The organism is Citrobacter sp. HN-141 (assembly GCF_033341895.1).
Classification (GTDB): Bacteria; Pseudomonadota; Gammaproteobacteria; order Enterobacterales; family Enterobacteriaceae; genus Citrobacter.
The window spans coordinates 1-48,395 of the sequence record NZ_JAWPBF010000024.1; the positions used below are offsets into that span (position 1 = coordinate 1).

At 50.3% G+C, this 48,395-nt stretch carries 48 protein-coding genes, 6 pseudogenes and 1 riboswitch; of the genes and pseudogenes, 27 read left to right on the forward strand and 27 right to left on the reverse strand.

Annotation, left to right across the window (positions count from 1 at the left end; all coding sequences use genetic code 11):
• The 4 genes from RYZ59_RS24845 to RYZ59_RS21820 all read left to right on the forward strand — a co-directional run.
• Positions 1 to 61, forward strand: a 61-nt coding sequence (locus RYZ59_RS24845) for an IS1 family transposase (RefSeq protein ID WP_071528444.1), incomplete at its 5' end; no start/stop codon positions are given.
• Between the two features lie 110 nt (positions 62 to 171).
• Positions 172 to 720: a response regulator transcription factor gene (locus tag RYZ59_RS21810; RefSeq protein ID WP_318050684.1), complete on the forward strand. Its 549-nt coding sequence runs from the start codon at positions 172 to 174 to the stop codon at positions 718 to 720.
• Between the two features lie 30 nt (positions 721 to 750).
• Entirely contained in the window at positions 751 to 2,970 is a 2,220-nt protein-coding gene (locus RYZ59_RS21815; protein ID WP_318050685.1) for an IpaD/SipD/SspD family type III secretion system needle tip protein, read from the forward strand.
• Positions 2,971 to 2,979: 9 nt separating this feature from the next.
• Positions 2,980 to 3,186: a hypothetical protein gene (locus RYZ59_RS21820; protein WP_318050688.1), complete on the forward strand. Its 207-nt coding sequence runs from the start codon at positions 2,980 to 2,982 to the stop codon at positions 3,184 to 3,186.
• 65 nt (positions 3,187 to 3,251) lie between these two features.
• Here the strand turns inward: RYZ59_RS21820 and RYZ59_RS21825 are convergent, their stop codons facing one another.
• The 3 genes and pseudogenes from RYZ59_RS21825 to RYZ59_RS21840 all read right to left on the reverse strand — a co-directional run.
• Positions 3,252 to 4,619 carry an MFS transporter gene (locus RYZ59_RS21825; RefSeq protein ID WP_318050690.1) on the reverse strand — a complete coding sequence of 456 codons (1,368 nt, stop codon included), beginning with the start codon at positions 4,617 to 4,619 and terminating at the stop codon, positions 3,252 to 3,254.
• Between the two features lie 751 nt (positions 4,620 to 5,370).
• A complete protein-coding gene (locus RYZ59_RS21835; RefSeq protein WP_202038430.1) occupies positions 5,371 to 5,778 on the reverse strand; it encodes a hypothetical protein in 408 nt (135 codons plus the stop codon).
• 167 nt (positions 5,779 to 5,945) lie between these two features.
• A pseudogene (locus tag RYZ59_RS21840) lies at positions 5,946 to 6,068 on the reverse strand (hypothetical protein); the annotation flags it as partial.
• Between the two features lie 226 nt (positions 6,069 to 6,294).
• Between RYZ59_RS21840 and kdgR the strand changes: the two are divergent.
• Positions 6,295 to 7,086: a DNA-binding transcriptional regulator KdgR gene (gene kdgR, locus RYZ59_RS21845; RefSeq protein ID WP_137381626.1), complete on the forward strand. Its 792-nt coding sequence runs from the start codon at positions 6,295 to 6,297 to the stop codon at positions 7,084 to 7,086.
• 105 nt (positions 7,087 to 7,191) lie between these two features.
• On the opposite strand, the gene RYZ59_RS21850 is transcribed toward kdgR, so the two are convergent.
• Positions 7,192 to 7,431: a YobH family protein gene (locus tag RYZ59_RS21850; RefSeq protein WP_061068061.1), complete on the reverse strand. Its 240-nt coding sequence runs from the start codon at positions 7,429 to 7,431 to the stop codon at positions 7,192 to 7,194.
• A 164-nt stretch (positions 7,432 to 7,595) separates the two neighbouring features.
• Here RYZ59_RS21850 and mgrB point away from each other — a divergent pair, with 164 nt between their 5' ends.
• The 6 genes from mgrB to rlmA all read left to right on the forward strand — a co-directional run bounded on the left by mgrB (position 7,596) and on the right by rlmA (position 11,941).
• Entirely contained in the window at positions 7,596 to 7,739 is a 144-nt protein-coding gene (gene mgrB / locus RYZ59_RS21855; RefSeq protein WP_202038431.1) for a PhoP/PhoQ regulator MgrB, read from the forward strand.
• Between the two features lie 74 nt (positions 7,740 to 7,813).
• Positions 7,814 to 8,098, forward strand: coding sequence for a YebO family protein (locus RYZ59_RS21860; RefSeq protein WP_318050694.1), 285 nt, complete (start codon positions 7,814 to 7,816; stop codon positions 8,096 to 8,098).
• A gap of 639 nt (positions 8,099 to 8,737) precedes the next feature.
• Positions 8,738 to 8,881: a DUF2627 domain-containing protein gene (locus tag RYZ59_RS21865; RefSeq protein WP_003034983.1), complete on the forward strand. Its 144-nt coding sequence runs from the start codon at positions 8,738 to 8,740 to the stop codon at positions 8,879 to 8,881.
• A 12-nt stretch (positions 8,882 to 8,893) separates the two neighbouring features.
• On the forward strand, positions 8,894 to 9,103 hold the full coding sequence (gene cspE, locus RYZ59_RS21870) for a transcription antiterminator/RNA stability regulator CspE (RefSeq protein WP_001062678.1): 210 nt from the start codon (positions 8,894 to 8,896) through the stop codon (positions 9,101 to 9,103).
• Between the two features lie 219 nt (positions 9,104 to 9,322).
• On the forward strand, positions 9,323 to 11,068 hold the full coding sequence (gene ftsI, locus RYZ59_RS21875; protein ID WP_318050696.1) for a peptidoglycan glycosyltransferase FtsI: 1,746 nt from the start codon (positions 9,323 to 9,325) through the stop codon (positions 11,066 to 11,068).
• A gap of 63 nt (positions 11,069 to 11,131) precedes the next feature.
• A complete protein-coding gene (rlmA, locus tag RYZ59_RS21880; RefSeq protein WP_318050698.1) occupies positions 11,132 to 11,941 on the forward strand; it encodes a 23S rRNA (guanine(745)-N(1))-methyltransferase in 810 nt (269 codons plus the stop codon).
• On the opposite strand, the gene mntP is transcribed toward rlmA, so the two are convergent.
• The 5 genes from mntP to manX form a co-directional block, all read right to left on the reverse strand.
• A complete protein-coding gene (mntP, locus tag RYZ59_RS21885) occupies positions 11,938 to 12,504 on the reverse strand; it encodes a manganese efflux pump MntP (protein WP_115602405.1) in 567 nt (188 codons plus the stop codon). The genes rlmA and mntP overlap by 4 nt on opposite strands.
• A 6-nt stretch (positions 12,505 to 12,510) precedes the next feature.
• Positions 12,511 to 12,739, reverse strand: a riboswitch (yybP-ykoY riboswitch).
• A 196-nt stretch (positions 12,740 to 12,935) separates the two neighbouring features.
• Positions 12,936 to 13,394 (reverse strand): DUF986 family protein, encoded by a 459-nt coding sequence (locus tag RYZ59_RS21890; RefSeq protein ID WP_137381631.1) that lies wholly within the window; start codon positions 13,392 to 13,394, stop codon positions 12,936 to 12,938.
• 60 nt (positions 13,395 to 13,454) lie between these two features.
• A complete protein-coding gene (locus RYZ59_RS21895; RefSeq protein WP_003833769.1) occupies positions 13,455 to 14,306 on the reverse strand; it encodes a PTS mannose transporter subunit IID in 852 nt (283 codons plus the stop codon).
• Between the two features lie 12 nt (positions 14,307 to 14,318).
• Positions 14,319 to 15,119: a PTS mannose/fructose/sorbose transporter subunit IIC gene (locus tag RYZ59_RS21900; RefSeq protein WP_005122174.1), complete on the reverse strand. Its 801-nt coding sequence runs from the start codon at positions 15,117 to 15,119 to the stop codon at positions 14,319 to 14,321.
• Between the two features lie 58 nt (positions 15,120 to 15,177).
• The gene (manX, locus tag RYZ59_RS21905; RefSeq protein ID WP_005122176.1) at positions 15,178 to 16,140 is read right to left on the reverse strand and encodes a PTS mannose transporter subunit IIAB; all 963 of its coding nucleotides are present in this window, start codon (positions 16,138 to 16,140) and stop codon (positions 15,178 to 15,180) included.
• Between the two features lie 315 nt (positions 16,141 to 16,455).
• Here manX and RYZ59_RS24850 point away from each other — a divergent pair, with 315 nt between their 5' ends.
• Both RYZ59_RS24850 and yoaE read left to right on the forward strand, forming a co-directional pair.
• Positions 16,456 to 16,614 (forward strand): protein YoaL, encoded by a 159-nt coding sequence (locus RYZ59_RS24850; protein WP_411961761.1) that lies wholly within the window; start codon positions 16,456 to 16,458, stop codon positions 16,612 to 16,614.
• Entirely contained in the window at positions 16,602 to 18,161 is a 1,560-nt protein-coding gene (gene yoaE / locus RYZ59_RS21910) for a CNNM family cation transport protein YoaE (protein ID WP_318050704.1), read from the forward strand. The genes RYZ59_RS24850 and yoaE overlap by 13 nt, the downstream gene beginning before the upstream one ends.
• Positions 18,162 to 18,167: 6 nt before the next feature.
• Here yoaE and RYZ59_RS21915 read toward each other — a convergent pair whose 3' ends face one another.
• The 4 genes from RYZ59_RS21915 to pabB all read right to left on the reverse strand — a co-directional run bounded on the left by RYZ59_RS21915 (position 18,168) and on the right by pabB (position 23,391).
• Positions 18,168 to 19,769 carry an EAL domain-containing protein gene (locus RYZ59_RS21915; RefSeq protein ID WP_202038437.1) on the reverse strand — a complete coding sequence of 534 codons (1,602 nt, stop codon included), beginning with the start codon at positions 19,767 to 19,769 and terminating at the stop codon, positions 18,168 to 18,170.
• Positions 19,770 to 19,899: 130 nt separating this feature from the next.
• Positions 19,900 to 21,264: an L-serine ammonia-lyase gene (gene sdaA / locus RYZ59_RS21920; protein WP_202038438.1), complete on the reverse strand. Its 1,365-nt coding sequence runs from the start codon at positions 21,262 to 21,264 to the stop codon at positions 19,900 to 19,902.
• Positions 21,265 to 21,447: 183 nt separating this feature from the next.
• Positions 21,448 to 22,026, reverse strand: a complete 579-nt coding sequence (locus RYZ59_RS21925; protein WP_318050706.1) for a CoA pyrophosphatase — start codon at positions 22,024 to 22,026, stop codon at positions 21,448 to 21,450.
• 3 nt (positions 22,027 to 22,029) lie between these two features.
• Positions 22,030 to 23,391: an aminodeoxychorismate synthase component 1 gene (gene pabB / locus RYZ59_RS21930; RefSeq protein WP_318050708.1), complete on the reverse strand. Its 1,362-nt coding sequence runs from the start codon at positions 23,389 to 23,391 to the stop codon at positions 22,030 to 22,032.
• Between the two features lie 83 nt (positions 23,392 to 23,474).
• Between pabB and RYZ59_RS21935 the strand changes: the two genes are divergently transcribed.
• A complete protein-coding gene (locus tag RYZ59_RS21935) occupies positions 23,475 to 23,654 on the forward strand; it encodes a YoaH family protein (protein WP_003020986.1) in 180 nt (59 codons plus the stop codon).
• Between the two features lie 6 nt (positions 23,655 to 23,660).
• Here the strand turns inward: RYZ59_RS21935 and RYZ59_RS21940 are convergent, their stop codons facing one another.
• Complete coding sequence (locus RYZ59_RS21940; protein WP_042307863.1) at positions 23,661 to 24,005, reverse strand: RidA family protein; 345 nt, start codon at positions 24,003 to 24,005, stop codon at positions 23,661 to 23,663.
• A gap of 141 nt (positions 24,006 to 24,146) precedes the next feature.
• Between RYZ59_RS21940 and RYZ59_RS21945 the strand changes: the two genes are divergently transcribed.
• The 5 genes from RYZ59_RS21945 (at position 24,147) to rnd (ending at position 30,590) form a co-directional block, all read left to right on the forward strand.
• Positions 24,147 to 26,057 (forward strand): ATP-dependent DNA helicase, encoded by a 1,911-nt coding sequence (locus RYZ59_RS21945; protein ID WP_202038440.1) that lies wholly within the window; start codon positions 24,147 to 24,149, stop codon positions 26,055 to 26,057.
• A gap of 58 nt (positions 26,058 to 26,115) precedes the next feature.
• On the forward strand, positions 26,116 to 26,811 hold the full coding sequence (tsaB, locus tag RYZ59_RS21950) for a tRNA (adenosine(37)-N6)-threonylcarbamoyltransferase complex dimerization subunit type 1 TsaB (protein WP_318050712.1): 696 nt from the start codon (positions 26,116 to 26,118) through the stop codon (positions 26,809 to 26,811).
• A 95-nt stretch (positions 26,812 to 26,906) separates the two neighbouring features.
• Positions 26,907 to 27,500: a Slp family lipoprotein gene (locus RYZ59_RS21955; protein ID WP_318050713.1), complete on the forward strand. Its 594-nt coding sequence runs from the start codon at positions 26,907 to 26,909 to the stop codon at positions 27,498 to 27,500.
• 204 nt (positions 27,501 to 27,704) lie between these two features.
• The gene (fadD, locus tag RYZ59_RS21960) at positions 27,705 to 29,390 is read left to right on the forward strand and encodes a long-chain-fatty-acid--CoA ligase FadD (RefSeq protein WP_318050715.1); all 1,686 of its coding nucleotides are present in this window, start codon (positions 27,705 to 27,707) and stop codon (positions 29,388 to 29,390) included.
• A gap of 84 nt (positions 29,391 to 29,474) precedes the next feature.
• On the forward strand, positions 29,475 to 30,590 hold the full coding sequence (gene rnd, locus RYZ59_RS21965) for a ribonuclease D (RefSeq protein WP_318050717.1): 1,116 nt from the start codon (positions 29,475 to 29,477) through the stop codon (positions 30,588 to 30,590).
• A 50-nt stretch (positions 30,591 to 30,640) separates the two neighbouring features.
• On the opposite strand, the gene RYZ59_RS21970 is transcribed toward rnd, so the two are convergent.
• The 5 genes from RYZ59_RS21970 to RYZ59_RS21990 all read right to left on the reverse strand — a co-directional run bounded on the left by RYZ59_RS21970 (position 30,641) and on the right by RYZ59_RS21990 (position 37,244).
• On the reverse strand, positions 30,641 to 31,606 hold the full coding sequence (locus RYZ59_RS21970) for a PDR/VanB family oxidoreductase (protein WP_318050719.1): 966 nt from the start codon (positions 31,604 to 31,606) through the stop codon (positions 30,641 to 30,643).
• A gap of 59 nt (positions 31,607 to 31,665) precedes the next feature.
• The gene (locus RYZ59_RS21975) at positions 31,666 to 33,114 is read right to left on the reverse strand and encodes an NAD-dependent succinate-semialdehyde dehydrogenase (RefSeq protein WP_318050721.1); all 1,449 of its coding nucleotides are present in this window, start codon (positions 33,112 to 33,114) and stop codon (positions 31,666 to 31,668) included.
• A gap of 18 nt (positions 33,115 to 33,132) precedes the next feature.
• Complete coding sequence (yeaW, locus tag RYZ59_RS21980; protein WP_318050723.1) at positions 33,133 to 34,257, reverse strand: carnitine monooxygenase, oxygenase subunit YeaW; 1,125 nt, start codon at positions 34,255 to 34,257, stop codon at positions 33,133 to 33,135.
• A gap of 45 nt (positions 34,258 to 34,302) precedes the next feature.
• Positions 34,303 to 35,904 (reverse strand): BCCT family transporter, encoded by a 1,602-nt coding sequence (locus RYZ59_RS21985; protein ID WP_137381643.1) that lies wholly within the window; start codon positions 35,902 to 35,904, stop codon positions 34,303 to 34,305.
• Positions 35,905 to 36,161: 257 nt separating this feature from the next.
• Positions 36,162 to 37,244 (reverse strand): tartrate dehydrogenase, encoded by a 1,083-nt coding sequence (locus tag RYZ59_RS21990; RefSeq protein ID WP_318050725.1) that lies wholly within the window; start codon positions 37,242 to 37,244, stop codon positions 36,162 to 36,164.
• Between the two features lie 103 nt (positions 37,245 to 37,347).
• On the opposite strand from RYZ59_RS21990, the gene RYZ59_RS21995 reads away from it, so the two are divergent.
• Positions 37,348 to 38,265: a LysR family transcriptional regulator gene (locus RYZ59_RS21995; protein ID WP_318050727.1), complete on the forward strand. Its 918-nt coding sequence runs from the start codon at positions 37,348 to 37,350 to the stop codon at positions 38,263 to 38,265.
• A gap of 85 nt (positions 38,266 to 38,350) precedes the next feature.
• Here the strand turns inward: RYZ59_RS21995 and minE are convergent, their stop codons facing one another.
• Genes minE through minC form a run of 3 tightly spaced genes read right to left on the reverse strand, consistent with a single transcriptional unit; the run spans position 38,351 to position 40,164 of the window.
• Positions 38,351 to 38,617 carry a cell division topological specificity factor MinE gene (gene minE / locus RYZ59_RS22000; RefSeq protein WP_003833739.1) on the reverse strand — a complete coding sequence of 89 codons (267 nt, stop codon included), beginning with the start codon at positions 38,615 to 38,617 and terminating at the stop codon, positions 38,351 to 38,353.
• Positions 38,618 to 38,620: 3 nt separating this feature from the next.
• Positions 38,621 to 39,433, reverse strand: coding sequence for a septum site-determining protein MinD (gene minD, locus RYZ59_RS22005; protein WP_005122235.1), 813 nt, complete (start codon positions 39,431 to 39,433; stop codon positions 38,621 to 38,623).
• Positions 39,434 to 39,456: 23 nt separating this feature from the next.
• Positions 39,457 to 40,164 carry a septum site-determining protein MinC gene (minC, locus tag RYZ59_RS22010; protein WP_318050734.1) on the reverse strand — a complete coding sequence of 236 codons (708 nt, stop codon included), beginning with the start codon at positions 40,162 to 40,164 and terminating at the stop codon, positions 39,457 to 39,459.
• Positions 40,165 to 40,289: 125 nt separating this feature from the next.
• On the opposite strand from minC, the gene RYZ59_RS22015 reads away from it, so the two are divergent.
• The 3 genes from RYZ59_RS22015 (at position 40,290) to RYZ59_RS22025 (ending at position 41,852) form a co-directional block, all read left to right on the forward strand.
• On the forward strand, positions 40,290 to 40,583 hold the full coding sequence (locus tag RYZ59_RS22015) for a YcgL domain-containing protein (RefSeq protein ID WP_137381645.1): 294 nt from the start codon (positions 40,290 to 40,292) through the stop codon (positions 40,581 to 40,583).
• A 69-nt stretch (positions 40,584 to 40,652) separates the two neighbouring features.
• Positions 40,653 to 41,312 carry a fumarylacetoacetate hydrolase family protein gene (locus tag RYZ59_RS22020; protein ID WP_048211422.1) on the forward strand — a complete coding sequence of 220 codons (660 nt, stop codon included), beginning with the start codon at positions 40,653 to 40,655 and terminating at the stop codon, positions 41,310 to 41,312.
• A 93-nt stretch (positions 41,313 to 41,405) separates the two neighbouring features.
• Positions 41,406 to 41,852 (forward strand): YcgN family cysteine cluster protein, encoded by a 447-nt coding sequence (locus RYZ59_RS22025; RefSeq protein ID WP_005122244.1) that lies wholly within the window; start codon positions 41,406 to 41,408, stop codon positions 41,850 to 41,852.
• Between the two features lie 26 nt (positions 41,853 to 41,878).
• Here the strand turns inward: RYZ59_RS22025 and RYZ59_RS24855 are convergent.
• A pseudogene (locus RYZ59_RS24855) lies at positions 41,879 to 42,073 on the reverse strand (site-specific integrase); the annotation flags it as partial.
• Complete coding sequence (locus RYZ59_RS24860) at positions 42,074 to 42,250, reverse strand: DNA methyltransferase (protein ID WP_220472505.1); 177 nt, start codon at positions 42,248 to 42,250, stop codon at positions 42,074 to 42,076.
• An 8-nt stretch (positions 42,251 to 42,258) separates the two neighbouring features.
• On the opposite strand from RYZ59_RS24860, the pseudogene RYZ59_RS22035 reads away from it, so the two are divergent.
• Both RYZ59_RS22035 and RYZ59_RS22040 read left to right on the forward strand, forming a co-directional pair.
• A pseudogene (locus RYZ59_RS22035) lies at positions 42,259 to 42,894 on the forward strand (DNA transfer protein); the annotation flags it as partial.
• Positions 42,895 to 43,124: 230 nt separating this feature from the next.
• Positions 43,125 to 44,890, forward strand: a pseudogene (locus tag RYZ59_RS22040) (lytic transglycosylase domain-containing protein).
• A gap of 130 nt (positions 44,891 to 45,020) precedes the next feature.
• Here the strand turns inward: RYZ59_RS22040 and RYZ59_RS22045 are convergent.
• Positions 45,021 to 45,164, reverse strand: a pseudogene (locus RYZ59_RS22045) (phage tailspike protein); the annotation flags it as partial.
• A gap of 20 nt (positions 45,165 to 45,184) precedes the next feature.
• Between RYZ59_RS22045 and RYZ59_RS22050 the strand changes: the two are divergent.
• A pseudogene (locus RYZ59_RS22050) lies at positions 45,185 to 45,439 on the forward strand (phage tailspike protein); the annotation flags it as partial.
• A 480-nt stretch (positions 45,440 to 45,919) separates the two neighbouring features.
• The gene (locus tag RYZ59_RS22055) at positions 45,920 to 46,699 is read left to right on the forward strand and encodes a hypothetical protein (protein WP_318050730.1); all 780 of its coding nucleotides are present in this window, start codon (positions 45,920 to 45,922) and stop codon (positions 46,697 to 46,699) included.
• A 253-nt stretch (positions 46,700 to 46,952) separates the two neighbouring features.
• Here RYZ59_RS22055 and RYZ59_RS22060 read toward each other — a convergent pair whose 3' ends face one another.
• A complete protein-coding gene (locus tag RYZ59_RS22060) occupies positions 46,953 to 48,239 on the reverse strand; it encodes a hypothetical protein (protein WP_318050732.1) in 1,287 nt (428 codons plus the stop codon).
• Positions 48,240 to 48,334: 95 nt separating this feature from the next.
• Positions 48,335 to 48,395: IS1 family transposase (locus tag RYZ59_RS24865; RefSeq protein ID WP_071528444.1), on the reverse strand; the 61-nt coding region annotated here is incomplete at its 5' end.

Genomic DNA, 48,395 nt, shown 5'->3' on the forward strand with positions numbered 1-48,395 from the left:
ATCGGTGGAGCTGCATGACAAAGTCATCGGGCATTATCTGAACATAAAACACTATCAATAAGTTGGAGTCATTACCCGGTTGCCAGTGATGAACCGATTGTTATTACAGGATTACGTAGCCTGCTTGTTGGGTATGCGGATATTGCATTTGTAACACATTCGCGGAATGAATTGATTCGCACGTTATCAGACAAGCGCAATGATAAAAATTTAGTTCTGATTGTTGATGTATCTTTTGACTGTGAAAACAGTAATGATGCCAGTCACTATATCTCGAGAATTCAAAAGATAGCACCGGAACTCAAGCTGATTGCGCTGGTAAGTGAACACTACACGTTGACTCCCACGCTCCGGCGTCTTCGGGCGTCAGGGGTGCACGCGTTAATAAGCAAGAAAGATGATTTGGAACGTTGCCTGCCAAAAGCGTTATCCGATTTGGCGGCAAAGCGTTTTTATATTTCTCCGCGGATCCAACAGACGGATATAACTACTGATTATGCTCAACAGCAGTCCCAGTTAACCTCGCGAGAACTCGAAATTATTCGCCTGTATGCACGAGGCATGCGGGTAAAAGAGATTGCAAACCTTCTCAAGCGTTCAGTCTGTACCGTCGCGGTACATAAGCACAACGCGATGCAGAAACTTGCAATTACCAGCAACATACAATTGCTTCATTATGTGCAATCCCAGGATACGCTTGCCGGGATGCCAGGTAACTAAAACGTTGCACACCTTTCAGGGAAAGATACGATGTCTACCAGTGTCACAACAGCAGGACAACTTTCATTTTCAACGCTACGTACAACCACGAATGCGGTTTCTTCATCGCCTGAGGCGCTACCAGCGTCGACAACTGCCGACGCAGAAGAAACGGGCACACGCCGCCAGCAGGTGATTGATATATTGGCAGAAAAGCTTTCTGTTTATTCTGAACAATATCAGCAACTCCTCAATAAAGGGCTCCTTATCGATACCACCCCTGCGCAGAATATGTTGAAGTCCTCTCTTTCTCAGCTCACGAATATCGGTGCTACAAGCCAGGATAATTCGGGAGAAACGGCAGAAGACTCCGCTGACGTTAAGCTGAGTTGGGATATCACTTTTGACAAAAACATGGATAAGGATGGTGACGGTAAGATTGACGGTGATATCGACTACAGCACTTTTACCTGGTCAAATGACAACGATCACGGTGATGGGAGCAATTTTCCCGAGAGTGACTGGGAAATTTATGCAAATATCAGTACTGAACTTCGTGGACTGCAAACGGGTTATATGGATGTATATACCGATCTTGCTAACCAAAGCGTTGAATTTCTCAATGATGTTAACAGCTTTAAATCACTGATGGTGACATTTATCTCCAGCGATGAAGATAAAATGAAAATTGATATTGCTGGTGTGAATGATGCGCTTGACGCCATAATTTATGGATGGGGGATATATGATGCCGATGGTAATCTCAACCTGGCCCCCATTAACCCTGAAACGAGTGCTGGCCCTTTTCCTGAACGCGGTCCTGTCGCTATTCGTGGGTTAGATGCGCAGGGGGTCTATTATTGGGCGGATCAGCTGGAGCTATCCGATCAGCTTACTATCACAACCCATATAGAAGCGGGCACTGATGGGAAAATGAGTGTGAATACGGGTGATCCTGCGGATGATATTGACAATGTAACGGTGGTTGATTCGGTTGCTAACCCTAACCCTGATGAACCGCCAAAAGCGGACTGCCGGCTTTATTTGGTGGCGGAGGCTGATGGTACTTATACTTTATATGTCTATCCGGATCTTCAGCCCATCAAGGATGCTAAGGACGCAACGCTTGCTCTACTGGGGGAAGTAGGAAGTGCAGGAACAACACCTGCGGGTGAGACACCGACAAATGCGGAGGTACCCAGTTACGATTCTCATTATTACGGAAACCAGCCTTACATGCGTTCATATGATGCTAAGGGTGCACAAGATATAAACAATCCAAGCCATCTTACTAACGACTATTTTGTCATTCCCACAACAAAAGATTTAAAAGTTGTGCCTGATTCTGAACTTAAAGATAAAGGTTATACGTTTCCGGAGGGTTATACGTTGGTAACATCGACAGATACTAAAGATTATCATGAATATGATTGCTTTTTGGTACCAACAAATAAGCTAACGTACCGTGACGGGGCTTACCATGTCACGGAAGATATTGTTCTTGAAACTGAAACATATAATATGGGTGGTAACGGTCCAACTAATGGTGGTGAAGCAGCCAATATTTATGTTAGTGATGTTGCTGATTGGGATTTTAATGCCCACGGAGTTCAGGCATCTCCACCGTATGAATATCGAGAGAATGTTGGAAGTGCCTATCAAGAAGAGAGCATTGAACCGCCTTATTTAAATAAAGGTGACAGAGACCTTAGATATACTGGAAATGATGGTAAGGAGAAGTCATATACTGTTCTGGCAGCTACCGAGGACATGGTTATTGTACCCATTAGCGAATTGAGTGCGAAAGAGTTTTATATACCAGATGGTTATACATTGATAACATCAACGGACACTGAAGATTATCATGAATATGATTGTTTTTTAATTCCAACTGATATGTTAAATCCGCCCAAAACTAATAGTGAAGCTGGTGATAGTAATGCTAGTGTGCATCTTACAGAAAGTGTTGTTGTTATGGACAAGGCATATGACATGAATGGGAAGGGAGGGGATCAAGCGAATATTTATGTTTCTCCTGCTTCGACCTGGGATTTTGAGGCACACGGTGCAGATGAAATAGCTTCTATCAGTAGCAGTATGTTCAACGAGTGGGAAAACTCAATGAACACGATGTCCAGTACGGTAGAGAGTCAGTCGCAAGTTATGTCAGAAAAATTAAGCCAGGCGAATACCATCTACAATAACCTGACCAAAGTCTTGTCGTCGACGATAGAAGCTCTATTGGAAACTGAAAAAGAGTTCTTTAAATAGGAAGTGATCATGAGTGATATGACCATCAGCACAACGCCTGTTTCCGCAGATTATGCTGCTTCAGCAGAAGACCTTGACCCAACAGCGAATTTGACGGATGAGCAGCGTAAATTGATGCAGCTAGCCACGTCAGGATTTAGTCTGGAGTTTTTTTCAGATTGTATTATGGGCGATACCGACGATCCGTCCAATCCTATGTACCAACCGGAGTGGTGACATCGGCACTGTTACGCGAATAATAAATGATGCCAGGCCCGGCGAAGTGTTGCCGGGCCTGGCGTTTATGCGCGTGGCTGCGTGATACGCAGGCCGCTCACTATGGCGGCAACCGTTGCCAGTACACCCGCGGTTATCAGTGACATATGTGTTCCGCTGTCACCAAACTGATTGAGCATTAACGCCACCAGTGCCGCGCCGGTACTCTGCCCTAACAAGCGCGCCGTCCCTAGCATACCACTCGCCCCGCCGCTGCGCTCACGCGGCGCAGAGGTGATGATGGTGTGGTTATTCGGTGACTGGAACAAGCCAAAACCCGCACCGCATAAAATCATCGGCCAGATGATATTAAAATCAGAAGGAGTCGCAGGCAGTATCACCAGCGAAAATAACCCGCTTGCCATGACGGCCATACCCAGCGCACCTAAAAGACCCGCATGAACGCGTTCAATCAGATAACCAGCCAGCGGTGCCATCACCATGGTGGCCAGTGGCCATGGGGTCAGTAGTAGTCCTGTTTCGACTTCGCTACGACCCAGTATGGTTTGCAAAAAGAAGGGCAGGGAAACCATCGCCAGCATTTGCGCACTGAATGAACAGATTGACGTACAAATTGAGAGTGAAAACAGCGGAATGCGCAGCAGATCAACCGGTAGTAATGGTACTGGCAGTGCGAGCTGGCGACGGATAAAGAAGAAACCTACCACGATGAGACCTACGAGCTCAGCACCAATTAACTTAAGCGATTGCCCTTGCGCGAACCCACTGAGTGCAGTAATTAACAAGCCAAACGTTAGCGCATTCATCACCGCACTGGGCAGGTCAAAGCGCGGTTTATTGCTACGCGGTGTATTAGGTGGCAGGAAGCGCATGGCCAGCAGCAGCGCGATAATCCCCAGCGGGACGTTAATCAGAAACAACCATTTCCACGAGGCAATCGAGAGGATCGCTGCTGCAATAGTCGGGCCTGCTGCTGAGGAAACCGCTACGATAAAGGAGTTGATCCCCATGCCTCGTCCAAGCTGACGTTGCGGATAAATCAGGCGAATGAGTGCGGTATTCACGCTCATCAAGGCCGCGCCGCCAAACCCCTGGGCCACGCGCGCCAGTGTGAGCATGTGCAGCGAATCGGAAAGGGCACAGAAAAGTGATGCGAGCAGAAATACCACCAGTCCGCACTTGTATATGCGACGGTAGCCAAACATATCACCCAAAAATGAGAGTGACAGGAGTGATACGACAATCGCGATTTGGTAGGCGTTAACGACCCAGATTGAGCTGGCCGCGGAGGCCTGAAGATCGGTGGCAATCGTCGGCAGGGCAACGTTAGCAATTGCGCCATCCAGTACTGCCATAGAGATGCCAATAACAATGGTTAAAATTGCACCATATCGCTGGGGCAATGGCAGGCCATCGGCCTGAATTTTTTCCATAGGAAGTCAATTTTGTCGGAAATTATGATGAGAATAATAATTTTAGCATTGATATTCAGGCGTTAGGTCGCAGATTTGTAACTAAGTGAGCAAAGACAGATTGCGACGGCTGGTTCGTGAAATTGTAATAAAACGGGTTCTGATTTTTATAAAACACTCGCAATGAGGTGGTAAATAGCTATCGCGCTCAGGATAAATAACCCGATTATCTCTCTTCCGTGCTGAAGGTTTTTGGCATCCTGCAGGCGCAGGGTGATGAGTGCGAAATTGGTATTCTCCCATGTGAAAAAGAATAAACGCTCCGAAGACGAAGATGTCACCAAAGAGGGATAGTTTTGTGCTCCGATGGGTGCGATATGTCCACCGAAGTGGTTGTAGCTGCAGGCTCAGGTTACCAGTATGAGGCCCTTGTGACATTCCTGATGGGTGTATGCCGTAGATGTATAAAAAGAAAACCTCCTTGACCTCAGTTTCAACGCTGGAGTATTAGAGGTTTTTTCACATCTGCTCTCTGGTTAAATTTCTCTCTTAACCAGACAATACGATGATCGATGGATCGAGTGCTGGCGATGTTCTGCACCAACTTTGGAAGAATGAACGTGAGTCAGCCAGCGTTCGATTTCACCTTTGTGTCAAATACACCATTAATGAAGACGGTCAGTCCTTCCTGTATCGCGTAGCCGTATTTCCCGAACAACGGAAACATCCTCTTCATTGGGGATTGTCTGCACCTCGAGGGGACTTTCCTTCATTACTTCACTGCGGTGACAGCTGCACAGTTTTTGCTTACCCAAAACTGAGCGGCCATAGCTTGCCAGGACTCAGGTGCAAGAGGTAGGCCTTGTGCATTGATAGCTTTAAACATGTCATCTTCTGTATCTGACACTGACTGCTGGAAGAACAGCGCATAGTCAGTGGCCAGATCGCCAGGAGATGGGTTATAACCGCCAGGGCGCATTCTCGCTGTTATGTCTACATACTTTTTGAGTGACAACTCCATCACCTGAGCAGTGTTGTCAGCGATCATTGTGTTGGCAATATACCCACATTGCGCGATGTTCTGCACCTGCTGGTATTCACCATACTGCACACCCACTGCATGAGCAGCACCAGAGAACGAAGCCATCAATGCCATGACAGCCAAAATTTTAGTTTTCATCGTTTGGAACAACCTCAGAGTCCAGAACGTTGAAAGAGCTGTGTCCAGATAAGCCAACGTTCAAATAATAGTCGTGGAAGTGTGCGTTATGAACGCAGATACGATCTTGGTTAGCGTCAATAAACTGTTCTTTTAAAGTGTCAGCTTTGACAGAAATGACAGCGCTGATTAATGATCAGCCCGAAACTGGCCGCGGAGGCCTGAAGATCGGTGGCAATCGTCGGCAGGGCAACGTTAGCAATTGCGCCGTCCAGTACTGCTATAGAGATGCCAATAACAATGGTTAAAATTGCACCCTATCGCTGGGGCAATGGCAGGCCATCGGCCTGAATTTTTTCCATAGGAAGTCAATTTTGTCGGAAATTATGATGAGAATAATAATTTTAGCATTGATATTCAGGCGTTAGGTCGCAGATTTGTAACTAAGTGAGCAAAGACAGATTGCGACGGCTGGTACGTGAAATTATAATAAAAACCGGTTCTGATTTTTATAAAACACTCGCAATGAGGTGGTAAATGGCTATCGCAGATCTGGATAAACAACCCGATTCTGTATCTTCCGTGCTGAAGGTTTTTGGCATCCTGCAGGCGCTGGGTGAAGAGCGCGAAATTGGTATTACCGAATTGTCACAACGCGTCATGATGTCGAAAAGCACCGTTTATCGCTTTTTGCAGACCATGAAAACGCTGGGTTATGTGGCACAAGAAGGCGAGTCTGAGAAATATTCCCTGACCCTGAAACTATTTGAGCTGGGCGCGCGTGCGTTACAGAACGTTGATCTGATCCGTAGCGCGGACATCCAGATGCGCGAACTTTCGCGTCTGACCAAGGAAACTGTACACCTCGGTGCGTTGGATGAAGACAGCATTGTCTACATCCATAAAATCGACTCGATGTACAATTTGCGCATGTATTCCCGCGTCGGTCGTCGTAATCCGCTGTACAGCACCGCCATTGGTAAAGTGCTGCTGGCATGGCGCGACCGCGAAGAAGTGAAGGAAATTCTTGACGGCATCGAGTACAAACGTAGTACAGATCGTACCATCACGAACACCGATGAGTTGCTGGTATTACTGGATAAAGTTCGTGAGCAGGGCTATGGCGAAGACAACGAAGAGCAGGAAGAAGGACTGCGCTGTATCGGGGTACCGGTGTTTGATCGTTTCGGCGTGGTCATTGCGGGTCTGAGCATCTCATTCCCGACGCTGCGTTTTTCTGAAGAACGTTTGCACGAATATGTCGAAATGCTGCATACCGCAGCGCGTAAGATTTCAGAGCAAATGGGTTATAACGATTACCCGTTCTGATTTTAACGTGTTGCGATACGCGAAAACCCGATACAGCGTATCGGGTTTTTTTATGACCTGTCGTCGTAGCCGGGGCAAATAACGTACTGACTTTTTGCTGTTATATTAACCGTTATCGATAACGACGGTGCTTTTCCTCAACAGGGGACAATCTGACAGGCCAATGATGCCGCTGTTGGTATGGACGTATTGCGCGGTGCTGGTCCCGCGGGCGGTCAGATATTGACATTGCAGGCCCAGACCTGCTGCAGTCTCCTTACTGCCTATCAAAACGCCGTAGCCACTCAGTAATAAACCGATCCAAACCAGAGCGAGCAACACAATAGCGCGGATAATCAGACGCATTACAACCTCTTATCTTTTCTCGTTATTATTAGATTAGCCTGTACATGGGATGAAACAAGTGAATCATTCCTAAAAACATTTAATGCCGTTACAGTTAACTTAGGGTTTAGGTAACTCATGATAATTTATCAACATAAGCTGTAGATTCGGAGAGTGGAGTTGGAGTGAAAAAAATTCGATGGGTGGTCCTGATAGTTGTCGTGCTGGTATGCATGCTGATGTGGGCGCAGGTGTTCAACATCATGTGCGATCAGGACGTACAATTTTTCAGCGGAATTTGCGCCATCAATAAATTTATTCCCTGGTAAGCGCATTTCAGTAACAGTTGATTACCTTCTCGTGCGGCAATGGTAAACTACGCTGTCTACATTGAGGTGGTGAAATGAACGAAGTTTTGAATTCTGGCGCGTTGAGTTTTGCGTCTTTAGTGGTATCGGTGGTGGTTCTGGTTGTCGGGCTTGTATTGTGGTTTTTCATCAATCGGGCAAGTTCGCGAACTAACGAGCAGATTGAACTGCTTGAGGCGTTGTTGGATCAGCAAAAACGACAGAACGCATTGCTCCGTCGTCTTTGTGAAGCTAACGAACCGGAAAAAGCAGAAGAGCCTGCTGCGGTGCCAACTCAGGATGAAGATGATGACATCATTCGCCTGGTAGCCGAACGGTAGTAAACAGAAAGACAGGGTGAGAGTCTGTAGATGCTATTCTCAGATGCTTCATCCTGTCGTCAACGATATCAGATTATTTTCTTCTGCAACAATCCGGCAATTACTGCGCTGGCACACGTGGAACCTGCGCTTTTCCAGATGCTCTGACCAATTAATATCTTATCTCTGGTTCGACATAAATATAATTATCCATAGATTAATAATATGATTGTGTCATTTTTGTGATACCGATCGTTTTATTATCAGCGAAACGTTTCTCTTACTTTTTTTTGTGCATTGTCATCATTCTTTCATTATTTTGGTGCAAAACCAGAATGCCGATCTCATTTTTATGCTTGTGATATTTTATGCATTACTAAGCATAAAAAATGATATCCGGCAGAGGCTGTGACAGATAACCTGGAACAGTTCAACTTGATGAGCTATGGTAGAAAAGTCCCTGCTACGGTGCAGGCCAGCCGGGGCAAGGGGAGAGAGGCGAGGATATATCTCTACTTGGTCTGGCGCATAACTGTGCAGTTGTTGTTTGATGAACTGCGGGATTTGTGCGACCGATCGAGACACGTTTAAAAATGGCTTGCCATTATTAACGTTGTATGTGATAACACGGTTTGGGTTAAACGAGGTACAGTTCTGTTTATGTGTGGCATTTTCAGTAAAGAAGTCCTGAGTAAACACGTTGACGTTGAATACCGCTTCTCTGCCGAACCTTATATTAGTGCCTCAAGCAGTAATGTCTCAGTTTTATCTATGTTATGCCTGCGGGCGAAGAAAATACTCTAAGGAATTTTGCAAATGGCAAAGATTAAAGGTCAAGTTAAGTGGTTCAACGAGTCTAAAGGTTTTGGTTTCATTACTCCGGCTGATGGCAGCAAAGACGTGTTCGTACACTTCTCCGCTATCCAGGGTAACGGCTTCAAAACTCTGGCTGAAGGCCAGAACGTTGAGTTCGAAATTCAGGACGGCCAGAAAGGTCCGGCTGCTGTTAACGTAACAGCTATCTGATCGATACCACTGATTTGAAGCGCTCAGGCGCAACCAATTCAGATATAAAGCCTCGCTTATGCGGGGCTTTTTAATTCAAATTACGTCAAAATATTTCTGAATGCCTCCCTATTAGCGCTTTGTTGCAAAGGCGTGATGTTCGTAGCATTGTTTTCCCCGCTTTCTCCCGGCAATTCCCGTTAAATCAGTCACCTGAAAAACTATCTTGCTGGAGCCCCGGTGAAAAAGAAAAACGACGGCGATGCGCGCAATTTTACTCCCGTACGTTTTGCCCTGCTTTGTGTGGCAATACTGTTGAGTCTGGGATTGTTGCTTGGTCGGGTTGCGTGGTTACAAATCGTCACCCCAACGAGTCTGGTCAAGCAGGAGGATATGCGTTCGTTACGTGAAGTCACAATCGCCTCACCACGCGGGATGATTACCGACAGAGAAGGACGTCCCCTCGCGGTAAGCGTGCCGGTGAATGCAGTTTGGGCCGATCCCAAGACCATTATTAGCAAGGGGGGCGTGGGTTATAACGAACGTTGGCAAGCACTGGCCAGAACCCTGCATCTGTCACTCAGTTCACTGGCGGAACGTGTAAACAGTAACCCTGCTGGACGTTTTATCTATCTGGCACGACAGATTTCTCCACAGCAGGCAGAGTGGGTTGATGATCTGAATCTCCCGGGGATCAATTTGCGCGAAGAATCCCGCCGTTTCTATCCCGCAGGTCATGTGGCGGCGAATCTCATCGGCTTTACCAACATTGATGGACAAGGTATTGAAGGCCTGGAGAAAAGTTTCAACAGCCAGTTGATGGGTAAACCCGGCTCTCGTCTTGTGCGCAAAGACAAGTTCGGGCATGTGATTGAAAATATCACGGAAGTGATGCCGGTCCCCGCGCACGAATTGCAGCTCAGTATTGATGAGCGTTTGCAGACGGTGACTGAAGATGCGCTGGACAATGCCGTGACATGGAATAAAGCGGATTCTGGTGCGGCGGTGCTGGTAAGTATTGCCACCGGTGAAATCCTGTCGATGGCGAGTTTTCCCGATTTTAACCCTAATAACCGCGAAGGCGCGGTACTGGATGATTTCCGCAACCGTGCAATTAGTGACACCTTTGAACCTGGCTCAACCGTCAAACCATTAGTGATCATGACCGCTCTCCAGCAGGGGATTGTGCAGCCTGACAGCGTGATTGATACCCACCCCTTTAATGTTGATGGCCATCGTATCCGCGACGTCGGGTTTTACCCTGAGCTGTCGCTTACCGGTATTTTGCAGAAATCGAGCGATACCGGTGTGTCGCACCTTTCGCTGGCAATGCCGGTGCAGAAACTGCTGGATACCTATAAAAGCTTTGGCTTCGGCGATCCAACCGGTTTAGGCCTCACCGGAGAAAGTAGCGGCTTAATGCCTCAGCGACGTTACTGGAGCGATTTGGACCGCGCGACCTTTGCATTCGGCTACGGGTTAATGGTGACACCGCTCCAACTGGCACATGTCTATGCCACTATCGGCAGTTTTGGCGTCTACCGACCGCTTTCAATTACCCGTATCGACCCACCGGTGATAGGAACCCGCGTAATGCCAGAGGCGCTGGTGCATCAGGTTGAACATATGATGGAGAGCGTTGCGCTACCCGGCGGCGGTGGGACCAAGGCTGCGGTGAGGGATTATCGTGTTGCGGTGAAAACCGGGACGGCAAAAAAAATAGGCGATGACGGTAAGTACGTCGATAAATACGTGGCGTATACGGCAGGGGTTGCCCCTGCCAGTGATCCGAAATTCGCGCTGGTCGTGGTGATAAATAACCCACAAAACGGCGCTTACTACGGCGGTGCAGTATCGGCCCCGGTGTTCAGCCAGATAATGGGTGATGTCCTGCGTCTGGAAAACGTGAAACCCGACGGGATGCCAGCCGATTCAGGCCATCTGCTGGTGATGCACGGCAGTAGCCTGGCCTCGCCGTCGCTGTAAGTTATTTTCGCGGGGCGCAAATCGCGTTACACTTGCGCCCTTAAATCACCAGCCGGAGTTGTCATGTCGTTTTCCTGTCCCCTTTGCCATCAGCCTCTTACTCAAGCGAATAACAGTTTTGTGTGCCCTGGACGGCATCAGTTTGACGTGGCGAAAGAGGGATATGTCAACCTGATGCCGGTTCAGCATAAGCGGTCGCGCGATCCGGGTGACAGTGCGGAAATGATGCAGGCTCGCCGGGCATTTCTGGATGCCGGGCACTATCAACCGCTGCGTGATGCGATTGTGAATGTACTCAGCGAGACGCTGGGAACAAACGAGGCGTCGATTCTGGATATCGGCTGTGGGGAAGGGTACTACACCCACGCTTTCGCGGATGCGATAGCGGGCTGTACAACCTTTGGCCTTGATGTCTCCAAAGTAGCAATTAAAGCCGCGGCCCGGCGCTATCCGCAGGTAACCTTTTGCGTTGCCTCCAGCCATCGTCTGCCGTTTGCCGATGCGTCAATGGACGCCATTATCAGGATCTACGCCCCCTGCAAAGCGCAAGAGCTGGCCCGCGTGGTAAAACCGGGTGGATGGGTCATCACCGCCACGCCGGGTCCGCGTCATTTGCTGGAGCTGAAAGGGCTGATTTATGATGAGGTGCGTTTACATGCGCCACACACAGAGCAACTGGACGGTTTTGTTCTGCAACAGAGTATTGCGCTGGGGTATCAGATGCAGCTTCAGGGCAGCGAGGCCGTTGCGTTATTGCAAATGACGCCGTTCGCCTGGCGGGCAAAGCCGGAAGTGTGGGAAACGTTAGCGGGGAAAACGAAGTTTGACTGCCAGACTGACTTTAGTATTCATATCTGGCAGCGCCTGAATTAACCGTGGAAGTGTGCCCAGAGGATCTGGGCGCCGATACCAATCAGTACCACCCCGCCTAAAATTTCCGCACGTTTGCCCAGCATCGGGCCTATGAAACGACCGATCATCATCCCGAGAGTAGACATAATCAACGTGGCGCAGCCGATGGCCAGCGCAGTGGCAATAATGTTGACCTGCAGGAAAGCCAGACCGACCCCGACGGCCATCGCGTCCAGACTGGTCGCAATGGCGGTGGTGACCAGCAGCCAGAAACCGTGACGGCGCTGCGGCTCTTCATCTTCATCATCGTTGTCACGAAAGCCTTCGATTATCATTCGGCCGCCTAAAAAGATCAGCAGAATGAAGGCGATCCAGTGGTTCCACTCCAGCACGAATTTGCTGGCAAGCATGCCCATTCCCCAGCCAATCAGTGGCGTAAGGGTCTCGACTGCGCCAAAGATAAGGCCGGTACGCAGAGCTTCAGAGAATTTTGGCTTATGTAAGGTGGCGCCTTTGCCAATTGATGCCGCGAAAGCATCCATCGACATGCCGAAAGCGAGAAGAACAGTTGCGGTGATATTCATAACAGCGTCCTGACCGGGGTATTCCATAAAACACATCACTGCCCCCAGTAACCATGCACACTGAGCGGACCCACTGTCTATACAGAGCCATTCAAATATGCATTGCAGTTGATGTGCCTATGGTCTCGCCTGACTAAACGTGATGTTCAGTCCGTACGTGCCACGTTTTTCAACGAGTATGTTGACACGTACATTTCCGGAGTCTGGAAATCGGCTACTCCCCAACGACGGGCGCAACCTTAACATATTTTTGGAATATAAAACAAGAAACGCAGAAATATTATTTGACTTCTAAATGAAAACAATTTTCATTTAGATTTATTTATAGATAAAACGTTAAATTAAATAACATGTGGGAGGGGGGATATAGCCTTAGCTATGTTTGTTTTTCACTGAGATATAAAAAACATAGTTCAGGCTATATTTGTAATCTATTGATTTGAAATGAGAAGTTTATATATCTTCTCCAGGTCGTCTATATTTCGTACGCGAATAAGCAATCGTCTCTGTTCTAATTGCATCACCAGTACACCATCTTCTGATAAATTCATCTCTTTAATCCGGTTATATTCAATCCAGACATTGGCGAAGAAAAAACCTTTTTGTTTGAAAATAATTTTGGGCGTACGGATCCAGAACAGATACAACCCCATTAACACCAGTGCACATAATAACCATGTGGTGAATTGTGCTCCGTGGCTGGTGATGTTGTTGTAGATCAGAATAACAATCAAACCGATGAAGATAACGCTGTCGACTCGACTGCGTGGAAGCAGGGCAACAGTCAGTAGAGTGGGGCCATTACGGCGGGGCATGATGAACTGATCGTAAATGGCATACGCCAGCAGCGATAAGATAAAAAGAACCAGCACCAGGTCCGTGATAGTCATGAATCCTCAACCCTCTAAATAGAAAAACCGGGGGCAAGCCCCCGGTGATGTACAACAGTCTTACAGGCCGAGCAGGCCGACAGCGTAGCCCGCGATACCGATGACGAAGAAGCCAACGATAATCCACAGCGGGTTCACTTTTTTACGCAGAAGCCACATGCAGGCGAAGGTTAGCAGCAGAGGAACCAGGCCCGGCATCAGCTGGTCAAGGATTGTCTGCACGGTGGTCACGCGTGTCTGGCCATCCTGACCGGTGATAGTGGAAACCACCAGCGGGATGTTTACGTGCGTCCACTTGTTAACCAAGGCCCCCATAACAAACAGGCCGAGGATTGACGCCCCCTCAGTCAGTTTCTGCAGGAAGCCGCCGCCCATATCTTTAACGATATCGACACCTTTACGGTAGCCGTAGGCCACACCGTAATAGCGGGTTGCCAGACGTACCAGGTTGAACAGGATAAAGAACAGCAGTGGCCCAAGCAGGCTACCGCTCATTGCGATACCCGCGCCGAGCGCGGCAAAAACCGGACGCACTGTACCCCAGAATATCGGGTCACCCACGCCTGCCAGCGGCCCCATCAGACCCACTTTGATACCGTTGATGGCACCATCGTCAATCTCTGCGCCGTTTGCACGTTGTTCTTCCATCGCCAGCGTAACGCCCAGTACTGGAGCCGCTACATAGGGATGGGTGTTAAAGAATTCCAGGTGACGCTTAATAGCCTGCTTACGTGCGTCGTTGTTTTCCGGGTACAAGCGGCGGATAGCCGGCACCATGGAGAAACAGAAACCCAGCGCCTGCATACGTTCGAAGTTCCATGAACCCTGAAACAGGTTAGAACGAATGAACACGCCACGAATGTCACTCGGAGTGAGTTTTTTCTCGGTGGTAGTTTTAGTCATATCAACCATTTCGCTCACCTGCTAGTCCAGTTCGTTATCAAGATCGTTGTTACCCGCCGCCTGTACTGGCGCACCGGCTACGCGGTTATATTTCGGGCTCAACTGAATGTAGAGGATGGCCATTACGGCACCAATCACACCCAGAGCAACCAGGTTGAAGTTAGTAAATGCCGCGGTGACGAAGCCAAGGTAGAAGAACGGCATCAGGTAGCCTGCGCGCATCATATTGATGACCATCGCATAACCGACCACGACGATCATGCCACCCGCAATATTCAGGCCGCCGGTAACGACTTCCGGAATCGCGTTCAGCATGCTCTGAACTTCACTGGTACCGACAGAAATCGCTACGATTACCGCTGGGATAGCAATACGCATAGCCTGCAGGAACAGGGAGGACACGTGCAGCCAGGAGAGCGCCGTCAGGTTGCCGTTTTCGGCCGCCTTATCCGCCGCGTGCTGGAAGGCTACGGTGATGGTACGAACGATAATGGTCAGAACCTGGCCTGCTGCTGCCAGCGGGATAGCCAGCGCGATACCAGCACCGATACTTTGGTGACCGGCAATAACCAGAACGGTAGAGATAATGGAAGCCAGCGCGGCATCAGGCGCAACCGCAGCACCGATGTTCATCCAGCCCAGAGCGATCATTTCCAGGGTACCACCGATGATAATACCGGTTTTCATATCCCCGAGAACGGCACCAATCAGCGTACAGGCCACCAATGGACGGTGGAACTGAAATTCATCGAGTACCGACTCCATACCCGCGATACATGCGACGATGAACACCAGCACAATCTGAAGAGTGGTAATCTCCATTGTACTTCTCCTATTGCTATACAGACTTAAGTGTGAAAACTAAGTAAATGCCAGGTGGTTATTTCGCCTTGGCAATCAAATCCATCATTTTCAGTTTCTGATCGGTAGAAACCTTACGGGCTTCGAGTTCAATACCGCGTTCGTTGAGTTTCTTGAAGGCTTCGATGTCTTTTTCATCCACCGAAATCGCGTTGTTTACCTGCGTTTTACCCTGGCGGAATGCCATGCCGCCAATGTTAACAGAGGTAATTTTTACGCCACCTTCAACGATGCGTTCTACATCGGTAGGGTTGGTGAACAGCAGCATTACACGCTCACCGGCGTATTTCGGGTTGTTATAGACGCGGATCATTTTCGCGACATCAACCACGTGTGCTGTAACGCCTGGCGGTGCGACCTGGGTCAGCAACGTTTTACGCACGGTATCAGCGGCGACTTCATCGCTGACGACAATAATGCGCGTTACGTTGGTTTCTTTGGTCCAGCGGGTTGCCACCTGACCGTGGATTAAACGGTCATCGATACGCGCGAGGCCGATCTGCATATAGTCGTTCGGGCCCATCGGTTTCGCGGGTGCCGCTGCCTTAGGTGCTGCGACGGGGGCAGGTGCGGCTTTTTCAACAGGTTTTGCTTTCAGTGCTTTTACGCCTTCGCTACCCGTTTCAACCGCCAGTGCGACTAATTCATCGAAGCTGGGGTTGTCGTCACGCGCCATGAAGGTTTCGACCAGCATGGGAATGTTCACGCCTGCGATAACTTCGTAATGCTCTTTATCGACGACAATGCGGCTCGCAGCGTTAAACGGGCTGCCTCCCCATGTGTCAACGAGAAACAGCACGCCTTTACTGGTATCCAGTTTTGCCAACTGAGCGTTATACTTTTCAATCAGCGTTTCGGCATTTTCGCCTGGAACGAAATCGATCCAGCCGACGTTTTCCTGCTCGCCTAACAACATCTCTGCTGTTTTAAGTAACTGCTCTGCAGCCCAACCATGTGTGCCTATTACAATAGCAATGGTCACTTGCTACCTCCTTTATTATCGTTAACACATCAACGTGAAGATGCATTTTGAATCGCTCGTCCGCAATCGAATCGATTCAGATAAGGGTTACAAAGAAAAACCTATGATTTTCGTGAATTATTTTAGATATCGAAAAAAATATTTTATGTGATGAAGATCCGTAATTTAACTTCCGATCATAAGAAATTTCGAAGGGTGAAATATCTCCGAAACAACTTATTGCAAAGGAAGGTAAATCTTTGCTAAAAACCGGTTGTCTCTGTTATGTTTAGCATCTGTTTAATTACTCAGGAGTATAGGGCAGTAGCCCACCATATGGATCGTCACCGACGTCATTTCACCATCAGGCCGCTTTGCGCCTGCCAGATTGGCACTTTTTGCCACAAATTTTCTCTGCATATCGCTTTAACGCCTGAGATGTTCAGGGCGCAGTTTGGTCATTCCTTAAGCAGGAGCTTGTCATGGAACTCTTAATGGACCCGCAGATTTGGGTGGGTTTGCTCACGCTTGTCGTTCTCGAAATTGTTTTGGGTATCGATAACCTGGTCTTCATTGCGATCCTGGCTGATAAGCTGCCGCCGAAACAGCGAGATAAAGCGCGTTTAATCGGTTTGTCACTGGCGCTGATTATGCGTCTGGGCTTGTTGTCCGTGATTTCGTGGATGGTAACGCTGACGAAACCGCTGTTTACGGTAATGGACTATGCGTTCTCAGGGCGCGATCTGATTATGCTGCTGGGGGGTATCTTCCTCTTGTTCAAGGCTACGACAGAGCTGCATGAGCGGCTGGAAAACCGTGAACATGATACCGGCCAGACAAAAGGCTATGCGAGTTTCTGGGTCGTGGTGACGCAGATTGTTATCCTCGATGCGGTGTTCTCGCTGGATGCGGTCATTACTGCAGTCGGTATGGTCAACCATCTGCCGGTGATGATGGCGGCGGTGGTTATTGCGATGGCGGTGATGCTGCTGGCGTCGAAGCCGCTGACGCGATTTGTGAACCAACATCCGACGGTGGTGGTGCTGTGTCTGAGCTTCCTGCTGATGATTGGTCTGAGCCTGGTTGCCGAAGGCTTTGGCTTCCATATTCCGAAAGGTTATCTGTACGCGGCGATTGGCTTCTCCATTATTATCGAACTGTTTAACCAGATTGCCCGTCGTAACTTTATTCGCCACCAGTCGACACTGCCGCTGCGTGCGCGTACTGCGGATGCAATCTTGCGTCTGATGGGCGGTAAACGTCAGGCCAGCGTGCAGATGGAATCTGACAATCAAGTGCCCGTACCGGTCCCGGAAGGCGCGTTTGTGGAAGAAGAGCGCTATATGATCAACGGTGTTCTCTCACTGGCATCCCGCTCATTACGCGGCATCATGACTCCACGTGGTGAAATTAGTTGGGTCGACGCCGATCTGAGCGTAGCGGAAATTCGCGAACAGTTGCTTTCTTCTCCACACAGCCTGTTCCCGGTGTGTCGTGGCGAGCTTGATGAAATAATCGGTATCGTGCGTGCTAAAGAGCTGCTGGTGGCGCTGGAAGACGGTGTGGATGTTGCAGCGATTGCGTCTGCCTTGCCGGCAATTGTCGTCCCGGAAACGCTGGACCCGATTAATCTGTTAGGCGTACTACGTCGTGCCCGCGGTAGTTTTGTCATCGTTACTAACGAATTTGGTGTGGTGCAGGGGCTGGTAACACCGCTGGACGTATTAGAAGCGATTGCGGGTGAGTTCCCGGATGCCGATGAAACCCCTGAAATCATTGCTGATGCCGGTGGCTGGTTGGTGAAAGGGGGAACCGACCTGCACGCGCTGCAACAGGCGCTGGACGTGGATACGCTGGTGGATGAGGACGAAGACATCGCCACCGTAGCAGGGCTGGTGATTGCGGCTAACGGTCACATCCCGCGTGTCGGTGATGTTATTGAGGTCGCACCGCTGAGCATTACGATTGTCGAAGCCAATGACTATCGTGTGGATTTAGTTCGCATTGTTAAAGAACAACCCGCTCACGACGAAGACGAGTAAACGGGGTTAGCGAAACGGCATAATGGGCATGATATGGCGCCCGTTATGCCTGGCGGGTGGTGGTGTACTGCCCGCCAGCCATTTGGGAAAATCGCGCAGCGGCATCGGCTTCGCATACAAAAAACCTTGCAATAAATGTACGCCATGACGGCGTAAATGCTGCGCCTGTGCCTGCGTTTCTACGCCTTCAGCCACCAGTTCGATATTCAGTCTTTTTCCCAGCGCGATAATGATGTCTGTGACGGTTGAATTCACGGCGTCGGTTCCGATCGCCGAAGTAAATGATTTATCAATTTTCAACACATCCGGGCGCAATTTTTCCAGCCAGGAGAGTGAACTGTTTCCGGTACCAAAATCGTCAATCGCCAGCTTAACGCCGAGGCGATTCAACTCGCGCACGATCCGATAATCCACATCCAGTAAGGCATCGCGTTCGGTCAATTCAATAACCAGTTGCTGGATGGGATGCTGGCTGAACCAGTACTGATTGAGGTCTTTTAACAGCGTACCGTGGCGGAAATGGCTGGCGGCAACATTGATACCGATATGAAACTGGCTACTCATCGGAAAAACGTGTCGTTGCTGAATGGTTTCTGCGATGACATGACGGGTAAGAGGGACAATCAGGTTGTGCTCTTCGGCGATAGGAATAAATACTTCCGGCGAAATCCAGCCCTGGCGTGGGTTGTTCCAGCGTAACAGAATTTCTACACCCATACATTGCTGGGTCTGCGCGTTCAGCAGTGGCTGACAAAACAACTCGAACTCGTGTGCCGCGAGAGCCAGATTAATCTCCCAGGAAAAACTCATCCTGCTGGCGGTTGCCAGCCAGGCAAGGTATCCCACCAACAGGCTCAGGATCACTGCCAGCGGTAGTTGTGTAGGCAGATGTTTCATCGCTAATTCACTGGCGCCTGGGCCGGTGACGCTGATCGTGAAGGGGAAATGTTGCGATGAAAGCTGATAACGTTTTTCATCGTTCAGTGCAGGCAAGGTCTCGACAACACCTTGTCCGTAGAGCAGGTGGCGGTTACCGACGGTTAAACTGGCGTTGGTGATTTGCGGTGGCTGGGGTTCCAGCAGCATGGTCGACAATAAATCAATATTGACGATTTCCAGCACCCCATTTTCGCCATCCGCGGAGGCCGGATACCACTGCGTCAGAATGGGGCTACCTTTAATCAGCGAATGGTCGGTGGACAACAGCAGTTGTGCCTCCCGGCTTGGTAATTCAGGTTGAATTTGGCGGATAGGCACATTGCGATAGCCAAAGATACTGGAGCAATAAAGAATCCCCCCCTGAATCAGACTGATGGAGCGCACTGTTTGTAGTCTGGCAGCATGCTTGCTCAAGGGTAAACGCGCCACCGAGCAGGGAAGACCAATCAACGGGAGCAGCATATCGCGCCCGGCCTGCAGTGGGAGCAGCACATCATCCAGTGCTTCAACGGCATGATTAGCAAAAGTGACGGTGTAACGGTGGTTTATATTACGCTCCGAAATAAATCGGACCGTTAATGTGAGGATGAGCGTCAGTAGTGCACATATTGTGCAGACGATTAAGCGATTACGGCGATAGTTTTGAATGATCCGTTGTGCTGTTTGCATGCGGGCCGCCCGATAAGCCGTTGGTCCCAGAAGCCAACAGCAACAGAGCAAGTGTAGTGGGGAAAATTACAGTAGACGAGCGAGAAGGGGTAAATTCGCCCATCCGTCGCAGATGGGCGAAAATTAAGTATTAGTCACACTGGACTTTGATTGCCAGGCCACCGCGTGATGTTTCGCGGTATTTGGCGTTCATATCTTTGCCTGTTTCGTACATGGTTTCGATGACTTTATCCAGCGAGACGCGCGGTGCGCTGGTACGACGCATCGCCATACGTGCGGCGTTAATCGCCTTCACGGACGCAATAGCGTTACGTTCGATGCACGGAACCTGCACTTGTCCGGCAACCGGGTCGCAGGTTAAGCCCAGGTTGTGCTCCATACCGATTTCGGCAGCAATACACACCTGTTCAGGGCTCGCGCCTAACAGTTCTGCCAGACCTGCAGCAGCCATGGAACATGCCACGCCGACTTCACCCTGGCAGCCTACTTCGGCGCCAGAGATAGAGGCGTTCATCTTGTACAACGCACCAATTGCCCCCGCCGCCAGGAAATAACGGGTGTAGATATCCGGGCTGACAGATTCAATAAAGTGATCGTAGTAAGCCAGAACGGCAGGCACGATCCCGCAGGCACCGTTAGTAGGTGCTGTTACTACGCGGCCACCTGCAGCGTTTTCTTCGTTAACGGCCAGCGCAAACATGTTCACCCAGTCGATCACGTTCATCGGATCGTTGGAGAGCTTGTCGCTGGAGACCAACATACGACGCAGGGCGGAGGCACGACGAGGAACGCGCAGCGGTCCAGGCAGAACGCCTTCGGTGTTCATCCCACGATCGATACAGGCCTGCATGGTTTGCCAGACGTTGCCAAAGTACTCTTCAATCTCTTTCTTGCTGTGCAGTGCGAGTTCGTTCTGCATCACCATGCCAGAGAGAGACAGACCGGTGCTGTTGCAGTATTCCAGCATTTCGGTCGCGGATTTGAACGGATAAGGTACGCTGACCTCATTCGCTGCATCCTGGCCAAAATGTTCTTCATCAACGATGAATCCACCGCCAATGGAATAGTACGTTTTGCTGTAAATAACGGTTTCGCCGTTGTACGCATGGATCTGCATTCCGTTTTCATGCAACGGCAAATTGCCGTTGTGAAAACGCATGCCGTCATTCTGTGGGAAATCCACTTCGTGTTGACCCTGCGCAAGCAGCAGGCGTCCACGTGCTTCTACATCGCGGATAAATCCGGGGATGCTGTCAATGTCAACGGTAGCAGGCTCATTGCCCGCCAGACCCATAATAATGGCGATATCGGTGTGGTGACCTTTACCCGTGAGCGACAGTGAACCATACACGTCGACGGCAACACGGGTAACGCTGTCCAGTAATCCTTTTTCGACCAGGTCATCGACGAACTGTTTACCCGCCTTCATAGGCCCTACGGTATGGGAAGATGAGGGACCAATCCCCACCTTAAACATGTCGAATAGACTAATCACGATAATACTCCTACAGGGCGACTGGGCTTTCCAGTAACGATGTTATAACTGCGCATAGTGTAAGAGGGAACGCGGCGATCGGCTTAACTATTCACATGAATTAAACTAATAGATAACCGCGGTTTTACTAATGTTGTGACCTGAGTTTCAAGTTGTCTATGGTGTGCGTAAAGATAAGTATAGTCAGGGCTTCACGCCAATTTGCAGCGCCAGCTCACGAATTATTCCGGCAGTCATTCCCCAGACGAAATATTGCTCATACCAGGAAAGCCATACGCGATGTGAATCGCCACGACGGTAGATATCGAGGGGATGGTAACGACCTAAATGCAGGGCTTGCGCCAACGGCATTTCAAACACCGCTGAAACCTCATCTTCACTGGCTCGATACGGTAAATTGGGCGGGATGATGCCCACCACCGGTGTGACCTGGAACCCGGTCACACTATCGACCGGCGGCAGCACGCCAATGACCTCAACGGATGAAGGCGGAATTGCCACTTCTTCCTGGGCTTCGCGCAGTGCGGCGGCAATCAGCGAAGCATCGCTGCTGTCCACCGCGCCCCCAGGAAAGGCGACCTGCCCGGCATGTTTTCGCAAATGAACGGAGCGCTGAGTCAATAGCAACCCCGGCTGTGGACGACGGACGATAGGGATCAGTACGGCGGCCTGGCGTTGGTTTAGCGCATCATGATTTACCTGCGGGCGCAGGAGTTGAAAACGTGATAAAAAATCATCAAGCGTCAGGCTGCTGTTTTCCACGTGTCAGTTCTCCAGTTGATGCAAAATACGATTCACTTTATCAAATGTTTCCTGATATTCCGCGTCTTCCTGACTGTCCGCTACAATGCCGCCGCCAGCTGAACAGTACAACTGTCCGCCGGTCGCTGTCAGGGTGCGAATGGTGATACTGGTATCCATATTGCCGCAAAAGCTCAGATAACCGATGCTGCCGCACCAGGCGTTACGACGTTGTGGCTCCAGCTCATCAATAATTTCCATTGCCCGCACTTTTGGTGCGCCCGTAATGGAGCCACCTGGGAAGGCGGCACGTAATAGATCGGTCGCGTGCAGCGTCTGCGGCAAACGTGCGGTGATGGTACTGACCAGATGATGTACGGCCGGGAAGGGTTCAACCACAAACAGTTCCGGAACCTTAACCGAGCCTGGAACGGCGACGCGTCCGATATCGTTACGCATCAAATCGACGATCATCAGGTTTTCCGCCCGATCCTTTGGTGAATTTGCCAGCGTGTCGGCTTGCTGGCGATCGGCATCAGGATCGTCCAGTCTGGGTAGCGTGCCTTTGATGGGGCGCGTCTGGATATGCTGATTTTCCAGTTGGATAAAGCGCTCCGGTGACAGGCTGAGGATCGCCCCGTCTTCCAGGCGTATAAACGCACTGAATGGCGCGCGGTTGGCACGATTGAGCTGGACAAACGCTTGCCATTCATCGCCCTGATACTGCGCCTGAAAACGTTGGGCCAGGTTGACCTGATAGCAGTCGCCGCTGTGCAGATACTGCTGCACCTGACGAAACTTTTCGCCGTATTGCTCACGGCTCATATTCGAGTGCCATGCCGACGTTAATGTAAAGGGCTCGCTTACCGGCGGCAGTTGATTTTCAAGCCAGGCCAGACGGGCATGCACATCGCTATGGCTAAGCAGTGATATAGTCTGTAGCTGGTGATCGATAATCAACGCCCAGTCATAGATACCGACGGCCATATCCGGCAGGGCGATATCGCATTCGGCGATATTCGGCAGCGATTCAAAGCGGCGGCCCAGATCGTAGCCAAACAGGCCCAGTGCGCCGCCCTGGAACGGGAGGTCGGGATGATAATCGGGCTGAATAGCCAGGGCGGTTAGCGTTGACTGTAATACTGCCATCGGGTCATCAGGCGTGCGCAAAATGCCTTGCCTGTCCTTGACCACTGTCTCCAGAGCACGCGTGACCAGTGTCGCAACGGGATCGGCGACCAGAATATCAAAACGGTTATGCGGATGATCGGCATCACCTGAATGTAACAGCATCGCCCAAGGGAGATGGCTTAAGGTCGAAAAATAGCGTTCAGCGGCGTTTTGACACCAGGGTAATGTGATTACTGCGGGAGATAACGTCTTCATCAGTCCTGACTCGTTGCTACTCTACTGGCTAACTGCCCGGTAGCATGAAATAATTAGCGCAGACAATTTAGCAGGAGTTAACAATGTTTGCAGGTTTACCTTCACTCAGTCATGAGCAGCAGCAAAAAGCGGTAGAGCGTATTCAGGAACTGATGTCGCAGGGGATGAGCAGCGGACAAGCGATTGCTCTGGTTGCTGAAGAGCTACGCGCCAGCCATACCGGTGAACGGATCGTGGCGCGTTTTGAAGATGAAGACGAGTAACGTTGCTTAAACCGCAGCGATAATCTTGATCTCGACTTTGTATTTCGGGTTCATCAATCCGGCCTGTACCGTACAACGTACCGGCGCGTGACCGGCAACGACCCACGCATCCCAGGCTTTATTCATGGCGGCAAAATCACTTTTGTCTGCCAGAAAAAGGGTGGCATCAAGGATTCGTGACTTGTTGCTACCCTGTTTTTCCAGCACCGCATCAATTTGTGCCAGCGTATTTGCAGTTTGTTCAAAGGCATCTGCGTCCAGGTTCTCCGGTACGCCGGTGTAGTACAACGTGTTGTTATGGATAACCACGTCAGACCAACGTGCTTCGGCATCAATGCGCACAATCGTCATAAATCATTCCTTATTTACATTTTTCTTCATGGGCTTCAGATTGCGCCAAGACTGCCATAATGTTGCGCCCGCGTCACCTCTTCAACTGGCGAAAGACCCGCTGGCCTGACATAATCCCTGTTCAAATGAACAGGGGGCAGTGTGACGGACGATTTTGCAGCAGACGGTCAATTGGCTAAAGCGATACCGGGTTTTAAACCGCGTGAACCACAGCGACAGATGGCGATTGCTGTCAGTCATGCCATTGAAAAATCACAACCGCTTGTTGTAGAAGCCGGCACTGGCACAGGTAAAACCTACGCTTATCTCGCCCCGGCGCTTCGTGCTGGCAAGAAAGTGATCGTGTCGACGGGTTCGAAAGCGTTGCAGGATCAGCTTTACAGCCGCGACCTCCCGACCGTCGCAAAAGCCCTGAAGTTCACCGGTAAACTGGCGCTGCTAAAAGGGCGCTCCAACTACCTGTGTCTGGAACGCCTCGAACAGCAGGCGCTGGCGGGTGGCGATCTGCCGGTACAAACGTTAAGCGACGTCATCCTTCTGCGTTCATGGTCAAATCAAACCCTTGATGGCGATATCAGCACCTGCGTCAGCGTGGCGGAAGATTCACAGGCCTGGCCACTGGTGACCAGCACTAACGACAACTGTCTTGGCAGCGACTGCCCGCTGTATAAAGAGTGTTTCGTCGTCAAAGCCCGTAAAAAAGCGATGGATGCCGATGTGGTGGTGGTCAACCATCATCTGTTTCTCGCCGATATGGTGGTGAAAGAGAGTGGATTTGGTGAATTAATCCCCGAGGCAGATGTGATGATCTTCGATGAAGCCCATCAGCTACCGGATATCGCCAGCCAGTACTTTGGTCAATCACTCTCCAGCCGGCAACTACTCGATCTGGCGAAAGACATTACGATTGCGTATCGCACAGAATTGAAAGACACCCAGCAGCTACAAAAATGCGCCGATCGTCTGGCGCAAAGCGCACAGGACTTTCGCTTACAGCTCGGCGAGCCCGGCTATCGTGGAAACCTACGAGAACTGTTGGCTGACCAACGTGTGCAACGGGCGTTTCTACTGCTTGATGACACCCTGGAGCTGTGCTACGACGTGGCGAAATTGTCCCTTGGGCGTTCTGCGCTGCTGGATGCCGCGTTTGAGCGCGCCACGCTGTACCGTGCCCGATTAAAACGCCTGAAAGAGATCAACCAGCCAGGATTCAGCTACTGGTATGAATGTACCTCCCGGCATTTTACGCTCGCATTAACGCCGCTTACCGTGGCTGACAAATTCAAAGAAGTGATGGAACAAAAGCCGGGGTGCTGGATATTCACCTCCGCGACATTGTCGGTAAACGACGATCTCCACCATTTTACGGCGCGGTTGGGCATTGATGAAGCCGAGTCGATGCTGCTGCCGAGCCCCTTTGATTACACGCGTCAGGCACTGCTGTGCGTACCACGCAATCTGCCGCAAACCAACCAGCCGGGCGCGGCGCGTCAACTGGCCGCTATGCTGCGCCCTATTATTGAAGCGAACAACGGGCGCTGCTTTATGCTGTGTACCTCGCATGCAATGATGCGCGATCTGGCGGAGCAATTCCGCGCCACCATGACGCTTCCCGTACTTTTACAGGGCGAAACCAGTAAAGGGCAACTGCTACAGCAGTTTGTCAGCGCAGGGAATGCCTTGCTGGTTGCTACCAGTAGTTTCTGGGAAGGGGTAGACGTGCGTGGCGATACGCTGTCGCTGGTGATTATCGATAAATTGCCGTTTACCTCCCCGGACGATCCGCTGTTAAAAGCGCGGATGGAAGACTGCCGCCTGCGCGGCGGCGATCCTTTCGAAGAGGTTCAGCTCCCGGATGCGGTTATCACGCTGAAACAGGGGGTAGGGCGACTGATCCGTGATGCTGACGACCGTGGTGTGCTGGTGATTTGTGATAACCGCCTGGTGATGCGACCTTATGGCGCGACCTTCCTGGCAAGCCTTCCGCCTGCGCCCCGTACGCGTGATATTGCGCGTGCTGTTCGCTTTCTTGCGATACCATCGGCTGAGTAATTTGTTACGGAGTGTGGTAAGATACGCGCCAAATTTATTGATCTGATCACAAATACCCATGCGAATTCTGGCTATCGATACCGCCACAGAGGCGTGCTCTGTTGCCCTGTGGAATGACGGTACTATTAAGGCTCACTTCGAGCTTTGCCCACGAGAACATACCCAACGAATTTTGCCGATGGTCCAGGATATCCTGGCCGCTGGCGATTTAACGCTCACCGATATTGATGCCCTGGCATTTGGTCGCGGTCCCGGCAGTTTCACCGGTGTACGCATCGGTATTGGTATCGCTCAGGGGCTGGCGTTAGGGGCGAATTTACCGATGATCGGGGTTTCTACTCTGGCGACAATGGCACAGGGTGCCTGGCGTAAATCCGGTGCGACACGCGTGCTGGCAGCGATTGATGCGCGTATGGGTGAGGTGTACTGGGCTGAATATCAGCGTGATGAAGATGGTATCTGGCGCGGCGAAGAGACAGAAGCGGTGTTAACGCCGGAGCAGGTACACGATCGCCTGCTGCAGCTTTCTGGCGACTGGGTAACCGTTGGCACGGGCTGGCCAGCCTGGCCTGAACTCGGCAAAGACAGTGGTCTGACGCTGAACGAGGGCGACGTATTGCTGCCAGCGGCAGAAGATATGCTGCCTGTCGCGACGCAAATGCTGGCATGCGGCAAGACCGTGGCTGTTGAACATGCTGAACCGGTTTATTTACGTAACACCGTGGCGTGGAAGAAACTTCCTGGTAAAGAATGAATCTTAGTAGTAAATCCCCCGGTTAATACGAACAGCCGCCGATGTGCAGTTGTCTGAACGTGCCGGGGCAGGCGCTAAGAAAAGGGAGTCGCAACATGGTGGTCCAAAAGCAGTTAATGAAAGGTGTACTGGCAGGCGTATTAGCGTTATCGCTAAGCGGCTGTGTCACCATCCCGGATGCGATTAAAGGTTCGAGCCCGACACCGCAGCAGGATCTGGTGCGGGTGATGAATGCGCCGCAGTTGTACGTCGGACAAGAAGCTCGTTTTGGCGGTAAAGTGGTGGATATTCAAAACCAGCAAGGGAAATCCCGACTGGAGATCGCCACCATGCCGCTCGACAGCGGGGCACGACCGATTCTGGGCGAAGCGTCACGCGGGCGAATTTATGCCGATGTTAACGGCTTCCTCGACCCGGTAGATTTTCGTGGTCAACTGGTCACCGTAGTCGGACCGATTAGCGGAACAGTGGACGGAAAAATTGGTAGTACACCGTATAAGTTCATGCTGATGCAGGTAACCGGTTATAAACGCTGGCATATTACCCAGCAGATTGTGATGCCTCCGCAGCCGATTGACCCCTGGTTCTACGGTGCGCGTGGCTGGCCTTACGGTGGCTACGGTGGCTACGGTGGATGGGGATGGTACAATCCTGGCCCCGCACAGGTTCAGACCATAGTAACAGAGTAACTCATTGTTTTAATGGTAAAAGAAACAGCGGCTCGTCCGCTGTTTCTGCATTAACGTGGATATAAGAAAAATAAATAGTGACGTGCTTCGCAACCTTGTCGTTGTGTAATAAACAAACTGGTACGCTGAGTTAATATTATGTTAACAGTTTGTTTATTGCCTGGGGTTGTGATGACGACGAATACGCATTTTAGAGGTGATGTATTGAAAAAGGTTTGGCTTAACCGTTATCCCGCAGGTGTTCCCGCGGAGATCAATCCTGACCGTTATCAATCCCTGGTGGAACTCTTCGAACACTCAGTAAGGCGCTATGCCGATCAGCCTGCGTTTATGAACATGGGGGAGGTGATGACCTTCCGCAAGCTCGAAGAGCGCAGTCGGGCATTTGCGGCTTATTTGCAACAAGGACTTGGACTGAAAAAGGGCGATCGCGTGGCGCTGATGATGCCCAACCTGTTGCAATATCCCGTTGCACTGTTTGGGATTTTACGTGCCGGCATGATTGTGGTGAACGTTAACCCGTTGTACACGCCCCGCGAGCTGGAACATCAGCTCAACGATAGCGGTGCCTCGGCGATCGTCATCGTCTCTAACTTTGCTCACACGCTGGAGAAAGTGGTCGATAAGACCTCGGTTCAACACGTGATCCTCACGCGTATGGGCGATCAGTTGTCGACCGCGAAAGGGACGCTGGTTAACTTCGTCGTGAAGTATATCAAGCGTCTGGTGCCAAAATATCACCTGCCGGATGCCATCTCATTTCGCAGTGCGCTGCAAAACGGTTACCGCATGCAGTATGTGAAGCCGGAAGTCGTGTCTGAAGATTTGGCTTTCCTGCAGTATACCGGTGGTACCACCGGTGTGGCGAAAGGCGCAATGCTCACGCACCGTAACATGCTGGCTAACCTGGAGCAGGTTAATGCCACATACGGACCGTTGCTGCATCCGGGTAAAGAGCTGGTGGTGACGGCGCTACCGCTGTACCACATTTTCGCGCTCACCATGAACTGCCTGCTGTTTATTGAACTGGGTGGACAAAATCTGCTGATCACTAACCCGCGTGATATTCCGGGGTTGGTGAAAGAGCTGGCAAAATACCCGTTTACCGCGATGACCGGCGTCAATACGTTGTTTAACGCGTTGCTGAATAACAAGGAGTTCCAGCAACTGGACTTTTCGTCGTTGCACCTGTCTGCTGGGGGCGGTATGCCCGTTCAGCAGGCGGTGGCAGAACGCTGGGTGAAGCTGACCGGCCAATATCTGCTGGAAGGTTATGGTCTGACCGAGTGTGCTCCACTGGTAAGCGTTAACCCGCACGATATCGACTATCATAGCGGCAGTATCGGGTTACCGGTTCCGTCTACCGAGGTCAAACTGGTTGACGATGACGACAATGAAGTTCCGCCGGGAGAGCCGGGCGAACTGTGTGTTAAAGGGCCACAGGTGATGCTGGGCTACTGGCAACGCCCGGATGCGACCGATGAAATTGTCAAAAATGGCTGGTTGCACACGGGTGATATCGCAGTGATGGACGACGAAGGCTTCCTGCGTATTGTCGATCGTAAGAAAGATATGATCCTGGTGTCGGGTTTTAACGTTTATCCGAACGAAATTGAAGATGTCGTCATGCAGCACCCTGGCGTTCAGGAGGTGGCTGCCGTCGGCGTACCGTCGGGCAGTAGCGGTGAGGCGGTAAAAATCTTTGTGGTGAAGAAGGATGCTTCGTTAACCGATGAAGCGCTGGTTACTTTTTGCCGTCGTCAACTGACGGGCTACAAAGTTCCGAAACTGGTGGAATTTCGTGATGAGTTGCCGAAATCTAACGTCGGTAAAATTTTGCGACGAGAATTACGTGACGAAGCCCGCGGCAAAGTGGACAATAAAGGCTGAGCGTTAAGACAGCCAGCAGAAAGCGCCGGATAATCCGGCGTTTTTTTTGGCGAAAACCTAAGAGAGCACGATTTGAATTATCAAATGATCACTACGGACGACGCGTTAGCCACGCTGTGCGAAGCCGTCCGTGAATTTCCGGCGATAGCCCTGGATACAGAATTTGTTCGCACGCGTACCTACTACCCGCAGTTGGGGCTGATCCAGCTGTTTGATGGCAAACACGTTGCTCTGATTGACCCGCTTGGGATAACCGACTGGTCGCCGCTGCGCGATATCCTGCGTGACACTGCGATCACTAAATTTCTGCATGCCGGAAGTGAAGACCTGGAAGTGTTTCTCAACACGTTTGGTGAACTCCCGCAACCACTGATCGATACCCAGATTCTGGCCGCCTTTTGTGGACGCCCACTGTCGTGGGGCTTTGCTGCGATGGTGGAAGAGTTCACCGGGGTGGCGCTGGATAAAAGTGAATCGCGCACCGACTGGCTGGCCAGACCGCTGACCGAGCGGCAGTGCGAGTATGCGGCGGCAGATGTCTGGTATTTATTACCGATCACCACAAAGCTGATGGCAGAAACTGATGCGTCCGGCTGGTTGCCCGCTGCGCTGGACGAATGTCGTTTGATGCAACAGCGTCGTCAGGAAATTCTGGCGCCTGAAGATGCGTGGCGAGAAATTACCAATGCCTGGCAGTTGCGTACCCGTCAGCTCGCTTGCCTGCAACTCCTGGCCGACTGGCGGTTGCGCAAAGCGCGTGAGCGTGATTTGGCAGTGAACTTCGTGGTGCGCGAAGAACATCTGTGGGCGGTTGCCCGCTATATGCCGGGAAGTCTGGGGGAACTGGATAGCCTGGGTCTCTCAGGTAGTGAAATTCGTTTCCATGGCAAGACGCTGATTTCACTGGTCGAGAAAGCGCAGGCAATGCCGGAAGAAGCCTTGCCGCAACCGTTGCTGAATCTGATGGATATGCCGGGTTATCGCAAGGCATTCAAAGCCATTAAAGCCCTGGTGGCCGACGTGAGTGCGGAGCAGAATCTTAGCGTGGAACTCCTTGCTTCGCGTCGTCAAATCAACCAGTTGCTCAACTGGCACTGGAAATTAAAGCCGCAGGCGTCCCTGCCGGAGCTGATTTCCGGTTGGCGTGGCGAACTGATGGCCGACCGCCTCAGGGCGCTGCTGCTGGACTATCCGCAGTAAGCGAGCAGGCCGACCGGGTATTGTCCATCGCTTATCCGGTCGGTTAAATTCTACAAATCAAGCACCAGGCGTTTGCCTTTGGCGCGTGAACAGCAGATAAGCATGCTCTGCTGGCTGGCTTTTTCGTCGTCGCTAAAGTATTGATCGCGGTGATCCGCTTCCCCTTCAAGAATCGCCGTCTCGCAGGTACCGCACACGCCTTCACGGCACAGACACTCGACTCTGGCAGCTTTGTTATTTTCGATAACCTGCAGAATAGTCATCTCTTGCGGAACGACAAACTCACGTCCGGAACGTGCCAGCACGAGGGTGAACGCATCACCGCTCTTATCCTCTAGCGCAAATTGCTCAAAATGCAGCGTATTGCTATCCAGACCGTGGCGGGCGGCCTCGCGTCTTACGGCATCGTTAAGCACTGCCGGGCCGCAGGTATAAATGTGGGTGCCGGGTTCTACATCGGCCAGCAGACGAGCCAGGTCGAGGCGTGTGCCTTCGCTCGAAAGATGCAGATGAATGCGATCGGCCTGGTGGTGCTGTTTCAGTTCATCATGAAACGCGCAGTTTTCCAGGCTGGGTGAACAGTAATGTAGCTGCCACTGTGCCTGGGCGTTTTCGAGTTCCGGGATCTGCGACAGGAAGGGCGTAATACCAATGCCGCCAGCAATTAACAGATGCTTTTGCGCCTGCGGTTCGAGGGCAAAAAGATTATTGGGCGTGGAAATCGTCAGCGTATCGCCGGGTTTGACCTGCTGATGCAGGTATCGTGAACCGCCTTTGGAATTCTCCTCCAGGCGCACAGCAATTTGCCAGGTGCGGGTATCGAACGGCGAGCTAATCAGCGAGTACGCATTGCTATAGAGATTTTCGCCATCGCGCATTTGCACGATAATATGGCTGCCGCCCTGGAACGCAGGCAACAGATCGCCTGAGGCAGCCGTTAAGGTGAAGCGCTTTACATGCGCGGTAATCGTTTCAATCTGACTGACCTGAACTTCTCGCATTTGATATTCAGACATTGCGGCACTCCCTAAAAAATCTGTCCGGCGCGGGTTACCCGGCGCGCCGGAATCTGTCGTTACAGCCCCTGGCAGAGATATTTCATTTCCAGGTAATCTTCGATACCGTGTTCGGAACCTTCTCGCCCCAACCCTGACTGCTTCACACCCCCGAACGGGGCGACTTCATTCGAGATCAGTCCGGTATTAATCCCGACCATGCCATACTCCAGTTGCTCAGAAACACGCCAGATGCGCGCGGCATCATTGCTGTAGAAGTAGGATGCCAGTCCATAAATGGTGTCATTTGCCTGGCGGATCACATCCTGTTCATCTTCAAATTTCACCAGCGCGGCGACCGGTCCGAATATCTCTTCCTGGAGCAACTGCGTGCCCGGCTGCACGTTGCCGATGACGGTGGGCGTAAAATAGTTTCCTCCCAGCGCGTGGCGTTGCCCCCCGGTTAACAGCGTGGCGCCCCGCGTCAGCGCGTCATCGAGAAGCGACTGCACTTTGTCTACGGCAGCGGTATTGATTAGCGGACCGATTTGTACGCCGGGTTGCTCACCGTTGCCGACTTTCAGCGCGGCGACCCGGGCCACGAATTTCTCACAAAACGCGTCATAAACAGCCTGATGAATGTAAAAACGGTTCACGCAAACGCAGGTTTGTCCGGCATTGCGGAATTTAGCCACCAGCGCGCCTTCAACGGCTTTGTCGAGATCCGCGTCCTCAAATACGATAAATGGCGCATTGCCGCCCAGCTCCAGTGAGACCTTTTTGATAGAGTCGGCACACTGGCGCATCAGTACGCGCCCTACCTCGGTAGAGCCGGTAAACGACAGTTTGCGTACGCGATCGTCAGCGGTGAACAATGCACCAATTTCGCGAGACTTTCCGGTCACGACATTGATAACACCTGCCGGAATACCGGCCTGACGTGCAAGTTCTGCCAGCGCCAGAGCGGTAAACGGTGTTTCGTTGGCCGGTTTTACTACCATCGTACAACCTGCGGCCAGCGCGGGACCGGCTTTGCGGGTGATCATTGCCGCAGGGAAGTTCCATGGTGTAATTGCCGCGCAGACACCAATACCCTGACGGATCACCATCAACCGCTTATCCGCCGCAGGCGAGGGGATAATCTCGCCATTAGTACGTTTAGCCTGCTCGGCAAACCACTCAATAAACGACGCGGCATAGACAATCTCTCCTTCCGCCTCAGCCAGCGGCTTGCCCTGCTCGGCGGTCATGATTTGCGCCAGCGCCGTTTTGTTGTCGAGAATTAAATGGTGCCAGGCTTTAAGCAACGTGGAACGTTGGGCTGCGGTCATTGCCCGCCAGGCCGGTAGCGCCTGAGATGCGGCATCAATGGCGCGTTGCGCCTCCGATGTTCCCATGTTGGGAATCAGCCCCAGAATGGCCCCTGTTGCCGGGTTGCTGACCGGCAACGTGTTACTGTCATCGGCATCACACCAGTGTCCGGCGATAAACGCCTGCTGGCGAAAAAGTGAAGTCTGAAAAACGGTCATATCGAACTCCTTCGCGGATTATTCCTGAAACACCTGAGCGACCAGATTATGGAAATGGGCAATGCCATGTTCGGAGATTCCGCTACCGCTGGTATCCGCCATAATGCGTCCCTGTCCACGATAGCCACGTGATTTCAGACCTTTTTGTACGCTCTCAACCAGACGTAAATCCTCAGGGCGGAAGACACTGCGATACCATTCGATCAGCGCTTTTTGCTCTTCGGTCAGCTCTTCATTAGTGAAATAGATGTCGTAGTTTTGCAGCGTGGTTTCTGCATCCACCGGGAATTCATAAATAACGGTCATCATGCCTTTGATTGGCGTGACGTTGAGCATGGTGCACGGCCACAACCAGAAGCCGTGGAACGCAGCATCAACACCTTCTTCGAACTTAAATGACTGTTCAGAGGGTTTGGCAAAACCGTATTGCAGCGTCCAGTTGCCGTGCATGGTATGCCAGTAACGGTCAACCTGTACTGAGTCGGAAAAACCAGGGTGGGCCGGACCGCAGTGGTAGCACTCCAGATAGTTATCAACGATATTTTTCCAGTTGGCCGGCGTGCGGGTAGTGAAACGCGCGGCGAGTTTCAGATCGTGCACGTCAGGGCAGGCCTCGACGACTTTAGCAGCCAGTCCCGGAAGCTGATCTTCAACGCTACCGGCGTTCGGGTCCATATTGATGAAGACAAAACCGGCATATTCTTCGAGTCGTACTGGTGTCAGATGCGCCTTTTCACTGTCAAAGTTGGCGACGTTTTCACAGTTACGCGCATGCGCCAGATTGCCATCAAGTTTGAACGCCCACGCGTGGTAGGGGCAGGTAATCACGTTTTTGGCTTTCCCTTCGCCGCTCAGCAGTTGATGACCACGATGCGGGCAGACGTTGTAGAATGCGCGCAGTACATTATCGCGACCACGCACCAGCACGATGTTCTCACCAATCACTTCACGCGTGACATAGTCATTTGGCTTTGCCAGTTCGCTGCTGTGAGCAACACAAATCCAGCTTTTGGCAAACACGTTCTCTTGTTCGTGTTCAAAAGCCTGCTGGTCGGTATAGAACCGTGCCGGGATAGTCCAGGCGTCCTGCGGATTGGCACAAAAATTTTGCGGCAGAATAAACTCAGGGCTCAGATTGCTCATCGGATTACCTTTAATTTGTGAGTAAGAGGATTTTTTTACTGGCGCTTAATTGCCGCCTTTGAGTAGTGTCCCAGCCGGTGGCGTGACGGGCGCGTCGACCGGTGCTTCGGGAAGATGACTTTCGATTTGGTGAGCAGGAACATGGGCATAATCCTGCCGTACCCAGCGCAGAAAACCGCCGACCTTCACCAACAGGATGGCGAGGAAGGGAAGGGCGGTCAGTACCACCGTGGTCTTCATTGTTTCCAGAGACGCACCGGTGAATAAAATGGATAATGGAATCAATGTGATAACCACACACCAGAACAGACGTAAACCTCGTTCAGGATCTTCCCCTTCCTGTAGGTTACGTGTGCTGGTGGCGGCCATGGTGTAGGCCACAGCATCCATATGCGAGGCAAGGAAAATAATCATGATGGCCAGATACGCGACCAGGAACAGCTTCCCGGCAGGCAGTGACATCAGTACCTGCTGCACCGCCGTTTCTCCGCCCTGCGTTGCCATGATCTGCGGGATATCAATCACGCCATTGACAAACTGATGGATAGAGTAGCTCTCCATCACCCCGAAGAAGAACCAACAGCCGACGGTACTGCCAAGGATTAATGCCCAGATAACCTCTTTGATTTTGCGCCCGCGAGAAACGCGCGTCACAAACATAGCGACGCCCGGGGTGTAGGAGATCCACCACAGCCAGTAGAACACCGTCCAGTTGCGGGTAAACTCACCGTTACCGAGCGGGTCGGTAAACAGGCTCATCTGCAAAAAGTTTTGTGTCGTCAGGCCGATAGCGTTGATGATGTTATTGGTGATGAACTCGGTTGGGCCGACAATCAGTACCACCAACGGCAGTAAAAATGCCCCCCAGCCCACCATCTTGCTCAGACGTTGCAGACCATTGTTGATGCCAATCCAGGAGCTGAGGCAGAAGATGCCGCCAGAGAACAGGATCACAAAGGCTTGCACCGTAAAGTTATCCGGTAAACCGGTAAGTGCTGATAAACCACGGGTGAAGGTTGCAGCGGTAACGACCAGGGAGATGGTTAACGCGCCGACGGTGGCGATCAGGAACATCAAATCGACCAGTCTTCCCCATACGCCCTGTGGATGAACGCCGGTGATAGCGGCAATTATCCCGGACAGGCTCAAACCTTTATTTTTACGCACATGGAAATGGTAGGCCATGGTTAACGAGGCCAGTGTGTAGGTCGCCCACGCGCTGATCCCCCAATGGAAAAAGGAGTAGGGCAGACTGAATTCCAGCGCTTTTTGTGAGTGTGGGGCGATGTTCAGACCCGGCGTTTGGTAGTAATAGGCCCACTCAGCAACACCCCAGTAGAGCGTGGAGGAGCCTAATCCGGCGCAAATAAACATAAACAGCCAGGAAAGCGTACTGTATTCTGCTTTACCTTCACCGAGGCGAATATTGCCGTATTTGCTGGTGGCCAGCCAGACAACCAGCCCCATAGCCATGAGGACCAGGATCTGCACGGCGGAACCCAGCATGCGAGTGACGCCGTTAAAAATGGTATTCGCTACTTGTGCAGACTGCTGAGGGAAGAGACTGAGTGTGGCGGCGATAAAAAGAATAGCCACCAGGCTGATGGCTATCAGTGGCACATCTTTTTTCTTTACGTTGCTCAACATGGATGATCTCCTGGGCATAGTCGCCCGCGTTTGGCATTAGCCTGTCGTTGTTATCATGCTGTAGGGTAAGATTTTGTCGCTTCGTATTTAACAATTTTATTATTTGTTCTTTACATGAATTAAACAATTGCCTGATGCGTGAAGCAATAAAACACGGAACGGAAATAATAAAAAGTGAATTCACGCAGGTTATTTGACGCACAGAACACATAAAAAAACCGCGTCAGTGACGCGGTTCATATTTCGTGGTTTGACCTCTAACGTAGTGCCCGGCAGATAGCGTCACCTACCTGTTGCGTGGTGGCATTGCCTTTCATGTCCGGCGTTTTAGGGCCGCTGGCAATCACCTGTTCAATCGCAGCCAGAATGCCATCGTGGGCGGCCTGATAATTCGCTTCTCCGTTGCCAAGGAAATCCAGCATCATCGCACCAGCCCAGATGGTGGCAATTGGGTTCGCAATATTCTTGCCGTAGATATCCGGGGCCGAACCGTGGACCGGTTCGAACAACGATGGGAAGGTTCGTTGCGGATTTAAGTTTGCCGAGGGGGCAATGCCAATCGTGCCAGTGCAGGCTGGCCCTAAGTCGGACAGGATGTCGCCAAACAGGTTAGAGGCGACCACCACATCAAAACGCTCCGGTTGCATGACAAAACGGGCGCACAGAATGTCGATATGCTGTTTATCCCAGCGGATTTCAGGGTACTGGGCGGCCATTGCTTCAACGCGTTCATCCCAGTAAGGCATGCTGATGGCCAGGCCGTTTGATTTGGTGGCCGAGGTCAGCGTTTTACGCGGACGGCTCTGTGCCAGTTCAAACGCGTAACGCAAAATGCGATCAACGCCACGACGCGTGAAGACCGACTCCTGAATGACCACTTCATGTTCGGTACCCTCGCTTACGCGCCCGCCCAGTGATGAATACTCGCCTTCGGTATTTTCACGCACAACGTAGAAATCAATGTCGCCGGGTTTCTTACCCGCCAATGGGCAAGGAACACCAGGAAACAGGCGTACCGGACGCAGGTTGACGTATTGATCGAACTCACGACGAAACTTGAGTAACGAGCCCCATAGTGAGATGTGATCCGGTACAGTGTCCGGCCAGCCAACGGCACCAAAGTAGATAGCGTCGAAGGATTTCAACTGTTCATGCCAGTCATCCGGCATCATCTTGCCGTGATGCGTATAGTACTCGCAGCTGGCCCATTCCATTTGCTCAAAGCTGAGCGACAGGTCCCAGCGTTCGGCGGCTGCCTGTAACACATGAATGCCTTCAGGCAGGACTTCTTTACCAATGCCATCTCCGGGGATAGCGGCAATACGACAGGTTTTCTTCATAGCAGCTCTCACTTGTACGCCATCAAAATTGACTTTCCCCTTATCCTATAATTGACTGATTAATAGTTAATCCCTCCAACTGGTGAAACATAAAACACAGATCATGAATAATCTGCCGCTGTTAAATGATTTACGCGTCTTTATGCTGGTTGCCCGCCGCGCGGGTTTTGCCGCGGTTGCTGAGGAGCTAGGCGTTTCGCCCGCTTTTATCAGCAAGCGTGTTGCGTTGCTGGAACAGACACTGAACGTGGTGTTGTTACACCGTACGACACGGCGTGTCACCATCACGGAGGAAGGGGAACGGATCTACGAATGGGCCCAGCGGATCCTGCAGGATGTGGATCAGATGATGGATGAGCTGTCCGATGTCCGGCAGATCCCGCAGGGGATGTTACGTATTATCAGCAGCTTTGGTTTTGGTCGCCGTGTCGTGGCTCCAGCGTTGTCAGCGCTGGCAAAAGAGTATCCGCAGCTGGAGTTGCGGTTTGACGTTGAGGATCGGTTAGTCGATCTGGTTAATGAAGGTGTCGATCTTGATATTCGTATCGGGGATGATATTGCACCCAATTTGATCGCACGTAAGCTGGCGACCAATTATCGAATATTATGCGCATCACCCGAGTTTGTGGCGCAGCACGGTACACCGAAACAACTGAACGATCTGTCCACGTTGCCCTGCCTGGTGATTAAAGAGCGCGATCATCCATTTGGCATCTGGCAGATGCGTAACAAAGAGGGCGTGCACTCGATCAAGGTGACGGGGCCGCTCTCCTCCAATCATGGCGAAATTGTTCACCAATGGTGTGTGGATGGTCAGGGGATTGCGCTACGCTCATGGTGGGATGTCTGCGATAACATCGCCAGTGGGCATCTGGTTCAGATATTGCCTGACTATTATCAACCAGCAAATATTTGGGCTGTTTATGTGTCACGTCTGGCGACGTCGGCAAAAATCCGTATTACCGTGGAGTACTTACGTCGCTATTTTGCTGAGAACTACCCGAAGTTCAGTTTGGAATAAATGGGGCGCAGTCTGGACTACGATCAAAAATAAAAAAGGCAGAATAATCTGCCTTTTTTCAACCATGACTCATTTACAAAAGACGCTATTTAGACTCTTCTGCTTCAGGTAAAGTCACGTTAAGTTCGAGGATAGAAATATCGCCGTCTTTTTGTTCAAGCTGTACGGTGACCATTTCAGGATCAATTTGTACATACTTACAGATAACGTCGAGAATATCTTTCCTCAACTGCGGTAAATAATGCGGCTCGGCGTCACTACGACGACGTTCCGCAACAATAATCTGCAGTCGCTCTTTAGCGATGTTCGCTGTGCTCTTTTTCCGCGAGAGAAAAAAATCCAGTAGTGCCATAACTTATCCTCCGAACAGGCGTTTGAGGAAACCTTTCTTCTCTTCTTCAATGAAGCGGAAAGGACGTTCTTCTCCCAACAGACGGTCTACGGTATCAGCATAGGCTTTGCCGGCATCAGCATTGATGTCGAGAATAACCGGCTCACCCTGGTTAGACGCGCGCAGGACTGACTGATCTTCAGGAATCACGCCAACCAGCTTGATTCGCAGAATTTCCAGTACGTCTTCCATGCTGAGCATGTCACCTTTATTTACGCGGCCAGGGTTATAGCGCGTAAGCAGCAGATGCTCTTTAATCGGATCTTCGCCATTTTCAGCGCGACGAGATTTAGATGCCAGAATACCCAGAATACGGTCAGAGTCACGTACAGAAGACACTTCCGGGTTGGTGGTAATAATGGCTTCGTCGGCAAAATATAGGGCCATCAGCGCGCCGGTCTCAATACCGGCCGGGGAGTCGCAGACGATGAAGTCAAAATCCATCGCTTTCAGATCGTCCAGAACTTTCGCGACGCCTTCACGGGTCAGCGCGTCTTTATCACGAGTCTGTGAGGCCGGAAGAATAAAGAGATTTTCGGTACGTTTATCTTTGATCAACGCCTGATTTAACGACGCATCGCCCTGAATAACGTTGACGAAGTCATAAACGACGCGACGTTCACAACCCATAATCAAATCAAGGTTACGCAGGCCGATATCAAAATCAATAACGACTGTTTTCTTTCCCTTCTGGGCCAAACCTGTAGCGATGGCCGCGCTGGAGGTGGTTTTGCCAACGCCCCCTTTACCCGAAGTAACAACAATAATGCGTGCCATAGAAATTCCTTGTTAAAAAGGGATCAATTCAACGGTTGAACTGTCAAAGCGTTCTCTGCCAATTGCAGACGTGCCGCTTTGCCATAAAATTCTGCTGGGATTTTATCACTCAGCCAATAAACACCTGCGATAGACACCAGTTCTGCCGTCAGGTGGGTACAGAAAATTTGCGCTTCCCGATCGCCGCTTGCGCCCGCCAGAGCACGGCCTCTCATCATGCCATAAACGTGAATATTGCCATCAGCGATAAGCTCTGCGCCCGCACTGACGTGACTTGTAACAATCAGATCACATTGTGGAGCATAAATGCGCTGACCGGAACGAACCGGTACATTTATTAATCGTGTTTTTGTGATGGGAGTAACGTTTTGCGGCGGTGCGGCAGGTGCCGGAGCTTCAACAGGTGCGGAACGAATGGCTTTTTCTTTACCTTCTGTCAGTAAAGGAAGCCCCATTTCGTCGATTTCTGCCTTAAGTTTTGCATCCTTGCATCCGCTAACACCAATAATGCGCAGACCCGTGGACGTGACGACTTTTTGCAGCGCCGACCAGTTTACCGGGCTTTCAAGGCCACTCACGTTGATCACCACGGGAGCATGTTTTAAAAATGCAGGTGCCTGCGCGATTTTGTCTTCCAACGCCTGACGAATAACCTCGGGTTCTGCTTCATGTAAGTGAACCACTGATAAGGTGAAGCTACTGCCTTTAAGCTCGATTGGCGTGTTTGACATCCTGGCCTTACTCAATTTGCTATTATCATCCCCAGTGCGGGGTGATATTCCGAAGACTATAAGGCATGTTATAGTCAGTATTATATTGAGGCAAGCCACCATTCCGTGAATTCAGAGTAAAAGATATGTTTTGTGTGATCTACCGAAGCAGCAAACGTGACCAGACCTATTTATATGTCGAAAAAAAAGACGATTTCTCGCGTGTTCCTGAAGAACTGATGAAAGGATTTGGTCAGCCAAAGCTGGCAATGATTTTACCGCTTGATGGTCGTAAAAAACTGGTTAATGCCGATCTTGAAAAAGTAAAACAGGCACTAACCGAGCAGGGCTATTATTTACAAATACCACCGCCGCCTGAGGATTTACTCAAACAGCATTTATCTGCGGTAAAACAAAATACACCAGACGCTAAACGTTAAACTGCATCCGGCAGCAGCATGTCGCATCGATGCAGTACCTGAAATCTATGACTACGTTAGGGGAAAGTAATGTATCAACATCACAACTGGCATGGTGCTCTGCTGGATTATCCGGTGAGCAAAGTGGTTTGCGTAGGTAGCAATTATGCAAACCATATTAAAGAGATGGGGGGAGCAACGCCGGAAGAGCCGGTGTTGTTTATTAAGCCTGAAACTGCGCTGTGTGATTTGCGCCAACCGCTGGTTATTCCGGCTGATATGGGTTCCGTTCATCACGAAGTTGAACTGGCCGTGCTGATCGGGGCAACCCTGCGCCAGGCGACAGAAGAGCATGTGCGCAAAGCCATCGCTGGCTATGGTGTGGCGCTGGACCTGACCCTGCGTGATATCCAGGGCAAAATGAAAAAAGCGGGTCAGCCGTGGGAAAAAGCGAAGGGTTTTGACAACTCTTGCCCGCTGTCGGGGTTTATTCCGGTCGCGGAATTTAACGGCGATCCGCAGGATACTCAGCTCGGATTAACGGTGAATGGCGAAGTGCGCCAGCAGGGCACTACGGCGGATATGATCCATCATATTGTTCCATTGATTGCTTACATGAGCCGATTCTTCACGCTTAAAGCCGGTGATGTGGTACTGACTGGGACGCCAGCAGGCGTTGGGCCGTTACACAGCGGTGATGAACTGGCTATCAGTTTCCATGGTCAGACGCTAACCACCCGGGTGTTGTAATCTCTGTTTGCCGCCTATTTCGGGCGGCAAAACTTGCATCAACGTGCCAGACTGGTTATAAGGTGCAGCTTTAGTGAAATAGCGGATACCCTGATGAGCGACATACCTTTCTGGCAAAGTAAAACCCTTGATGAAATGACCGATGCCGAGTGGGAGTCATTATGTGATGGGTGCGGCCAGTGCTGCCTGCATAAGCTGATGGATGAAGACACCGACGAAATCTACTTTACCAACGTCGCGTGTAAGCAACTCAATATCAAAACCTGCCAGTGCCGTAATTATGAACGACGATTTGAATACGAGCCCGATTGCATCAAACTCACGCGTGATAACCTGCCAACCTTTGAATGGTTGCCGATGACCTGCGCCTATCGTTTATTAGCGGAAGGGAAAGGGTTACCGGACTGGCACCCATTGCTGACGGGCTCAAAGGCGGCAATGCACGGTGAGCGTATTTCAGTACGCCATATCGCGGTGAAAGAATCAGAAGTGCGTGACTGGCAGGACCATATTCTGAACAAACCTTCATGGGCGGACTAACGTCATGATGTTAAAGGAGTTTGTGTTTACTCGTTTTGGGCATGGGGCGCCTGTGGGGCATCACCTTCGAAATTAGCATTCAATATTGCCAGTTGATTGTCATTGTTGTCGGACATCCATTTACCGTAAATGCTGTAAACCATCTGTGCCGATGTATGCCCCATTTGAGCTGCAATGAAGTTGGGATTGACTCCGGCGCTTAATGCCCAACAAGCATAGCTTCATACGGCCTCCGTCGTCTTTTTGAAGGAGTGAGCTATTCGCGCCGATGCGATTGTCGCGTAGTCAGGATTCATGTCTATTCTGATGAAGCTGAAACCTTCTTCTATGGCTGCTCGACCCGTGCTCCCGCTACCCATCCATGGATCAAGAACGGTACCGCCATGCGGGGTAATCAACCTGCATAGGTAGCCGAGTAGTTCAGTTAGCTGACGGGCGCACTGTAAATATTGGAGGAAAGATCCACGGAGCGGGTGCTAATGCATTCTATGAGGGCGTTGATGACTATGGGAATATGGTCAGAGTTCCTGCCAATGCCATCGCTGCACCTCCTACATCGGCCGCCAGTGCGCAAAATTACGGGATGAAGAAAGACCTTGATGCAATATTCAAAGCATCACCAGATCAATTGGGGTTTATGACGGGGATTACTGGAGGTAGTGGCACTCCATCATGGGATGCAGAAGCTAGAAGCCGGTGGAGTGGTGGTGACCAGCGCCAACTTTTCAATGCTACCAAGCGCATTCAGGGAAAAATGCAAAATCAGGGCATTGCCGCAGCTCGTGATATGGGCGCATCAGGCATCAACACCGTTGCAGAGGCGAAGATGTACTTTCAGGGCATGCCGCAGGTTGACTATTCAAGCCCTCAAGCTATGCAGAAGTCTATTCGAGAAATTAAGCAGTACACCGACAACTACAACCAGCAGTATCAGGTTGATGTTGGTAATGGTGGGCAGCGGCAACAGCAAACATCACTGACGGCAGCACAACAACCAACGCAATCGAAAACATCGGGTTACCAGTCTCTATGGGGTGATTAATGGCTAAGGCATGGAAAGACGTTATTGCCTCTCAACAGTACTAGGCATTAGCACCAGAGCAGAAAGCACAGGCGCAGGAGCAATACTTCAATGAAGTAGTCTCCCCACAAGCAGGAAGCGATGCAGAGCAGGCCAAGCAGGCTTTCTACGCTGCTTACCCGCCCCCAACAACTCAACAACCTGTACAGCAGACGCAGGAATCGGTTCAACCACAGCAAGAAGATGGATTCATGTCTGACCTTGGCAATGCTGCTGCAGAGACTGGGCGCGGATTGCTTCAGGCTGGCGTTAATCTGGCGAATATTCCGGCATCATGGCTGATGCAGTAGCCAGTGCCGGGGCATGGGCTGGTCAGAAGCTTGGTATAGGAGATGGAACTTATCAACCAGCTCCACGCGTCACGACCCAAGGGCTTGAGCAGGACTTCGGTTTGCAGCAGGGGGCGCTTACTCCTCAGACAACAGAAGGTAAAATCTTCTCAGAAGCGCTTCCATACCTGACTCCAGTAGGAGCAGAACGAATTGCAGCACAGGCTCCATCTATTGCAGGACGTGTTGCTCAGGGCGCATCACGTTTGCTTGCAGAGAACGCTGTTGGTTCTCTGGCTGCAAATAGTGAACGTGATAATCCTGAAGCTCTGGCAGCAGATCTAGGTACTGGTGTTGCACTTGGTGGGGCTATTAACCAGTTGGGCCGTGCCGCAGGGGCTGTCTATCGTGGAATCCGCGGTACGATAGCACCAGAAGCGCAACAGGCTATTCAGTTCGCTAATGCTGCTGACGTTCCTCTGCATACGACTGACGTTTTGCAGCCAAATTCCCGTGTCGGTCGCATGGCGCAAACCACAGCTGAAAACATCCCGTTCGCCGGCACAAGCTCAATGCGAGCTGGACCGCAGGAAGCTCGCAGCCAGTTGGTAGATGAGTTTGCATCGCGATTTGGTGAGTATGAACCGTCGATTGTGGTTGGTAGCCTGAAGGCTAAATCATCTGGAATTCGCAGAGCTGCTGGAAATCGTCTGGAACAGGTACAGAACGCCATGGCAGGAGTTAACATCCAGCCAGGTCGTGCTATTCAGCAAATTGATAATGAAATCGCTGATTTGCAGAAGCTTGGAGGCGCTGCCGATAACGAAACCATCTCAAAGCTTAAAGTATACAGGGAAGAGTTATCTCGCAATGCCGGGGCAAGCGGAGCAATGGCTATGGATCTGCAGTAACTAAGTGCATTGCGCAGCCAATTCAGACAGGACGTGAAGGGAGAGCGTCAGGCTCTAATTAACAGATCTGAGGCTGCAGTTTATCGAGTCTACAACGCAATTACCGGAGATATCGACAGCGCTATAGGGCAGAATCTTGGTAATGACAGCCTGCGTCGTTATAAGCAAGCTAACTCCATCTACGCTGATGAAGCCAACAAACTACAGAATACTCGCCTCAAGAATGTGATCATGAAAGGAGACCTAACTCCTGAAGTGGTAAACAACATGCTTTTCAGCAAGAACAAATCAGAGGTTCAGAATCTGTATCGGTCTGTCGGACAGGTGGGGCGAGCTCAAATGCGTAATGGCATCATCGGAAAGGCTATGGAGAAATCAGGTGGTTCTCCAGACCAATTCCTGCGCCAGGTTAACTTGATGTCAAACCAGACGGGAATCGCTTTTAAAGGACGAGATGCTGCATATCTGAAAGGACTGAAGAACTACCTTGAGTCAACCAAGCGAGCAGGTCAGGCCGGGGTAACAACGCCAACAGGTCAGCAGACAATCCCGTTCATTTTAGGTATCGGATCTGCAACGAACCCGGCACTCGTTGGGGTTGGTGGTGGTTATGGATTGCTGGCGAGAATGTATGAGAGTGAACCGGCACGTAACGCAATGCTTCGTCTTGCCAACACGCCTCGTGGATCTACGGCATTTGAGAAGGCGTTAGCAGATGTTGAGCAAGTTGTTAACTCTGTTGCTCAGGGCGCTAAGTCAGAAACGTTAAGCGAATAGCAACTTTCCTACAACAACACCGCAGAGTAACAAAGCAAAGTTCAGCAAATCACGTTCCATAAATCCTCCTGAATTTCAAATCATTATAATCCAAATTCACCGCAACGTTGCGCAAGTTTTAGCTTGTGCAGTTATCAGGATCAGTCATCTCACCAGGAGGTGTATCTATTTTTGAAATGTATATTTTGCCATTAAAGTTAGCTTTAAATGAGCGTGCCAAGGTAAACAATTGAGCTGGCATGCTTACAACAATATTGGCTGTAATGTCTGACATTTACTATGCTCCGGGCGCAGCAAAACTATGTGCAGGTTTATCTGGAGAATGAGGATGGGTCACACGTCCCAGTTTCTCAGCCAATTATCATCAATGCAGGCGGATATCCTGTTTACAACGGACAGATTTCAAAGTTTGTTACCGTTGAAGGTTATGCAATGTCTGTATATGACGCCGCGGGTGTTCAGCAACACTACTTCCCAAACATACTGAAATACGACCCGGATCAGTTAAGACAGGGTTTGGCTGGGCCAGGCGGTGCAGATTTAATTGGTATAGGTAATAGCACGGTAGCAGAAAGGCTCAACAACTCTACGATTCAGGCAGTGCACAATCTCTATGGTTTCACACCAGACAGGAAAGTAACTGTAAACGTGATATCAATGTTTGATGGATGGTCAGTTGATGCTACTGGAAATTACCGGCCATATGGAGGTGGGTATTTCGTTTTCGATCCTGACATGGAAAAGAGCAAGCATGATGGAGCATTCATAGTAAGCTCCACAGTACCTTGGGATGGCTCTCTGGCTGGTCGTGATGACTGGCTGGATAAAGTTGGTGAAACATCACCTACCGGGAAGGGTGCTTGGGTTCGTTGCGCTTCAGGAAGGAAGGTAAATATCCTATGATATGGTGCTACACGAGTTAATGCTGATGATAATACGAAGCCTATTAAAAAATTCGTAAACAAAATGCTGTCTGAGAACATGAATGGGTATGTTCCGAGAGGCAATTACCGAACTGTTGAGCGCATATTGTTTGATTTGAATATATCACCCACCAGAAACTTTGGTGAACTTTCTGGCGATGGAGCATATGAAAGCATACTGTTCTCCAGTGCAACCGATGCCAATGCAATTCATTTTTACAATTCGAAAGGCGCTGAAGGACCAGACTGTTTCCAGGGTAAAATTAGCAGAATAGGGTTCTCAGCATCCCCTCTTTCTGGTGCTACCATTATATTTGGACTTGAGGACTTCACTGATAACTTCGGAAACTGGAGTTTTGATCAGGTTCACTTCGCATCTGATACCAGAGTTGGAACTGTTACAGATGACAGGATCGTTCTGAAACTTAACTGGCTTTTTGATTGCACTTTTAATAACGTTGTTGTTACAGGATATCCTAACTATGGAAAATCTGTAGAAATGGATAAGGTTCAGTTCACAACATGGAATGGTGGCAGTATATCAAATGCTAAGTATGGGCTGTATTTTGGAGCGGTATCAGCAAATAACCACAGCATAGTGTTTACATCTCTGGACATGGAGAATATTCATTATGGTGTCTATAGCAGAGATATTCACCTCGAAAAGATTAGATTTATTTCTCCATTTGTCGATATTCGAGATCCCGATGCTGATGACGAACCGGCAGACAACTATGTAATAAATATTGAACAAGGTGACAGAAAGACTGTTTTAATTGATGACATCAGGCTAGGTCGTGTTTATTCAAATCTTTCTACTGGTAAATTTTTTGGACCAACACATAGTCATGAAAAATTAATAGTTACTGGTTTTTATCCAGACTAACCAAATCCAGCGGTTCCCGCTACTGATATAGCCTATCAAAACAAAACAGGTCAATTGCAGAGGGTTCTTGTTTACCTTGCGCTTGGCACTACCAGTATCTTCATCAATGGAGAGGACACAGGTTTTAAAAGTGGTGAGTTCACCATCGATGTTGGAGAGCAAATTGCCATTAGATATACGGGAACTGCTCCGGCGTGGAGATGGAAAGCCATTCGCTGAGTAATATGAAAAGCGGCCATCAGGCCGCTTTCAATCACTTCCAGTATCTTGGGTAATATTCAAGGTATTGGTTAAGACTGAACATTGATGCCAGAACGCAGATGACAGCAATAAGAATCAATGCAGACCTACCTGCTTTTTCCATTCTCATTGCCGACAACGCGAAAAGAAGTGCTATCAAAAACCCTATCTTAAGCCTGTCGAATGTGTAAATTATCGCGTGCTCAAACATGGCTACGTTCTCTATCAGCAGAATGCCAACAACAGCAATAAGAATGTATGCAGTTATATAGTTATCTTTACTGAAAGAATCGCTTTTTTTGACAAAAAGTGATGCAACAACCATGAGGATTGATGATATCAACCATGGACCATATGACTGATAAACTGACAGCCACCAGTCATTCCATCCAACATACGCAACCTCTAATCCCCTGGATGCTGCTCTGTTAGAAAGTTCTTTGAAGTAAGGACCAAGGCCTACCATGAACGAGTAGTACCACAACAGAGTCAGACCGCCAAGGATGGCTATACCAGAATAGATAATGGTGTTTTTATAGCCAGATTTATTTTTTATATCGCTAATAAGCACCACAAAAAATACCGCTACGCACATCAGATATGCTGTCCACTCAACCCAGCAAGCTACTGCAGACAACACCCCCAGTGCTATAACAGTTTTTCTGTTTATCCCGATAGCTAATAAAAGCAACGCCGCCGATGCAAATATCTGGAAAGTTTGATGTGCCCACATTGATAGTTGATGTGAGTGCATTGGCTCTACAGCGTAAAGCATCGGAATAACTGAAAGAAAAGAAATTACAGCGCTATACTTTGATTTTTTTGTGAAAATAGAAATAGCAAAATATGTTAGAATTACTGATGTAATCCAGAACAGCATGTTAACCCATTGTAGCATTTCCCATGAAATAGGTATACCAGACACTAGGGATGCCGTTTTTATTACGCCATAAGATATAATCATGGAGCCAGGTGGGAAAGATGAGTATACAGCTTCGTGATTTATTCTTGCAGATGGGAGAGTTGCCGGTTCGTGAGGTTCAGGCCAGGGTGTGGCAACGCAAGGCGCATCAAGTGCAGTGCAAGGACGACTAACCGCGAAGTAGTGCTTGTTGATCGGGAGCATGTCGTAACGTTTTAGCGTGTTGAAAAAATGCGCTGATGCTTCAGCATTTTCCCATCTTTTATTCCAGTGGCCCTTGTCTGATGGTGATCCATAGTTGTAGCCATATAAAGTTATTGCCGTTATCAGCCATAGAGCAACAATAGCTATTGCTCCTATGATTGTAGACCTGCGCATCGTGCTTCCTTTTTCTTGCTAATACTCAGTGGTTGGATGATATGATTTCGTTATAGAGGCTGGCGATTATACACTTCTTGGGTAATGACTCCAACTTATTGGTAGTGTTTTATGTTCAGATAATGCCCGATGACTTTGTCATGCAGCTCCACCGAT

Bases quoted from the DNA above. Each gene is read 5' to 3' on its own strand.
- rnd (WP_318050717.1), top strand. From the start codon at position 29,475: ATGATCACTACGGACGACGCGTTAGCCACGCTGTGCGAAGCCGTCCGT.
- RYZ59_RS21820 (WP_318050688.1), top strand. From the start codon at position 2,980: ATGAGTGATATGACCATCAGCACAACGCCTGTTTCCGCAGATTATGCT.
- RYZ59_RS21915 (WP_202038437.1), bottom strand. From the start codon at position 19,769: ATGCAAACAGCACAACGGATCATTCAAAACTATCGCCGTAATCGCTTA.
- RYZ59_RS21825 (WP_318050690.1), bottom strand. From the start codon at position 4,619: ATGGAAAAAATTCAGGCCGATGGCCTGCCATTGCCCCAGCGATATGGT.
- RYZ59_RS21995 (WP_318050727.1), top strand. From the start codon at position 37,348: ATGAATAATCTGCCGCTGTTAAATGATTTACGCGTCTTTATGCTGGTT.
- RYZ59_RS21815 (WP_318050685.1), top strand. From the start codon at position 751: ATGTCTACCAGTGTCACAACAGCAGGACAACTTTCATTTTCAACGCTA.
- cspE (WP_001062678.1), top strand. From the start codon at position 8,894: ATGGCAAAGATTAAAGGTCAAGTTAAGTGGTTCAACGAGTCTAAAGGT.
- kdgR (WP_137381626.1), top strand. From the start codon at position 6,295: ATGGCTATCGCAGATCTGGATAAACAACCCGATTCTGTATCTTCCGTG.
- RYZ59_RS21990 (WP_318050725.1), bottom strand. From the start codon at position 37,244: ATGAAGAAAACCTGTCGTATTGCCGCTATCCCCGGAGATGGCATTGGT.
- yeaW (WP_318050723.1), bottom strand. From the start codon at position 34,257: ATGAGCAATCTGAGCCCTGAGTTTATTCTGCCGCAAAATTTTTGTGCC.
- RYZ59_RS22015 (WP_137381645.1), top strand. From the start codon at position 40,290: ATGTTTTGTGTGATCTACCGAAGCAGCAAACGTGACCAGACCTATTTA.
- RYZ59_RS21985 (WP_137381643.1), bottom strand. From the start codon at position 35,904: ATGTTGAGCAACGTAAAGAAAAAAGATGTGCCACTGATAGCCATCAGC.
- RYZ59_RS21970 (WP_318050719.1), bottom strand. From the start codon at position 31,606: ATGTCTGAATATCAAATGCGAGAAGTTCAGGTCAGTCAGATTGAAACG.
- RYZ59_RS21895 (WP_003833769.1), bottom strand. From the start codon at position 14,306: ATGGTTGATATGACTAAAACTACCACCGAGAAAAAACTCACTCCGAGT.
- RYZ59_RS22060 (WP_318050732.1), bottom strand. From the start codon at position 48,239: ATGCGCAGGTCTACAATCATAGGAGCAATAGCTATTGTTGCTCTATGG.
- yoaE (WP_318050704.1), top strand. From the start codon at position 16,602: ATGGAACTCTTAATGGACCCGCAGATTTGGGTGGGTTTGCTCACGCTT.
- RYZ59_RS21865 (WP_003034983.1), top strand. From the start codon at position 8,738: ATGTGTGGCATTTTCAGTAAAGAAGTCCTGAGTAAACACGTTGACGTT.
- RYZ59_RS21890 (WP_137381631.1), bottom strand. From the start codon at position 13,394: ATGACTATCACGGACCTGGTGCTGGTTCTTTTTATCTTATCGCTGCTG.
- RYZ59_RS21835 (WP_202038430.1), bottom strand. From the start codon at position 5,778: ATGAAAACTAAAATTTTGGCTGTCATGGCATTGATGGCTTCGTTCTCT.
- RYZ59_RS21900 (WP_005122174.1), bottom strand. From the start codon at position 15,119: ATGGAGATTACCACTCTTCAGATTGTGCTGGTGTTCATCGTCGCATGT.
- minD (WP_005122235.1), bottom strand. From the start codon at position 39,433: ATGGCACGCATTATTGTTGTTACTTCGGGTAAAGGGGGCGTTGGCAAA.
- RYZ59_RS22025 (WP_005122244.1), top strand. From the start codon at position 41,406: ATGAGCGACATACCTTTCTGGCAAAGTAAAACCCTTGATGAAATGACC.
- RYZ59_RS24850 (WP_411961761.1), top strand. From the start codon at position 16,456: ATGGATCGTCACCGACGTCATTTCACCATCAGGCCGCTTTGCGCCTGC.
- RYZ59_RS22020 (WP_048211422.1), top strand. From the start codon at position 40,653: ATGTATCAACATCACAACTGGCATGGTGCTCTGCTGGATTATCCGGTG.
- tsaB (WP_318050712.1), top strand. From the start codon at position 26,116: ATGCGAATTCTGGCTATCGATACCGCCACAGAGGCGTGCTCTGTTGCC.
- RYZ59_RS21955 (WP_318050713.1), top strand. From the start codon at position 26,907: ATGGTGGTCCAAAAGCAGTTAATGAAAGGTGTACTGGCAGGCGTATTA.
- RYZ59_RS21935 (WP_003020986.1), top strand. From the start codon at position 23,475: ATGTTTGCAGGTTTACCTTCACTCAGTCATGAGCAGCAGCAAAAAGCG.
- RYZ59_RS21940 (WP_042307863.1), bottom strand. From the start codon at position 24,005: ATGACGATTGTGCGCATTGATGCCGAAGCACGTTGGTCTGACGTGGTT.
- pabB (WP_318050708.1), bottom strand. From the start codon at position 23,391: ATGAAGACGTTATCTCCCGCAGTAATCACATTACCCTGGTGTCAAAAC.
- RYZ59_RS21850 (WP_061068061.1), bottom strand. From the start codon at position 7,431: ATGCGTCTGATTATCCGCGCTATTGTGTTGCTCGCTCTGGTTTGGATC.
- rlmA (WP_318050698.1), top strand. From the start codon at position 11,132: ATGTCGTTTTCCTGTCCCCTTTGCCATCAGCCTCTTACTCAAGCGAAT.
- minC (WP_318050734.1), bottom strand. From the start codon at position 40,164: ATGTCAAACACGCCAATCGAGCTTAAAGGCAGTAGCTTCACCTTATCA.
- RYZ59_RS21975 (WP_318050721.1), bottom strand. From the start codon at position 33,114: ATGACCGTTTTTCAGACTTCACTTTTTCGCCAGCAGGCGTTTATCGCC.
- minE (WP_003833739.1), bottom strand. From the start codon at position 38,617: ATGGCACTACTGGATTTTTTTCTCTCGCGGAAAAAGAGCACAGCGAAC.
- mntP (WP_115602405.1), bottom strand. From the start codon at position 12,504: ATGAATATCACCGCAACTGTTCTTCTCGCTTTCGGCATGTCGATGGAT.
- RYZ59_RS21860 (WP_318050694.1), top strand. From the start codon at position 7,814: ATGAACGAAGTTTTGAATTCTGGCGCGTTGAGTTTTGCGTCTTTAGTG.